Origin of the sequence: Mesorhizobium sp. M0184 (genome assembly GCF_040322215.1) — a bacterium.
In the GTDB taxonomy this organism is placed as follows: domain Bacteria; phylum Pseudomonadota; class Alphaproteobacteria; order Rhizobiales; family Rhizobiaceae; genus Mesorhizobium.
On sequence record NZ_JAMYSZ010000011.1, the window covers coordinates 111218 to 162880 of the forward strand.

Sequence of the window (51663 nt, forward strand, 5' to 3'; positions counted from 1 at the left end):
AAGGATCTGCGCCTTCAGCAGCATCGGATCGACACCCTTCAGTTCGCCGATAGTGAATTGGGCCTGATTGACGGTGGCTGGATCGAGCTTGGCCGCGCGGGCCACGCCGCATGCAAGGGCAAGCGTGGCGGTAAAGACGAGGAGGAGCCTGATCATCGATGTCCTCCCAGGACCGCAGCAGGGAGCCCGCCTCTATGACGCGGCATGGCCCTGTGTGGTTCCTTCGCCCATCGAAATTCTGCATTGAAGCGGCTTGCCGACGAGCCGTGCCGCGGGAATCAATATCCTTGTCGCCAAAGCCCAGGCAGATTCCATCCTGGCCCGGCGCCCAGTGATTGGATTTGACCGTTAGAACGGCGTGCATCCATTTGGACGCTGAGATACGGTCTGAACTCCTTCGGATCGGGCATCGTGCCTTCCGAAGCCGAATCCCGATTCGCGGCCGACGCCAGGGTCCGCCGAGGAAGCCATGAACCCCATCCGCATAGACGACCCGCACGATCCCCGCGTCGCCGCCTATCTCGACATCCGGGAGCGAGATCTTGCCGGCCGGCAAGGCCGTTTCGTCGCCGAAGGCAAGGTGGTGCTCGACACGCTGCTTGCCGCCCGTCGCTTTGAGGCAGAATCGGTGCTGGTGCTCGAGAACCGGCTGGCCGGCCTCGATGACGTCCTGCGCAAGGCGCCTGCCGGGCTTCCGATCTATGTCGCACCCGGCGAAGTCATCGACAGGATCGCCGGATTCCACATGCATCGCGGCATATTGGCGATCGGCCGCAAAGGTGCGGCCATCTCCGCTGAGGTCTTGCTCGGCGCACTGCCCGCCCGCGCGCTGATCGTGGTGCTGGTCGGCATCGCCAATCATGACAATATGGGATCGATCTTCCGCAATGCCGCCGCCTTTGGCGCGGATGCCGTGCTTCTCGATCCGACCTGCTGCGATCCGCTGTACCGCAAGGCAATCCGCGTCTCGGTGGGCGCGGCCTTGAAAGTCCCCTTCGCCTGCTTTGCCGATACCGCCGGCTGCACCGCAATGCTCGACCGGCAAGGCTTCAGCCAATTCGCCTTGTCGCCGCGCGGGCAGATCGACATTCGCGATGCCAAGACAAACGGCCGGCTGGCGCTCTATCTCGGCACCGAGGGCGAAGGCCTGCCGGAAAGCCTGCTTGCCCGCCTGCAGACGCTGCGGATCGGTATGGCGCAAGGTTTCGACAGCCTGAACGTCGCCGCCGCGTCAGCCATCGCACTTCATCATTTTTCCGGAATTTGAGAGTCGGGCATTTTGCGGCCAAGTGGCGGCATCTCAGTCGGTCGAAGCGGCCTTCTGCAGCGCCCGCACCCGATCGGCAAGGCTGCGTCCGCCGCTCCCCGGCCGCGGATCCTCAGGCGCTGCAAGCGCCCGGGCGATCGGTGAATCCGGCCCGTCGAGCTTTGCCGTCAAGGCCACGACTTGCGCCGCCAGATCGTTCATCTCTTCGCGCAATGCGGCGCTGGCGCTGCCGGTATCGTCTCCGGTCCGCGATTTCGATGTTTCGACGGCAGCAAGATCTGTCTTCAGCCGCCTGTTCTCGCGTGCCAGCGACGTCAGCCTGGCCTCCAGCCGCTCGCGGTCGGCATCGAGCTTGGCGGTTGTCTGTTCGATGTCGCCGTTGGCGGCCACATTGACCTGACTGCCTGGCACGCTGGCAAGACCCACCGCAGGCGTCCTTTCAGCGCCTTTCGGCTTTTCGCGAAGGCGCACCAGTTCCTTCTCGCGGCGCTCCAGCCTGTCCTCGCGATCGGCCAGCGAGGCGAGCAGGCGTTCGACCTTCTTTTCCAGGTCGCCGGTTCTTTTCTTCTCGGCCTTCAACGCGTCCCGCAAAACCTTGCTTTCGGCTGCCAATTCCTGGCTGCGCCTGTCCGCCTCCTTGCGCTGGCCGCGCAGCAGCGAAATGTCGCTCGCCAGCTTCTGCAGCTCGGACTCGCGCGCCACCAGTTCGATCTGCCGGCTGCTGGATGAAAAACTGGCGTCGTCATACATGTGCTCCAGTTTCCGCAGTTCGAGCCCGCGCTTTTCGAGGGCGCGCTCGGTCTCCGCAAGCCGTTCCGACAGCTGCTGCAGCTGCTCATCGCGCTTGCGAAGCTCCTCGCCCCTGGCTGTAAGATCGGCGACGACCCGGTTCTTGTCCTGTCGCTCGGCCGCCAATTCCTTCAGGGCTTCGCGGTCGCGGCCGATCTCGACCAGCTGTTCGGCGGCCTTCTCGCGCAATGATTTGACGGTCATTTCAAGCCGGCGCACCGAAACGGCGAACTCGGCGCGAATGCGATCCTTGTCCGCCTGGATCTCGGCCAGCGTCAACGGCATCGAGCCCTCGACGCGCTTGCGCGTCAGCGCCACCGCCCGCCGCCACACGGCCGGAGCAATCATCAGCGCCAGAAAGCCCGCGCAGAGAAAGCCGAGGACAAAGAACAGGATCGACTGGACCAAGATGACTATCCGTTGTGCATGGCAATCGCCAAAGGTCGACTTTGCCATCTTCGCATGACGGAAATCCGGCGCCACGGCAAGAGTATGCCGCGGCAAAGCTCAGACCGTGGGATCACAGGTCCAATCGCAGTGGCGCCATCATGCAGGTCAGAACGGATTCCAGGTCGCGCGCTGGGTGAGCTTGAGGTAGCCGAGATTGACGCCGAGACGGGCGCCGACGCCGGTACGGATCGGTACGAGCAGCACATTGTTGTTCTTCAGCACGTTGAAACCGACGCCGGCGATGACATAGGCGGAGCCGGCGACGCCGCCAAAACGATTATAGAGGCTGCTCACATCGTCGAGATTGTAGACCAGCATCATGACGCGCGAGCCCTCGCCGCCGAAATCCCAGCCGAGCGACGGGCCTTGCCAGAACACTTTGTGGTCGCCGGCATTCTTGGTGTAGAGCGTGCCTTCGCCATAGGTCAGGCCACCGATCAGCGCCCCGGACCCCTCTTCGCCGAGCAGATAGCCGTTCGGCAGGCCATAGGTGGCGAAAATCTTCTCGACGACGGTGGCGAGCCCGCCCGACGTCGCGCCGAAGAATTTATGACCGGAATCGACGATCTCCTGCGCGGTGTATTCCTGCGCCCGCGCGGCCGATGCCGAAAAAGCGACAAGGCCGATGAGCGCGATCGTCATTGAGATGACACGGAAAAAAGTCCGGTCGTAGAATCGGGAAACCATGCTTCCAATCTCCGTCAGGGAGCACTTTCGCCGACGCCTCGCACCCGTACGGCTCTTTGGCGGCCGTTAAGGATGACTGTTAGGGGCAAACTATGCCGTAATCCTTTTTCAACCATTAAACTCCCACATGAAGATGGCGGTTCGAAGGCTGTTTTCATATCGCCCGCGCAGCACCTTGCTGCGTGAACACGCCATTTTCGACAATCATGATTTCGGATTTGTTGCTGCACGCACAAGCGCTGTGTATTCAGAATGCTTGGGAGAGAGCGTGATTCGTGTGGACAGGCGTGATCATGATCGCCCGGTCATTGTGTTGTGAAATTTGCAGGGATTTTTGCCGATGGCCGAGCTTTTCACTCTTTCCGCACCCGATCTGGCAGCGCTGCTGTGCAGCCGGGTCTGCCACGACATCATTTCGCCGGTCGGCGCCATAAACAACGGGCTTGAGCTGCTCGACGAAGGCGGCGCCGACGAAGACGCCATGAAGCTGATCCGCCAAAGCGCCAAAAACGCCTCCGCCCGCCTGCAATTCGCCCGCATCGCCTTCGGCGCCGCCGGTTCCGCCGGCATGCTGATCGACACCGGGGACGCCGAGGCCGTGGCCATCGCCTTCCTGAAGAACGAGAAGCCGGAACTGATCTGGAACGGAACCCGCGCACTGTTGCCCAAGAACAAGGTCAAGCTGCTGCTCAATCTCATCCTCGTCGCTAACGCCGCCATTCCGCGCGGCGGCAGGCTGGTGGTCACGCTGGAGAACCTCGAGACCGAGCCGCGCTTTGCGCTCGCGGCGAGCGGCCCGATGCTGCGCGTGCCGCCCAAATTCCTGGAATTGCATTCCGGCCACAGGCCGGAAGAGCCGATCGACGCGCATTCGGTGCAGCCCTATTACACGCTGCTCCTGGCCCGCGAAGCCAACATGACGATTTCGATCCATGCGACCGCCGACGAGATCGTCCTTTCTGCAGTCTGAAGTTCTGCTAAGAGCCGCGAAAGTATTTTCTCCAAATCATATTTGCGGCGTCGTCTTAACATCTGTGAGACAGGCTTGCAGATTAATTGCGTGAAGCATTTCGAAAGAAGATTTCGCTTAAAACACCTTCAGGAAAATTTTACCTAACGGCTTTTCGGCTTCTTTACCAGATCGGCCTATGTTCCCCGGCAGATGCCACGACGCTGTCGGTTTGCCGCATGGCAAAGAGGGTCCGGGAATGAAACGCTGCATGTTCGTCGACAATTCGAGCGTCATCAGGAAGGTTGCAAGGCGTATCCTGGGCGGTTCCGGCATGATGGTGATCGAAGCCGCCAGCGGCTATGAGGCGATCGAGATGTGCGCGGTCGACATGCCTGATATCATCGTCGTCGACGGCGCCCTGCCGGACATGCAGGCGCAGGACCTCATCCGCCGCGTGCGCGCCATGGAAAGCCCGGTAGTGCCGCAAGTTTTGATTTCGCTGGTCGAGGTCGACGTCGGGGCGATCATGCGGGCAAAGCGCGCCGGCGCCCAGGGCTACCTGCTGAAGCCGTTCAACCGGCCGCAACTGCTCGAGTGCTTCCGCGCCTTGAAGATTGCCGCCTGATCAGAGCCTGTTCCATTCCGACGAAAATCGGATGAGCTCTATCTCGCTGTTTTACCAGGTTCTTTTCCGAAAGCCGGCGCCCATTTTGGGATCATGCCCTTGCTTCAGGCGCTGACCCGGATATCTTCAGGCTCACGCAGCACATAGCCGCGGCCCCAGACGGTCTCGATGTAATTCTGCCCGCCAGACGCGGCGTCGAGCTTCTTGCGCAGCTTGCAGATGAAGACGTCGATGATCTTCAGCTCCGGCTCATCCATGCCGCCATAGAGATGGTTGAGGAACATTTCCTTGGTCAGCGTGGTGCCCTTGCGCAGCGAGAGCAGTTCCAGCATCTGATATTCCTTGCCGGTCAGATGGACGCGCTGGCCACCGACTTCAACGGTCTTGGCATCGAGATTGACCACCAGGTCGCCGGTGGTGATGACCGACTGGGCATGGCCCTTGGAACGCCGCACGATGGCATGGATGCGGGCGACCAGTTCGTCCTTGTGGAAGGGCTTGGTCATGTAATCGTCGGCGCCGAAGCCGAGGCCGCGCACCTTGTCCTCGATGCCGGCCATGCCGGAGAGGATGAGGATCGGCGTCTTCACCTTGGAAAGGCGAAGTGTTCTCAAAACTTCATAGCCCGACATGTCGGGGAGATTGAGGTCGAGGAGAATGATGTCGTAATCGTAAAGCTTGCCTAGATCGACGCCCTCTTCACCAAGGTCGGTCGTATAGACATTGAAACTTTCCGATTTCAGCATCAGCTCGATGCTTTGTGCGGTTGCACTGTCGTCTTCTATCAGCAGAACGCGCATTTCATTCCCCTTTTCTGCTGCCGGACCATTTCACGACCCGTCCAGGACCGGAGCAGTGATTGCCTGAGCAGAGGCTGCCATCGAATGGTTAATAAAACCTAATTCCCCGTCCATGACGGTATCAGATTTTTTAACCCCTTTCTACACCTCGTTGAATCCAATAATGAATCACAGACCCAAACCGTTAATGCAGCACATTAATAAGCCAGACTAAGTGACTCTTCGGACTCGTTGGCCGGGTTTCGCGACGAGAAGCAGAATTTTTACCCGCCCTTAAGTCCTGAGCCGTATGATTAACAATGCCCGTAAACGAATGGTTACCGCCGGCAAAAAACTTTAGGAGTTTGTTTCCCATAGTTCGGGGAAAGCCGGTGGAAACGGGTCAAGCCTGGGCCTTGCCGGGTGAATTGGACGATATGTGCAGGTGTGCGTTTCCGGGAGTACCGAATCATGAAGTCACGTGAAAACCTCGTTCGGCTGAAGCAATTTCAGGTGAGCGAGAAGCGGCGGCAGCTGCTGCAGCTCGACATGATGATCGCCGAATTCGAGCGCATGGCCGTCGAGCTGGAACTTCAGATCGCTGCCGAAGAGAAGAAGGCCGGCATCACCGACATCAATCACTTTGCTTATCCGACCTTCGCCAAGGCGGCACGGCTACGCCGCGACAACCTTAGAAATTCGCAAAGCGACCTCGCCCAGCAGCGAAATGTCGCCGAATCATTGCTGAGCGAAGCCGAAGCGGAGCTTTCCAAGGCCGAGATGCTGGAATCGCGCGACACCAAGGCGCGCGACACGGAAGCCGGCGGCCGCAGCGCCATGATCGGCTGAAAACAAGACTTTAACGCGCGTCGCGCTTGCGCGCTATTGCTGCGCACCGAACTGTGCCCGCCTCAGGCATCCAGATCTTCTTGCTGTTCCGCCGCCCGTGCGCGCGCATTTTTGATGTCGGGCACATGCTGCTCCGACCAGGCTCTGATCTGATTGAGCAGTCCTGCCAGGTTCTGGCCAAGTTCGGTCAGCTCATATTCGACACGCGGCGGAATGACCGGGAAAACCTCGCGCCGCACAAGCCCGTCGCGTTCCAGGATACGCAGCGTCTGCGTCAGCATTTTCGGCGTGATGCCTTCGAGCTTGCGCGCCAATTCGCCGTTGCGGAGCCGGCCCCGGCGCAGCGCACAGATCACCAGGTAGACCCATTTGCTGGCGAGCGTCTCGAGCACGGCGTGTGACGGGCACGACCGCCGAAAGGCGTCATAGCCGAAAGGGGAAACATCTTCACTATCCATGAGGTGCGTATATATCAAAAAGGTACATACTAGACAAGAGAATGTAACTATCCAAATGATAGTGGCACATCAAATCAGCAGGAGAGCCTTCCATGCGTGCCATTATCCAGAATTCCTTCGGCGGACCCGACGTCCTCGTCATTGCCGATCGCCCCGCGCCATCACCCGAGGCCGGCGAAGTGCTCGTCCGCATCGAGGCGGCCGGCATCAATCCGGTCGATGGTGCGGTGCGCGGCGGCCACTATCCGCTGCTTGGCGAGCCGCCTTTTGTCCTTGGCTGGGACGTTTCGGGAGTTGTCGAGGCGCTGGGCTCCGGCGTCTCCGGCCTCAAGGTCGGCGATGCCGTGTTCGGCATGACGCGCTTTCCCAAACAGGCGGCAGCCTACGCCGAACTCGCCGCTGTCCCGGCTGATGAGCTTGCGCCGAAACCTGAAGGCATAGATCACGCGCAAGCCGCCGCGCTGCCGCTGGCCGGCCTGACGGCCTGGCAAGGCCTTGTCCGCCATGGCCGGCTCGATTCTGGCAAGCGCGTGCTGATCCACGCCGGAGCCGGCGGCGTTGGCCATCTGGCGGTGCAGATCGCCAAGGCGCACGGCGCTTACGTCGTCGCGACCGCCAGCCCGGAAAAGCTCGATTTCGTCCGCTCGCTCGGCGCCGACGAGGTGATCGACTACACAAGGGATGATTTCACCGGGAAGGCCCGCGACATCGATCTGGTTCTGGACCCGTTCGGCGGCGTGCATGCGGAGCAATCACTGAAAGTGCTCACGGCCGGCGGCGTTCTGGTGTCGCTGCTCGATGTCAGCGATGCCACCAAGGCAAAGGCCAGGACGCGAGGCATCCGCGTCGAGCGCATGTCCGTAGTGCCCGACCGTGCCGCTCTGGTGGAGCTCGGCAAATTGATCGACGCGAAAAAGCTGGCCGTCCACGTGGCCAAGGCGTTTCCGCTCGAACAGGCCGGTGCAGCCCATACCTTTCTCGCCACCAGGCCGATCGGCAAGGTGGTGCTGACGGTCTGAAATTGCAGATCGTCGCCCCTCGCAAACGTAAGGGCGCTGATCAGTGCCCTTATCGGCCTAATGCCGGTATTGCTGGATGCGCGTGGTGCGCAGGCCGGCAAGGCCGTATTCGTCGATCGACGCTTGCCAGGACAGGAATTCCTCGGTGGTGAGCTTGTAGCGCTGGCATGCCTCTTCGAGGCTCAAAAGCCCGCCACGCACCGCCGCCACCACTTCCGCCTTGCGCCGGATAACCCAGCGACGTGTGTTTGTCGGCGGCAGATCGGCGATGGTAAGTGGGCTGCCGTCCGGCCCGATAACATATTTGACTCGCGGTCTAATTAGATCGGTCATCGTACTCTCTACAAAAAACTCAAAGACCCAATCCCCACCACATTACCGCCACAGCTTTAAAATTTGCCTAAGCAGACCCTAATGGTTAGGTAAGGATCATGAACGCGGCGTTAGCCTTTTCATCGGCATTTGAAACATCTGCCGGCAAGCGCATTGAACCCGGCAGGAAAAATGAGCCGGCCCGGCAAAGCTGGCGCAGCCGGGACGCTTGACCTATATTCCGGCCATTGGCATTGAAGCGCCGCGCAGAACGAAAGAACCATGAACAGCCTCGATCTTCCCGGACGCCCCGAAAACACCCGCGTCGTCGTCGCCATGTCGGGCGGTGTCGATTCGTCGGTCGTTGCCGGCCTCCTGAAGCGCGAGGGCTACGACGTCGTCGGCGTCACGCTGCAGCTTTATGACCACGGCGCGGCAACGCACCGGGCCGGCTCATGCTGCGCCGGCCAGGACATCGACGATGCCCGCCGCGTCTCCGAGACGCTCGGCATCCCGCATTACGTCCTCGATTACGAGGAGCGCTTCCGCAAGGCGGTGATCGACCCGTTCGCCGAGAGCTATGTCGCCGGCGAAACTCCGATCCCTTGCGTTTCCTGCAATCAGACGGTGAAATTCGCCGACCTTCTTGCGACCGCCAAGGAACTCGGCGCCGACGCGCTGGCGACCGGCCACTACATCCGTTCCGGCGCCAATGGCGCCCACCGCGCTCTTTACCGGCCGGTCGACGCCGACCGCGACCAGAGCTACTTCCTGTTCGCCACCACCCAGGCGCAGATCGACTATCTGCGTTTTCCGCTCGGCGGCCTGTCGAAGCCTGAGGTTCGCGCCATCGCCGAGGAGATGGGACTGACGGTTGCGGCCAAGCAGGACAGCCAGGACATCTGCTTCGTGCCGCAGGGCAAATATTCCGACATCATCGCCAAGCTGAAGCCGGCTGCCGCCAATCCGGGCGACATCGTCCATATAGACGGGCGCGTGCTTGGCCGCCACGAGGGCATTTTGCGCTACACCGTCGGTCAGCGCCGCGGCATCGGCATCGCCTCGGGCGAGCCGCTCTACGTCGTTCATCTCGACGCCGACCGGGCCCGCGTCGTCGTCGGCCCGCGCGAGGCGCTGGAGACCCACAAGATCTTCTTGCGCAACATGAACTGGCTGGGCGATGGCCCGCTGACCGCTATCCCGGCGGCCGGGCTTGAGCTTTTCGCCAAGGTGCGCTCGACGCGGCCGCCGCGCCCGGCCGTGCTGCATCACCGCGCCGGTGTCACTTCGGTGGGACTGGTCGACGGCGAATCCGGCATCGCGCCCGGTCAGGCTTGCGTGCTCTATTCCGACGATGGCAACGAGGCGCGCGTGTTCGGCGGCGGCTTCATCGAGCGCTCCGAGCGCGGCGCCGAGGCCGAGGCGATGCTGACGCGGCTTGCCGTCCAGCCGGCGCGCGTTCCCGCCGAATAGACGGCGTTTTCTCTTAGGGCCTTGTATGGGCGGGCCTTGTATGGGCGACGGTGCCGGCGGTCAGGATGCGCAGCACGCGGATGGCCTCCTCGCCGCTGGTGCGCGGTTCGGCCCGCGTCTCGATGCAGTGGATGAAATGCTCCAGCTCGCGCGTCAGCGGCATGCCCTCACCGACCGCGACATAGGACGGCTCGTTGGCGGTGAACGCCCATTGGCCGCTGTCCTGCCACACCGCGTGGCGATAGACGGCAAGCTTGCGCTCCCACGGCTCGACATCGTCGAACACCGCCATCGCCTTGGTGCCGACAACGGTCAGCCGCCGTTCGCGGTAAGGGTTGAGCCGCGAGGCGAACAGATGGCCGCGCAGGCCGTTGGGAAAGCGCATGTGCAAATGCGCAAAGTCGCTGAGATTGTCGAGAAGAGCAGCGCCTTCGCCGCGCACTTCGACCGGTTCGGTGCCGGTGATGGCCAGGATCATCGACAGATCGTGCGGCGCCAGATCCCATAGCGCGTCGTTTTCGGTATGGAACTTGCCGAGGCCGAGCCGATGCGAATGGATGTAGCGGACTTCGCCGAGTTCGCCATTGTCGATCAGCGCCTTCAGCGTCTCGAAGGCGGGATGAAAGCGCAGCACGTGGCCGACCATGAAGACACGGCCATTATCGGCGGCCGCCTGCACCGAGCGTTCGGCATCGGCCACCGTCAGCGCGATCGGCTTCTCCACCAGCACGTCCTTGCCGCCGAGCACGGCGCGCACCGCCATGTCGGCATGGAACTGCGGCGGCAGCGCCATCACGATGGCGTCGACATCGTCGCGGGCAAACAGCGCCTCCGGCTCTATCGCCAGGCAATCCTGCTCGCTGGCAAAACCCTCCGCGCGCGCGGGGTTGACGTCCGAAACCGCATGCAGCGCGCCGAGCGCCTTTAGGGTGCGGATATGGTTGCTGCCCCAGTATCCGCAACCGAGGACTGCAATGCGCGGTTTCATCAATTCATGACCATGGCTTTCGTGGCCGAGACATAGCGACGTGCCTCGCTGAACTCAACCCCGGCCTGTGCGCCCAAATGTCTGCCCGGCAAAGCTTTAGGCGCCAGCAATATGCCGGCGCGGCAGCCACTTCGATGCTTGACAGGCTTGGCCTCGCAACCTTATATCCGCGCGACCTTGGCGAACGCGCCGATATGCCTGCCGATTTAAGCTGGATTTCGGGCCTTCGCCGCCTTGGCGGGGTAGCTCAGTTGGTTAGAGCACGGGAATCATAATCCTGGGGTCGGGGGTTCAAGTCCCTCTCCCGCTACCAGCCCTCTCAAAGATGGCAAAAAACGTAAGAAAATCAATGGGGCGGCTTCGGCGTGTGTCCCGATACGTCCCAATACATCCCTTGATGTGGAGTCAAATGTGGGTATGGTGCGCTTCTCGTGACTCCACACCGTAGGTTCCCATCGTGCCGTTGACCGATATCCAGTGCCGCAACGCCAAGCCCAAAGCTGACGGCTCGCCGCTCAAACTCGCAGACGGCGGCGGCCTCTTTCTCGCCGTCACGCCGGCAGGCGGGAAATACTGGCGCATGACCTATCGCTTCGACGGCAAGCAGAAGCTACTCTCTATCGGCGAGTATCCCGCTGTCCCCCTCGCCGATGCGCGCGCGCTCCTGTCGTCCAACAAGGCGATACTCAAGGCCGGCAAAGACCCTGCCCTGCACAAAGCCGAGGCCACGACTGGCGGCCCGGATGCGTTCGAGACGGTGGCGCGTGAGTGGCTTGAGGCCCAAAAGGCAGCCTGGGTGCCCGAGCACTGGCAGCGTGTGTTGAGCCGCTTCGAGAACGACGTGTTTCCGATCATCGGCAAGATGCGCCTGCGCGACATAGGCGCCCCGAAAATTCTTGAGGTCTTGCGCGAGGTCGAGAAGCGTGGGGCACTCGACGTCACCAAGCGCATTCGGCAATCAATAGGCGCCGTTTTTCGGTTTGGCATAGCCACCGGTCGCGCCGATACCAACCCCGCAGCCGACCTGGTGGACGCGCTCAAGGTGCGGCCCAAAGTCAAGCACATGGCGGCGCTCGATGCCGACGACATCGGCGAATTTCTGACGAACCTACAAGGCTACGACGGTGAGCGGCAGACACGCCTGGCCATCGAACTGATCATGCACACGATGTTGCGCACCAACGAACTTCGTTTCGGCACCTGGTCAGAAATCAAAGGGGACCAGTGGCTCATCAGCGGCGAGCGGATGAAGATGTCCCGCGACCACAAGGTGCCTCTGACAAAGCAGAGCAAGCGATTGCTGGCCGAGCTAAAGGAGATTGCCGGCGACTCCGAATGGATCGTCCCTGGCGCCAGTGGTGACAAGCCGATCAGTCAGAACACCATGATCTTCGCTCTTTACCGTCTCGGCTATCACAGCCGGCTCACCGTACACGGCTTCCGCTCAACGGCCTCGACGATCCTCAACGAGTCCGGCTTGTGGTCACCTGACGCAATCGAGCGGCAGTTGGCTCACGTGCATGGTGACAAGGTGCGCTCAGCCTATAACCGCAGCGAATATTGGGCGGAACGGCTCAAGATGATGGAATGGTGGAGCGACTACCTGACCGAGCGGAACTCGAACGACCTGTCTTCGCTACTCGACTAACTCAATAAAGGCTAGTGCTCGAAGTCGACTGCGGACACCCTCGTCGTATCCGCCAAGCTTTTCGGGGCGATGCCCTGTTGCCGCAATGATCATTCAAATCCGTTCGGCGAACGACGTGATCTCGCGCCACTGATGGCCATCGAGAGGCACGTCGAAACCGGTGCTCTTCCGCGTCCCCGCATCCCTGATGGTGTCCCAATCGAGTTCGAGAATTCGCACCGAGAAAGGACCGTCCCGAATGATGCCAAGAACGATCGTCCCCTCGGCCTCATGCGGAACCAGGAAGTGACGACCGTCAGCCTCACCCAATGCCGGGCTGATGTGGAAGCTGTACTTCGCGCCGCGAATGATGGCGTACAGGTGGATTTTCTTGGACTCAGCCTCGCGGTCCTCTTCCATGGGGAAGGCCGGGTGCCCGCCGTCCATCTGAATGAAGCCCGCAACCGCGTTCACAGCGCCGCCCGCAACGACGTTGTTCTGCTTCCGCTGCGTCTCACTGAACTCAGGCGACTTGCCGCTTGAGAACCACCCCTCATCGACCTTGAGGATTTGCGCCAGTGCGGTCATCGCCTTGTGTCGCGGTCGGGTCTCGCCGTGAAACCATTTGCGCACGGTCTCCTGCGTGACCTCGACCGCGTGCTTATCCAGTTGCTCGACGAACCAGCCGAGACGGCCGTGGTTCAACGGAGGCACATCCGGGTTGCCATCGCAGGCCCGCTCAATTCTCTTGGCGAAGTCTGGATGGGTAATTTTCTTCATGGGCAAGACCACTCCGACATTCATATTGCACCCCCTTTCAACACGTTACGCCTAACTAATATATACTAAAGGAAGATGTGAACATTTTAAGTGAAAGTCAAGTCCGAAGCGTGAAATTTCGAATGATCCGATCCTGAGTCGCATTTCTGTCGTTCAGGATGGTTATCGCCCGTTCGTCGTATGTTCCCTCGGCGATGATCGGGTAGATGAGCACCTGTTCGGTTTGCCCTGGTCGGGGTAGGCGTTTGTTGGCCTGCAGCCAAAGTTCGAGTGAAAATGTCAACCCATACCAAGCTGCAAGGTGGCCCCCATACTGTAGGTTCGTGCCGTGCCCGATTGATGCAGGATGCGCCAATCCAAGTCGAATTCTGTTTTTATTCCAGTCAGTTACGAAGTCATTGGACTCGTTGGCGACCACGGCATGAGGGTAACGCTTCCTGATGGCATCCTTGTCGAACTTGAAGCCGTAGAACACCAGCAGGTTTTCACCCTGCGCACTCTCAATAAGTTCATCCAGGGCCTCCATTTTGGCATCGTGAATATGGACCACCGTCCGGTCTTCGCGATACATATGGCCGTTGGCGAACTGCAGGAGCTTGTTCGCCAAGACCCCGTTCGAGACGGCCTCGACATCGTGAGGTTCACTATAAAGTGTTTTTTCGAACTCTCGATAATCACGCATAGCCTGCTCGGGCAGGCGCACTTTCATGGGGATGAATTTGGCATCGTCGGCAACTTTTTCCTGCGGGATGGTGACCAGGACATCGTGCAGTCGGGCGAGAATTTCTTCCTCGGCGCCCGGCTTCGGCTCGACGGTGTGCGTGTATTTATCCTTGTCGAACCAACGGTTTTCGAACTCGCCCTTGTCGCGGCCGAGGCGCTGCCCCTGGTCCAGCAGGTAGGCTTGCCCCCACAGGTCAATAAGCCCCTTCGGCGCCGGTGTGCCGGTCAGTTCGATGACACGATCGATCTTGCGCCGGGCAGTCGTCATGATCCCAAAACGGGTCATATTTCCACCCTTCCGGACCTTCGTGACGATCTCGCCTGCCTTGTTGACGGTCTTGACCTTTGTAGGCTTGGTGCGCCCCTCGCCGCTTTTCATCCGGGAGGATTCGTCGATCACGACGCAATCCCAATACCAGTTGTCCACCGATCGAATGGACTGCGCGAGCCACGGCAGGTTTTCAAAATTGAGGGTGGTTATTTCCTTCCGCGCTCGGATCGCGGCGAGCCGTTCTTCGGGCTCGCCAACGGCGACCGCGTAGGAGAGCGCGCGAGTGTGTTGCCAAGCCTCGATCTCGTCTGGCCAGGTGTTCGCCGCGACGAAGCGCGGGGCGATTACAAGGACATGGTGAACCTCGAACCGGCTGAGCATATCGTAGAGCCCGTCGAGCGTAGCGCCCGTCTTGCCGCTTCCCATTCCGCTGATGATTAGCTTTGCGGCATCGCTCTTGACGATGCTCGATATGATCCGCTGCGCGTTGCGCAGGTCGGAGCGCGGGCGAATGATCACGCTGCAATCATCCACTCGAATTCGGCCACGTCTGCGGCAAGGTGCTGCTCTGTCCGAAAATCGTTGTGCGGCGCCCCGAAGCCGGCCGGCTCTTGCGGTGGAGGAAAGCCTTCCAGCGGCAGTTGGAAGGCCATCAGTCCGCTACCGGTCCAACCGACGTGCCGGAACCCGACCTTCTCCCAAGTGTAGCCCCAATGCTTGCGTCCTCGCCGCATGATCGGCTTCACCTTTTTCGTGTCAAGGAAAGTCACAAGACCTTGAAGTGGCGGCTGGCCGTAATAGGCCACAGTGGCTGCTATGGCCTGCTCGATCATTTCGGTGGCCACACCGCAGGTCTCATTGCGAAACGCCGAGCACACCCAGGCGCCAGCCCATCTGTGCTTCACGAAGCGGGCGTAGGGCCAGGACGTAATCCAGAATGCCTTGCCGGTCGGCGACGATGCTTTGAGCACAAGACAGCGGCCGGGAGGCGCAAAGTTGGCCGCACCGATCGACTGCCGGTTGTAGTGCCTATCAGCAATGTCTCGTGCGAACGGATCGACGCGATTTGCGAGGGTCCAGATCACACCTATGCAACGAACGGCGCTTCGCCAGCAGCTGGTAGCCACGAGATGCCAATCCAGTTGCGTTCCGGTCGGTAAGTCCGCCCGTTCCGGGAGATCACACGGTGAGTCACCCCACGGTCGTCGGCGATGACGTGGACGGTTTTGGGCTCTGGAACATTGAAAATTGCGCCGTCCGCATAGTGATACTGACGTTCCAATTCCGAATCGATTGCTATGACTTTTTCCATTTTCAGTTCCTCGGGTTGCAACACAATCACGTTAAACGTGAATTTACATTTTAGATTTGAGAAAAGCAATAGCGTCCTCGCCGGTGTAGAAGACCGACACCGTGACGCCGACAGCGGCGAAGCGCTCGAATTCCAGCCGCTGACCTTCAGACAGTTTGCCGTCCTTTGATGGCGTTTTGCCCCGCTTCTTCATCTCGATCAGGAGCAGTTGCCCGTAGCCGGCGAACAGGCGATCGGGCGCGCTGCGGCGGCCTATCCACTGAAGCTTGCGCACCAGCCAGCCGTTGTTTTCGGCCCACGCCACCACGTCGAGTTCTTCATTGGCCTCGACACGGCGCTCTGTAAAATCGAAATCGTCGAGCACCTTCATGCTGGCACCTTGCGCTTCGCGATCTCGGCTTCCGATGCGGCCGCGTTCATGTGAGCCTTGTTTTTCGCGAGAGACCAGCGAGGCGACTGGTAGCCGGATCGGTCCCAGGTCTTCCTGATCATGTCATCGGCGAAGGCTTCACCCTTTCGCCAGTAGGCCGCGTCGCGCGCCAACTCTGCCGTTGACCAGTACTTTCTGCCGCTCATGCTGCGGTCAGCCATTCAAAGACGAGTTGACGGTTTGCCTTCGTCACGCGTATCGGCTTCGGAGGCGCAATTTTGGGACCGTAGAAGCCTACGTCCTGAAGGATTTCCTCGGCCTCGGCGATGTAGCGCGCATAGTCGATGTCGTCGGGGAACTCGTCGGGCAACCGCATACATTCTATCGCGCCGTCCGACTTAGGCACTTTGGGAAAGTTGCCGGTCGAGGCGTTGGGTGTGGCCTTGAAGATCGCATCACCACCGATGCCGTAGTAAAACCGCACCACCTTGCCGAGATATTCGCCGCGCCAGGTGGCGCCACCTGTTGCCTTGATCACCGTGACGAACTGCTTGATGTCGCGGCAGTTGCGGATCGTCTCTGAAACCGGCGTGCCGTCCTTGATGCGGGCGAGCGCCGCGTCCGAGCAAATGGTGGTTTGGGGATTTTTCATAAGTTGGCCGCGCGGATCATGGTCGTCGGGATGACTGTTCCACGGAACCGCCCACGGGCCTTTCCGCTTATGGCCGCCGTCAGCCTTGATCGCGAAATACGAGTTCACGCTTTGGTTATAGATTGCCTTGTACTCGTTGAATTCGAGGTCCATACCGGTGTCGCGCTCCCACTGATCGCAGACGGCCGCAAGGGTGGACGGCTTTAGACGATTAGCGGCAATGCCGGCCTGCTTGTCACGCGGGCACTGAAACACCACGCCATCGGTGTTGCCGCTAACGACTGGAATTCCAGCTAGTTCCGCACGCTCGATCAGCATAAGAAGACTAAGTTGCCCGGTCAAAGTAACTGAAAGAAGAAGATGTGGGGCATAAAGCACGCTGTAACGGCTGCCGAGCTTTCCGAAGCACCCGTTAAGTGAGATTTTAAGCCCTTTGTCCCTGGTCTGTTCGACATCAAGCTCTGCTTTTAGCTTTGCATCATCTGGAGTTGCTTTCAACTTCTTCTTTATTTCAGCAGCCTTCTTCTTAGCGATGAGGCGTTCTTCCTTGATCTCTTTATAGACTTCGAGAAACTTCTGGCCGAGAGCCTTCGGATACAGTCCGAGCATTAGGATGATAGCTGGATACATGCTCGCAACATCCGCGTCTAGTAGAACGTGTGTTTCCGTTGAATGCACGGCTCGGTTGCTTTCAATTGAATGCAACCCTCCGATGCCCATCGAATAAGTCGACGAACCGATCACCGGCTGCGCATCGAGCAGCCACTTCGGCAGGTCCACCTTGCCTTCTGCGTTGACGATGAAATCCGTGTTGCGAACGCGGTCAAGGATCGTCTGTAACTGCGGCGTCTCGAACTTCATGAACTCGGGAACGGGGTAGCGGAACGTCGTGCCAGGTTTCACGTCGGCGCGTAGCACACGGTCGCCAGACAGGTACTCGATGCGAGACTTGACGATAGCTTCACCGATCTGGCTGTCCGACTTAGACATGAAATTCTTGCCGTAAGCGTGGCCCAAAGCGCGCCGCAGTTCCAAGGGCTCGGCCAGTGCATCGATCAACCTGTCGGGGCCGTCCAAATCCGGCCCCATGTTGTAGGCGATCAGTTCATCCGCCTTTTCGTCGTCCAAGTGTTCATCAGGATCGAACGGCAGGTCTTGCATTTGCGCCGCGTGCGTCCGCCCGTTCAGCGTCTTCAAGCCGGCGATCGCATTGGGCTGCGGCTCAATCAGGTCGATGTGCCGCTGCTTCACCTCATAGGGAATGCGGATACCGAGGAAATCCTCGACATCCCACCACCGGACGCGACCTTTGATGATGCCGTCTGATGCCCGCTTGATCATGTCAGGCGTTACATGCTCTTCGAGCGAATACCAGATCAGCGGCAAATCGTAGGAGAGACTGTTGTAACCGTAGGTCGTGTGCGTCATCAGGATTCGACGCAAGCGCTCTCGGTCATACTCAGGGTGCCGCCAGCTATATTCGAAGCCGATCCGCTTCTTGTCATGCCTGCGCATCAGGCCGACGTAGAAGAAGTACCAGAACGACTCAACGTCGAGAATGAGTTCGTTCATGCGGCCACCTTCTCGAATTCAGGCGACGGATTCACCCAACATGGGCGAATCCAAGTTTCTTTGCCCGTGGGAAGCGTTCTGAAATGCCCACTGCGGTAATGCGTCACCCGCTTGTCGACCTCTAACGCCCGTAAAGCATCGTCACGTTTATCGGGGCTCACCCCAACGGCGCGGTCTAGGAGACGCAAGTTGTGCAAGAACTTGATACCGGCGTGGCCACCTGGCACAACGTTCAATCCTTTTGGAGAAATGGATGTTTCGACGGCGGTTTCTTCGGCGCTGTAGATATCATCAAGAGTATCTGCATAGCCGGCGAGTCTGACATGCGCTTCAACCTGGCATCCGCTGTGCATCAGATGGTGCCATGTCTTGTGAAGCAGATGGCCCGCGCCGCGCGCCGCGTCTCTGTAGTGCTCCACGAAACGCTTTAGAGGGTGACGTCCGGTAATTCCGTAGTATCCGACGCTCAGAACATCTGCCGACTCAGAAGGAATTTCTTTGGCACTTCTCGTGGCAAATGACACATTGTACATGTAGAATTTTCGCGAACTGCCACACAGCATCTTTATCGGAACAGAGTAAACGAAGGCGACATTTCTAGGTGTGTTATCGTCAGATATGGCGATACCTGCTTTCAAATAAACAACACTTACTCTAGAAATCCGTGGGGTTGGTGTTGGTTCCGAGTACAGCACCTTCTGACCATCATCCGAGACGATGATGGCGTACTCATTCCCACGGTGCTGGTAGAATGATCTCCCCGCATCCTTTTCGAGCCTGAGAACAGCCTTCGCTTCGGCACCGAACAGGTGCGTGACCGTCGCTGCATTTACCTTCACGTGATTCTCCCGTTCAAAGTGAAACCGAGCAGCACCAAAAGCCTGGGCACCTTTCGGAAGGCTTGCTTGCGACAGAGGTCACCTAATCAGTCGGGTGTCTGGCGCCGCTCGGTTTCAAGGTAGATCAGAAGTCGAAATCGTCCTTGGCGGCCGGCTTCTTGGCCTCCGAGGACGGGCCGCTGTCGAAGCCATCGTCTTCGAGATCATCAAAGTCGTCAGCATCGACGTAGACACCGCCGCCCATGCGATCACCTTCCTGGTGCGACCGGATAGCCTCGATCGAGGCGAAGATGCCGCGACCGCCCTTTTCGGTGCCGAAGAAGGACACGATCACGTCTGCGTAGGCGCCGCCGTAAAAGACATCCAGGATGTCCTTTTCCTCGACGGGGCGCTTGTGGCGGTCCAAGAGCTTCGGCCGGCGAGCACCGCCGCCTGGGCCGCCTGCGCTGATGGCGTAGTTGCCCTCATAGCCGGCGTAGACAGCGCCCTCCTTGTTCTTGAAGCGCTCGCCCTTGCGGTAGCAAACCCGTTTCGGATTGTCCTCGGCAATAGACTTGTAGGCGTCCTCATTCTTGAATGCCTGCTTCGACGCTTCCTTTAGCGCCGCCGCGACCTTAGCGCGGTTCGCGTCATATTCCTTGCCGGCAGATTCGAGAATCATGTTGGCGGAATGCTTCGGCTTACCGTCTTCGACCGTGGCCTTTTTGTCCTTCAGGGAATCGGTGAAGGAGAGGCGAACGCGCTTCAACTGAACGGTTCGACCGTCCGATTTTTGTTCGATTGACATTTGCAGATTTTCCTTTGCTCGGTTTGGGTAGTGCGGTTGCAGGGTGGTGGCGGTTGCTCAGTCGAGATCGTCGAACTCATCTGCAAGTGGCGTGAGGGCCGGTTTCAGATGATTTTCATCAACAAGCTTTGGCTTGCCGCTGGCCCGATCAACCAGCGTCAACAGTTGCTCCCATGTCTCCGGGTGCCCCTGCTTTCTCTTGCCCGGCTTCACCAGTTTTTCGATTTCGGTGATGCCGATGATCTGTTTTGGTTTGAACGCCTTTTCGCCGAGCGCCTGCACAAGCAGCGCCTCGGCCTTCTTGGCGTCTTTGAAATAGCGGTCACCGAGGTCGCCAGCGACAGCCTTTGAGCCCGGATCGGGATTGCCGTCGAGCGCGGCGCGCAGCGATTCCTCGTGCAGTTCCGCCAAGCGCGCGCGGATGTCAGGCGCATGTTGCACAACCAGCCAACGTCGCTCGCCAACAAGGTTCTGCCGCTCGTAACCGGGGATGACGGTGTTGGGCAAATCCGCGCAGGCATCGGCCGCCATTTCCATCAGCCAGCGGTCGCGCGGGGGACATCCGCCTGGTGCCTTCCGTACCTCGCACCAGCGGCACGCCTTCGAGCTTGGCTTGAACTCTACGTCGCCCGAAACGATCTTCGCGTAGACGACCTTCATTTCCTCGCCGAAAGCGAGCAGGTCTTCGAGGCTGATTTCCCAATATTTCATGCCACCAGCGCGCGGCTGGTCAATGTTGAGAACGACCTTCTCCACGGGCGGGCGACCGAGCCAGTGCCAGATGCCGAGCGCGTAGAGGCGCAACTGCTTCGTGCCAACCGCGTCAACTGGCACGCCTACTCCATATTTCAGGTCGGAAACGTAGAGCGCGTTGAAGAAGCCTGGCCAGTATTCCACCCATCCGGTATCACAGGTGCCGAACTGACCTGGCAGCCACGGCGACAGGTCAACCCTGATCTCGACGTGCGGGTTGCCGGTGTGCTCGCGCACCCAATCAATGCCAGGCTGCAGGTGCTCGGCCATCTCGTCATCGACGACATATGTGAAGCCGTCAGCGCTGATCGTGGCGCCGACGAAATGCTGCGGATCGAGGCCGAAGTCCAGACACATCTCGCGGACTTCGTGCGCCACGGTGCCCTCGGCCGACCACTCCGACGCATCGCGATCGACAAGCTCGCCACCGGCCTGCAACTTGTCGATCAGCGCCACCGAGGCGGTGCATGTGCTCCACCGATCGCAGGCGGATGGCGAGAGGCGGGCGTGTGCGCTCACTTCTGAGCACCAGCCTCGTAGGCTGCGATCAACATGCGAATGGTGTCTGGATTCGCAGCAGCGATGTACTCGGCGAGCGTGCCGAAATAATGCTTGTCGGCTGGCACGGCAGCGATCCATTGCCGGCCCATGCCGAGCCCGTTGTCGCCAATGACGCGCACATACTTCTCGCCGAAGGATTGCTTTGCATCAGCGGCCCATTGCCATTGCAGCCAGTGCTCGGGCAGGCCGGCAAGCGCCGCTTTTAGGCCGTTGAGCCGATCCGGCAAGGTCCGCGCCTTTTCGCCAATCACTGGTGCCATGACTTCTGGGTGGATCGGGAACGGCTGCCGTTTGGTAAGGCGGACCTGTTCCATGAGGGCGTCGAACTGCCGACGAATTTCATTGCGTCCCTCATCTGTATCCACGTCGGGCCAGTATGCGGCTATGGTTTCGTCGGTAAGCGGATGGTGTTCAGGCGATTCCGCAATTTGGGCTTCTGGATCGTCGTAGCGCCGCTGCATGTCTTGCAGGTCGCCGCCGAATTGAGCATGTGCGGCTAGAACGTCAGGGTGAAATTTCATGTGCGAGTCCACTTCCAGTGATTGCGGGCATAGACGAACCACAAGGCGACGTTCATCGGGAGCAAGCCCCACGCGCCGACCGTGACTATCCAGACCAGCCATAGGGCCTGGTTGCCGAGACCAATCAGCCAGGCATAGCGCGACTTGTTGCCGGCGAGGATGGTCATGTAGATCGTGATGGCCGATAGCAACCACGGCAGGTAGTCGTGGATCATGCGAAAACTTCCCTCACGATTTGCCAGAGATCGGCTTCGCTCATCACCTGGTCGCGAACGAAATCGTTGTCGGGCAGTTTGCCGCGCGGGCAGAACACCCTCACTGGCATGTCGTAAACATCACCCTTGAGCATCAGTGTCGCGGTCGGCTGGTTGACAAACGTCTCATGAATGTCGCCGGCCCTCATGCGGTAGGACTCACCCTGCAACATCGCGTCCACCTGCCTGATGAACAGTCGCGCGGGATCGCCAAAGGGGACGAGAACTGTATCCTCCCCCGCGCGCGGCTGCGGCGTATAGACATCGTGCGATGGGTCTAACCCTCGCGTCGTCGATTCCCGGTAGATCGCGTTGACCATCGTGCCGCGCAGCACGAAGCTATAGAAGTCGAACCGATGGTCATGCAGTTGCGTAGCGACATTCTGCCGAGGGATGGCCGAATGACCCCACACGTTGACTCGCTTCGAATTCGGCAGGTCGATCTGAATGAAGCCGTTGCCGTGGACGCGGATGCCCGTGCCCTCGGCGCGGATTTCGTCGAAGGTCATCAAGGGAGCGACTCCATGTCACCTTCGGACGTGAAAGGGCCCTCGAAAGTGATTTCGGGGTGGCCCCACTGCTTGCGGCCGTCTTTGTCGAACAAGCCGTGTGGCGTGTTGAACGATGTCGGCGTCTCCACCAGGATTTTGCTCGGGAACCGAGTGCCGACCTGATTGGTGACCACAATGTGTCGGAAGGGCGGAAAAATATGGGACATGGTAAGCTCCTGGGTTCAGAGAGACCCGAACGACCTGGCAGCCTCGTCTCTGCGCATCCCGGTTCTGGCCATGATGCTCGCGCAGACGCGCTCCTGCCGCTCCGTCTCGGCGGTATTGGCCCACTGGCGCGCAGCACGCTTGCGCTGGCCGCGTGTCGTTCCCAACGTCCGATGGACGCGTGGAGTCTTGGCCGGAACGCTGAAGCCGCGCCCGCCCGTCATCAGGGCCATGGCGTTCCTGCGTGCCAGGAAAGGGCCACTGTCCACGCCAAGCGGGTTGCCGAGGCGATGACTCTGCCCGGCATCGCGAGTTAGAATCTTGGCGAATGCTTTGCCGAATTTTCCGAGAAGGTTCACGTCTGTCTCCTGTGTTCGAGGCGTTTCAGAAGCGAGCGGGACAGCAGCAGGGACTGCCTGGAGTCCGAAGGCTTGGGAGGACAGGTCATCGAACCCTCCCGCTCGCCGCTGAAGCGCCTCCCGGCGTCGGCCGGGAGGACAAGCTGTCAGCAGTCGCTCAGAGGTCGAGATCGTCCGAAGCAGGTGCCTTCGGCGCCTCGGTGATGTCGCCCTTCGCCGTCAGCTTGGCGATCTGTTCCTTGAACAGCGGAATGGCCGACTCCATGATGTTGCTGGCATCCGGTTTGGCGTCGGCGGCAACGTCAGACTTCTTGATCTTCTCGTGGTTCAGGAGGTCCCGCATCTTGGCCTTGCGGGCATCACGTTCTTCGGGCCGGTCGGTCGCCGTGATGTAGCCGGCGATCAGTTCCTTGATGCCCTCGTAGGGGTTGACGCGGTTTTCCGGCGAGGTCGAGATGTTCCCGTTGTCCTTCGGCTTGTCGTCAGCCTTGGGCTTGTCCTTCGCGGCAGTACCCTTGCCGGCAGCAGTGACGGCGGCGCCGACTTTCTCGAAGGCTTCGGTGCGCAGGGACAGAAGGCTTTCGGTGACGGCGACCAGTTTCAGAACGGCGGCCGTGTTTTCGGCGATGGCGGTTTCGATGCTCATAGTGTCTCCTTGGTGGGTGTAAAATCACGTTTGGCGTGAATGCATCAACCTTAAATCACGTTCCAGATCACGTTTCAAGGCGTATGTGCAAAAATTTCACGTTAAACTTGATTTATGGAATGCGGCCGGATAAGGTGGCCGAAATTCCAACCAAGGGGAAACCATGGACGCGCAGACTTACACAGGTCGCCCGAGCAAGAATGCCGATTTCAAGCTCTATGACGGCAAGCTCTATCAGGTGCTTCTCGAAAAACTCCCTTCCAAGTTCATCAAATTCGGCCGCGTCGACACACTCAAGCTCTCTGAGGCGACCGGCAACGCTCGTTTCACCGTCTATCGCTGGCTGAACGACCAGGTTCTGTCGCGGAAGGCGATCCACGCGCTGCTGAAACTGTCCCAGGAAACCGATGAGGCCGAAAAGAAGGATGCGCTGACGAAAGAGGACTTGATTCCCTTCGCCCTTGGCCTCTGATTTTCCGTAGGCGTATCATGGCAAATGCCCCCACGCTCGGCAGCGTGTTTGATTCTGTCCGTCCGCTGATCGAGGCTGGTGCATCCCTTCATTGGCTTGTGCCGTTCGAGAAACGACCGATTGCTGACGAATGGTCGAAAGCCCCACTGCAAACCGAGGCATCCCTTCGCGCAAGTTACCGCGAGAACGCCAATATCGGCATCCGGCTCGGCGAGCCGTCGAAAACCGATGGCGGCTACCTGCATCTGATCGATCTGGACATTCGAAAGCGAGAACTGGCGGCCGAGGCATGGGCCAGGTTGCTCGAACTCTGGCCGGCCGCGCGATCATTTCCATCAGGCATCAGCGGTTCGGGCGGTGAAAGCCGCCATCTCTATTTTCTGACCGATGCGCCGTTCCCGAAGAAGAAGTTGGCGAAGTCGATCGGCTTCACGATGGTCTTCGACAAGGCCAAAGGTCGCGATGTCCGCAAGTATGATTGGGAGATAGACCTTTACGGCACCGGCGCTCAAGCCGTACTGCCGCCGTCCATCCACCCCGAGACCCGCCTTCCCTATCGTTGGGAACGGCCGCTCGATCTCGACATGCCGTTCCTAATGACCATCGGGGCGGCCCTGATCGAGCAATGGGGCATCAGCGCGAGCACAGCGCCGCAGCAAGACGATGAAGACGACCTTTTTTCGATAGTCCGCGCCGCGCCGATGGACCTGGAAGAAGGCAAGATCAACGAAATCATGGCTGGCCTGCCCGCCGATTGGGTTGATGACCGCGACCAGTGGTTGACCGTCGGCGCAGCGCTGCATCACCAGTTCGAGGGCGCCAATGAGGGCTTCGAGCGGTGGAACGAATGGGCGAAGCAGTCACCTAAGTTCGATGCGCGTGATTCGGCTCGCGTCTGGAAATCGTTCAAGGGCTCCAAGAACCCGGTTCGGATGGCAACGCTCATTCAGGCGGTCAATGCCGTCAAGCTCGCCAACGATCTCGGGCTCGACGATGACTTCGATCTGCCGGCTGTAATTCCAGCAAAGGCCGACAGCGATCTATCCGACCTGCTCGGCGTCGATGACCCCCAACCCACCCCGCAAGCGGCCGCAACCGACGTTGCCGATCCCGATTGGCTGCACAAGCTGCACCGCAACGAGGAAGGCGAGCTAAAGAGCACGCTGCCGAACGTGGCCCTGATCGTCGACAACGACCCGCGCATCCGAGGCACCCTGGCGTACAACGAGTTCGCCCAGGAAGTTGTGCTCAAGGCCGAACCCAAGCGCGTTAAGAAAAAGCGTGACTCGGCGCACGAGCCCGTGAATCTCGTCGGTCGGCTGTGGGAAATGAAGGACACGCTGAACGGCGACAACTGGACCGACAGCCACGATGCCGCCGTCCGATCGCTGATCGAGAGCAAGACGCAGTTGAAGGGCTACGGTATCAAGGTCTCCGACCGCGATTTGCGCGGCGGCATCGACATGAGCGCGCAAAAGCGTCGCTTCCATCCGATCAAAGAGCTGCTGACGTCGGTCAAATGGGACGGCAAGTGCCGCGCCGAGACGCTGTTCATCGACTACCTCGGCTGCACCGACAACGACTACAACCGCCAGGCCGCGCTAATGATGCTGGTCGGCGCCGTGGCGCGCGTCATGCGGCCGGGCCACAAGTTCGACTTCGTGCCGATCCTCGAAGGCGTCCAGGGCAAGGGTAAGTCCACCTTCATCGAAATCCTCGCCCTGCACTGGTATAACGAACTCACTGGCGACATCAGCGACCCGAAGCAGATGGTCGAACTCATGCAGGGCTCGTGGATTCTCGAACTCGGCGAGCTTTCCTCCATGGCTCGCGCCGAGGTCAACGATCTCAAGGCGTTCGTCAGCCGTAAGGAGGACAAGGTGCGGCTGGCATGGGAGAAGCGGGCCAAGGACTTCCCTCGCCAGTGCATCTTCATCGGCTCTACCAACGATCGGGAATATCTGCGCGACATGACTGGCGGCCGGCGCTTCTGGCCCATCGTCTGCAACCTAGTCGGCCAGATCGACAATCCCCGGCTGCGCCGGGAGGTCATGCAAATTTGGGCCGAGGCGGTCGCCATCTATCACGGGATGTCAGCCAAGCACGGTAGCGCAGACCTCCCGCTTCATCTCACCGACGAAGCCGCAGCCACGGCCCTGGTGATGCAGGAAAGCCGCCGCGTCGAGACCAGTGAGGAAATGCTTGCCGGCAAAATCGAGGCATGGCTTACCCAGCCGATCGGCACCGACGAAAGATTTGACGACCTCGATGCGGATGCTCCGAAAGCCTATCGCGACGAGACCTGCGTGCAGCAGATATGGGAAGAAATGCTCGGCCGGGACGGCTCTGTCCCCCACACCGAAGCCATGAAGATCGGCAAGGCCATGCTGATCGTCGGGTGGCCCCGCACCGAGGGTCCGGTAACCAGCCGAGAGATCAACAAAAAATTCGGAAAATGCCGCGTCTACCAGCGGCCCGAAGATTGACTACAATCACAAAGTAGGAATAGATTGAATTGACCCGCTTCGGCGGGTTTTTTCTTGGGAATGCGATTGTATCGTCATTTCGCAGAAGTTGCGAAATTTCGCACTTCCGAGATGAGCCACAACCTATTTCCTCACTTCCGCTCACCCTCTCTCCCCCTCACACCCGATTCCCATATAGTTTAAACTGGAGGTACTACCACGTGGTCTGGCGTAGGCCGGGTCTTCTGCTATCCCTTCTCTTTATAACTATTAGATTTTAGGGTGAGAAGGGTGAGAAGGTGAGAGAGCGTTGATTTTGCTACGTTTTTCCGCTCACCTTGTCAATTCCGAGGATGAGAGAGGTGAGCAGCAGTTTCTCTGCGCCAAAATCAACCAAATTCGGGTTAATAGTGAGGATTGCTCACGTTTGGTCTTCTAATAGTGAGGATTGCTCACGTTTTTCAGTTTCGCTGCGCTGAAATTCACATTCCGCGTGACTCGCGCTCTGGGTCTCCCGCCACCGATCGACCCCGCCAGGAAGGACCCAAAGCCACATCCAATTGAAATCATTGAGCTTTTCGCGACGACACATTCAATCGAGCAACGCGGACACAGACCATCGTGCAGATGGGATACAGGCTAACCATTTGAATGTATTGAGTGAATTGCCTTCTATCCCCATTGCATCATGACGCGGGCAGCATGACACGCGATGACGGGCAGCCCTGTCGATAGGGCTCAACGCCTTGCGCCTGGACGGCAGCGAGGCTCCACGGCAGCGCCTGGACGTGGCAGCACGGCAGCGAGGCTCCACGGCAGCGCCTGGACGGCAGGCGGGCAGCACAGCAGCACGGCTTGACATGCAATCGACTTTCACTTATTGCGTGAAACTCAATAGAAGGAGTCGAGACCATGAGTAACAATGCAATGTGGCACGCGCACTTTCGAGTCACTCGGCCGAACGGCAACACGTTTAGCGAATTGGTTTCGCTTATGTCGCCGGATTTGGTCGATACACGGGAAGCGAAACGCCGCGCGACCGCGACCGCTCGGGCAAGGCTGCAGAAGAAACTGGCCAAAACATTCATGAATGGTGAAAAGCTCGCAATCTTCCACATCGAAACGCGTTGCGTGGGATAGGTGTTGACTCATACACGAGTTTCACTTAAAACGTGAATTACAAGAAACGGGAATTGAGCAAATGGCTAAAACACTGGTTTTCGCAACTCGGGCAGCACAAGGCGCCGTGCCTAAGCCGTGCTCAAAATCGACGGCAAAAGATTTCATGGCAGGCCGCGCAATTGAACGCGTGGCGCGCTTGCTCGACGGAACGCGGATTGCGGTGCTCGGCGACGGGCAAGCGGTTTACATGCATTTCATGACACGCAAGCAAATGGCCGCGTGGGGACTCTGACGCGCCGCACGTCTAACCTTTCACTTTCAACGGGAGAATCACCAATGCTTGCAAAATTGATCGCTGCCATGTGCGCCACGGCTGCCGGCAGCTTCGCGCTTGCCTGCCAAGTGCCTGCCGAGCCCGTCCAGGCGCCACGGTTCGAAGTCCGAGTCGTGACCTATGACGGGCAGCTATTCATTGCCGGCAGCGGCGACGATTGCCGCGCCGCGTGGCAGGGCGCCGTCGTGCCTAAGGGCTGGCAATCGATCGAATGTGTTGACGCCACGGCGCCGCGCTTCGCCTTCCACTTTTAACGGGAGAGTCACCAAATGACCGGCTATGATGAACAGACCATGACCAATGCGCAACGCGGCTTTGAAGTATACGGCGCCGATGGTCACGGCTGGTACGGATACGCCAAAGACGTTTCCGAGTGGCTGCCGCGCAACGTGACTGTAAAGCCGTCACTAAACCCGCTGTTTGTCTACTTTGTCGGCATGAATGCAGCCAAGTTGCGCAAGCTCGGGTTTATCTAGATTTCACTTTTAACGGGAGAGTCAAGCTATGGCCATTTTTCTATACCGTCGCGGCAACGGCAACGAAGGCAATTATCCGTTCGCTGTCATCCAACTTCGGGAAAAAGACAATCCTTATGATGCGCTTGCCGCGCTTGTCGAGAATGACTTTACCGCCGGCCGCAAGACTCGCCGTTTCGTGCGGAACAATGTCGAGATCGACGGCGAAGCGGAATTCGGAATTCACGCGACGGTTTATGAGGGACCGGAAGGCGAAACGGAATTCGACGCCGCATGGTTGACGGCAGAATTGCAGCCTCTGGACGAAAAAGACGCGGCCTATCACTGCGAAAACGGACTCGGCTATCGCAAGGATTATTACGATTTTGACACGCCGCGACGGCCGCACAAGTTGACGGAATTGTTGGACGCTAGCGCCTTGCGCCACTATCGCGCGGCCTTGAAGCGGAAGGCGTGACCCATGGAACGCGAGCACATGAAGAGTCTCGTTACGCTGGCACGCCACGCCTATTTGCACGGCTTCACGATCACTGCCGACGTCTACATGAGACAGGCGCTTTGTTGCGCCAATCGGCTGCAGGACTCGAAGCTTCGCGCGGCCGTTTTCGTGATCCGCAACAAAATGCGGCCGCACGTGCGGGCAGCGCTCAATCCCGTTTCGGCAGCCTGAGACTTGGCGCCGGATCATATCGCCGAACTGGCCTTAATCGAGATGTCGCGGCTATTGCGTGCCGCAGAAACCATCAAGGAGTCGACCATGGGAAACATTCCACTTTCTGCCCGCGTCAAGGCTGCCGTCGCCAACGGCCGCTGCAGCGGCACGGTTTGGGTTCACACAACGGCGCGCTTCCGTGTCCGCCTGGAAATCGAGCCCGATTTTGGATATCGATATGACGGCGATGATGAAAACGGCGAGACGCAAGCCAAGCTCGACTCAAGGGAATATATCGCTTTCGATTCGGCTGTCATTGTTGAACTGGACGGCGAAGAGATCGCACGCGACAGCCTAGGCGGATCGGTTTACGCGGCTGATGAAATCGCCGAGTTCTGGACGGCGCACCGCTGCAGCGACCCTATGAACCGAAACAGTTCGATCATGCGGGCAGCCCATGGCGGTAACGTCTCAATCTGCCACTATTTCCCCGGCATGGTCTCGGAGGCAATCGACGCGGCGCGATGCGCCGTCGAAATCATGCGCATTCCGCCAAAGATGCGCGGCGACATTGCAGACTGATTTTCTGTTTGACATGCAGCCTAGTTTCACTTTATAAGTGAATTGCAAGAAACGGAGTTGAGACCATGCCACGCAAAACCAGCCTTCGGACCATTCGCCGCAATCGGGCACGTCGTGCCATGGCGTTGCAGAACGTCGCGCTCGGGCTGGTTTGCGTGTCGTGCGGGCTTCTTTGCGCCGTTGCGCTTATCGCCTTCGGTTCAATGCTCTAATTTCACGTTTTTCGTTAGTGTCAACAAAAGGAGTGCATGTCATGAAATACGAATCACCATTTCGCCGCGACACTTTTGCCAATCGCACGGAAGGCCGCGTGAGGCGCGAGACGCGCCGCGCCGTGATCGCTGCAAAACGGTCCTGGACGTTGAGCTAAAGCTTTCAGGCGCGGCTACGGTCGCGCCTTCCATCCCTGCAAAATCAAACCGGCTTGCGCCGCGCCGTTGAGCGCATAGGCGAAGCCTTGCCCAAAGGATCAACTGCAATGCAAATCAGCGCAACTTACAGCCCGGAAGATAACAAAATCCGGCTTTACGCTTCGGCCCGGCTCGACTCTGAGACATATGAAAGGGTCAAGGCTGCCGGCTTCCATTGGGCGCCAAGGCAAGAGCTTTTCGTTGCGCCGAAATGGTCGCCGAATCGGGAAGATTTGGCGATTGAGCTTGCGGGCGAAATCGAGCCGGAAGAAATGACCATTGCCGAGCGCGCGCAAGCCAAGGCCGAGCGCCTGGACGAATTGGCGCACAAACGCCACCGGCAGGCAAACGCCTACAATCGAGCCGCGCAAGAGCTTTCCGAAGCATTTTCAAACGGGCAGCCGATTCTTGTCGGCCATCATTCCGAAGCAAAGGCGCGGAAGACTCAAGCCCGGATGCACTCGGCAATGACCAATGCCAACAAGGCTGCAAAACTGGCAGATTATTGGCTGTATCGCGCCACGGGAGTCGAGCATCACGCAAACCGGAAAAATGATCCGCGAGTCCGCGCTGGCCGGATCAAGACGCTATTGGCCGAGTTGCGCGACATGCAACGCGATATCAACCACGCGCATTTGTGCTTGGCAGCATGGGAAAAGATAACTCAGGATGAGGCAATAAAAATCGCGATCGGCCGCAGCATTGCCACGGGTTCCCTAGCGCCATGGGATTTATATTCGAAGGTCGGCAGCGGCGAAGTCTCGCTTCAAGATGCGCGGTTGCAGTGCATCGACGCTGCAAACCGCACAATCAACGGAAACAGACGGCGCCGTTACATTGCACACACATTGAACCGCCTGAGCTACGAACGCGAATTGCTCGGCCCGGTTTCACGGTTCGAAGGCGAATTGACTCCCGTCATCTTGCAGGCGTTCGCCAGGGAACACGGCGCCCATAAGCCGGAAGGCCGCAGCGTCGACGCGGAAACGTTTATCATCGAAAGCAGCGCAGCGCTTCCGTTGCATCTCGCAAACGACACGTTGCTTGAATTGTCGGCCGATGAATGGCGCGACCTGATGCAATCGGCTGGCTATGAAGTGCCGGCGAAGAAAGACGGAATGCCGCCAATTTTGAATCTCAAATGCGAGACCTTGCAGGCGCCGAACCGATACAAGCGCGGCGAAGTCCAAAGCTTCCCCGTTGTCGAAATGACTAAGGCGGAATACGGGAAAATCAATTCTGAGCAACGCGGCACCCGTCTTTCTATCTGCGGCGAATTCCGGTTCAAGATTTGCCCGAATCCGCGCCATGACGGGCCGCGCTATATGGCCGGATGGTGCGCGGTGTTTCTGACGGACTCGAAGGCTCATCCGCTGCCCGACTCGGTCTCGGCATTGGAAGGCGCGCAAGTGGTGGCAGCGTGAACCGGCCGGCGATCTATTCCAGGCCAGCGAAGCCAATGCGGATTCCCGTTCAGCGGCGCGACGATTTCGACAAGCTGGCAGCCGTGGCGATTGCCGAGCCCGTGACGGTCGACAAGTTCACGGAATGCCACGTAACGCCTAGCGACGTCGCCGCGCGCATGGTCGGCTATCTCGGCCCGCAAGGCGACTATTTGACGTTGGAACCTTCGGCCGGAACCGGGCAGCTTTCTAAGGCTCTATTGGCTGCCGGGCATAGCAAATATGAGCTTGTCCAGGTCGAGCGGCACATAAAGCTTGCAGGCGGCGCCTTGCATGGTTTCGGTTCTGTGATCAACCGTTGTTTCCTGGAATGGGCGGCCGAAGTCGCGGGCAAGGTTGAGTTTCCGCGCATCATCATGAATCCGCCTTTCAGCGACGTTCGCAAGCATGTCGCGGCAGCGGAGTCGCTGCTAGGTCGCGGCGGCCATTTGGAACCGGCCGTGCTTGTCGCTCTTGTGCCAATTACCTTTCAGCATCGAAGCGCGGAAACATTGGAAACGCTGCCGGCCGACACGTTCGCCACGGCTCGCGTCAACACGAAAATCATCAGGATCGAAAAGCCTTAAAGGCTTACCTGTCCTTAACCGAAAAGAGGTTAATTCCAATGCCTGAATTTCAAATGCCGGTTGCCGATTCTCGCGAATGGGAAAAGCTGGACGCGTTTACTCAGGGCTTCATTGAAGCCGCGTTTTTCAGCGAGACGGCTTGTTTCACCATGGCCGAATGGTTTGAGCCTGAGACGCAACACGCAATCGCCGAAGGCCAGTCAGACGGCAACATTCCCAGCGATTGCGACACGTCGCACATTCACCCGGATTCGCTCAAAGAGATTGCCGAGTTCTGCGCCAAATTCCAGGCAGACGCGGCCGAGCTTCTAAGCCGCGCCTATGCCCGCGATTATGACGAAACGCAAGCCGGCCGCGATTTCTATTTCACGCATACCGGCGCCGGAGTCGGCTATTGGGATCGCGAAATTTTGGAGCCGCAAGGCGACGAATGGGAAGCGACAGAAATCCCGCTCGATCAATGGACTCCTGAGCTTCGCGCAACACGCGAAAGGCTGAAGGCGGAATCCATCGGCGAATTGCTTACCAAGGCTGCCGGTTCTGGCGAAGTGAATCCATTTTTCGGGGATCACGTCGACTATGACGACGCGCCTTTCGTCCACTTTTCCATCTATTGAAATCACGTCAAAAGAGGGATTCACGTCATGACATGGCACACATTCAACCGTGCAGACCTGGACGCGTTCAAGTCGACTTGGCCTTGCCACGGGCTGCCCGACTCGCTCAATCGCCTAACGTTCGAATTCGGCAGCAATGGCGATTTGGTCGACATCGAAGCCAAAGCCCGCAACGGCCGGCGCCTGGACTCGGCTGAATTCGACGGGCCGGCAATGGTCGCGCTTTCTCAGGACGCGCAAAAGCTTGCGGCCGAACCCGTGACTCCTGTTTTGTTTCGCATCGATCGAAGCGGAAAAGATAGGCAGGTAACGGCAGTGTTTCCGGCCGAACCGGCAGACTATGCCGGCCGCTCCCATGGGGGCTATAATGGGCTCTAATCAATACGGCTACTGGAAAGACGCGGATATGAAGGCGGCGCAGCGTCGCCTTGATATCGCGAAAAGGAGAATCTGCGACAAATATACGAAAAAGCATAACGACCTGGTCGCAAAGTTAGAGGCACTACGGCAGCAAGAACGGGATGAGTTGAAAGCAGCTAAACAGCGTTGGGAAGACGAAACGGACGCCGCTGTGACACTATGGCCGGAAGACAAGGAAATAAAATGACGGCGCTTTCCCTCGGGCAAGGCGCCGCAATCCCGCACCGCTATTTGACTCGCCACGTCGGCATTTTTGGCGCGACTGGCACGGGCAAAACGACCACGCTAGGCGCCATAGCTGAAAGGGCGCCCTGCCCTGTTTTGATCCTGGACGCGAAAGGCGATTTAGAGTCGCTTGGCGCTTCGCTCTTGCGTCCAGCCATGCGAATCGACGCAATGGGCGCCGACCTTATCGCACGCGCGCTAGACCTTTCAGACGCGCAAGCCGGCGCCCTGCAAATTGCCCTAGCATGGGCGGAAGATTCCGGCCGCGCCGTTGCCACGCTGGCAGACTTGCGAGCCCTGTTGAATTCAGCCCTGCAGCACGATCTAAGCCGCGACTACGGACTCATTTCGCCTATATCGGTTGCAGCCGTCCAACGGGCTCTATTGCGCCTTGAACGTGGCGCGCCATGGGCTTTTCAGGACTCGCGCCATGATCCGCGCGACACAAAGGGAATCACGGTTTACGCGGCAAGCGAGTTAACCCATTTGCCCGGACTCTACGGCGCCTTTGTCGCTCATACCCTGGACACGCTTTACCGTGGTCTCGGCGAACTCGGCGACGTGCCAGCGCCTGGACTCCTTGTCATGATAGACGAGGCGCACTTAGTTTTCGACGGCGCGACTCCGACCATCGTTCGGCGGATCGAACAAATCACGCGGCTAATCCGTTCGAAGGGAGTCGGCCTGATTTACGTCACGCAATCCCCTTCCGACCTGCCGCAGATTATCGCCGGGCAGCTTGCCACGCGCATTCAACACGCTTTGCGCGCGTCTACCCCGCACCACCACAAGGCGCTGAAATCGGCTGCCGAGACCATGCCGGGCAATATCAGCCCGGCAAGCATTCTCGGGCTCGGGACCGGTCAAGCCATTGTAAGCGTGCCAGACCACAACGGCGCGCCGTTGGCTGGTCGCGTGGTCGCGGTGCAACGCGGCCGGCTGCCGCTGCATAGTGTCGGGCTGCCGCCTGCAACCGTGATCCGCCAAGCGCGACGGGAAACGACCTGTCAGCCCGCGCCGTTCCGGCCGCCTGATAAGAAGGCGCGGCCGTGGTGGTATTGGCCGACCATTGTGGCGGCCGCAATTTATGGTCCGATGATTCTACTAGCCATATTCTGAGACTCGAGCCCGGCAGCCAAAGCCGGGCTTTTTGTTTGTCCAGGCGCTGCCGTGCCGCCCGCTGCCGTCCAGGCGCTGCCGTGGAGCCCGCCTGCCGTCCAGGCGCTGCCGTGGAGCCCGCCTGCCGTCCAGGCGCTGCCGTGCTGCCCGCTGCCGTCCAGGCGCTGCCCGCTGCCGTCCAGGCGATGCCGTGCTGCCCGCTGCCGTCCAGGCGCTGCCGTCCAGGCGCTGCCGTGCTGCCCGCTGCCATCCAGGCGCTGCCGTGCTGCCCGCTGCCGTCCAGGCGCTGCCGTCCAGGCGCTGCCGTCCAGGCGCTGCCGTCCAGGCGCTGCCGTGCTGCCCGCTGCCGTCCAGGCGCTGCCGTGCTGCCCGCTGCCGGCCGTCCGATTGATCGTGTAATGTTATTACATTTCATACCTGTTCCGCGCGATTCCGGGCGAAAATCCGAAACCTCGATCGACCGACACACGGCGCCGAAAGCTCGATCGACCGACACACGGCGCCGACCCGTCGGAGAAATAGACCCGTCGGAGAAATAGACCCGTCGGAGAAATAGACCCATTCACAGATTTATGCCATCTTGGACGCACCAATCATAAACTGATTGCGCGCTAATAGTGCCGCCGCCGATGGTAACTGTAGAAAAACCGTAGCCAGTAGTCTGTCCGGCTTTGGATTTATATGTGAGAAGAAGACCGTGGAACGGTGTAAAACCACCGTATCCGCCAAATGAATTTTTGGCGTTCACTAGACCGCAGGCTATGTCGGCACCCTCGACTTGCTTTATCGCCAGCAATCCTTTGAATTTGGCACTGTCAGGGTCTTTTAGAGACTCCTTTACGCCGTCTTGAATGGCTTTTTCCTGCGCCTGATTGACGCCGTGAGGTTCAAACGCCAAGGCAGGCGATGTCGCCGCCAGGATGGCCACCAACAATGCTGCTCTCATGAAAACCTCCCCCGGAGAAAATCAAACAGGCTCAACTACGCCGCTCTAATACCGGAACCGTCTTGGTCTCGCAATCGTACCCACCCGTCTTGGCCGTCTCGACGATCCTGCCACCCTCGCGCAGCATCACGTTCGACCAGGTGCGTTGCGTCAGCGTCGCCTCGAAGGCAGCTTTCGCCACGACGAAATTGTTCATCTCCCCTACCCGTTCGACAGTATTTCCCTCCCCATCAACACATTCGATGAGGTAGCTATAGTCATAGATTTTTCGTGATCCCATGGCGATCTCCATTCGATGGATCGCCGCACTCGGTCGAGCAAAGCATGTTCTCATTTCGTTCTCAAGGGCCACCCCAGAGAAATCTGCACCCCGGAGAAAATCAGATCGGTCGCATGATTTCACTTGACGACTACAAATCTTTCACGTTAAAAGTGAAAGCAGAGACAGGAGACCGCCGTGAGCAACAACGCCGAACTCGCCAAGAAGCGCGCACCCACTGCCGCCAAGATCAAGAAGCGCGGCCCATGCAAGTTCGCTGGTATCCAGCCAGATAGGGCGGGCAAGATCGTCATGCGTAGCTTTTCGGTCTGGCCGTGCAGCGCCCCGCTGCCCGAGTTGCCCGCGCTGCCGGCGTCGATCACGAACAGCTACGGCTACACCTGGCCGCCACGGCGAACCTACGTTGATCGGGAGGCATGTGCCGAGTGTCCATGCTGGGCTGCCCGAGAGGAAAAGGAGGTTGGACTTGGCTGAGATCACCTGGACGCAAGCAGAACTCGACACGTTCGACCAGATCACGAGCTTGCTTTCGTCGCTGCATCAGATGGACCGTATCGGTGCGCGGCTCGACATCAAGAAGTTTGAGGCCGAGCACGGCAAGGCGAAGTGCGAAGCCATGTTCGCGGTCCTGCAAGAGCGTGACGCCAAATTGAAGGGTGGCAAGTGAAGAAGCCTCTCGAACAGCGCATTCTCGAAGCCGAGGAAATGGCCAGTCGTCTCCTTGCCGACGCAAACGAAGCGTCCGAATCCGGCAAGAAGGTCAAAGCCGAAGAACTCTACAATCGTGGACAGTTCTGGCTCGATCGCGCAAACAAACTGAGAGGGTGGGGCGAGTGACGTCGCGACTTGAGGTCGCCCACAGCCTTAGTCTTCTTCGCTGAAGCCCAACAGCGACGCATGGCGTATGTAGTTGTGCTCGCCCCGAAGATGCTTCACGCGCAGCCTGAGCCCAGGCTCGACCCACTGCGTATCCGGCCGTTTGCGCAAAGCCTTGGGCGGTGGCCCTGCATGATCCTTGACCCGCTTCCATAGCCGGTCCTTCATGTCGCGGCCCAAGGTGATGAACGCCGATCCGACATATTTCCCGGTGCCAGGCTCGGCCAGCAGGGCGAATGCTGCCTTGCCCTGCTCCCGCTTGACACCGAGCAATTCGAATTCATCGACCGTAAAGCTCTTGGTCTTCAGCCAATTCGACGTTTGGCCGCTCCGATATTTGCTGTCGGCTCGCTTCGACACGATGCCTTCCAAGCCGGCTTGGTCAACCAGGTAGAAGATCGCCTTTGGGTCACCCGGCAGCGCTTCACTGAATTGAATCCTGCTCTTCGGCTTCATGATGCTGTGGAGCATTTCGCGGCGCGCCTTGCAGCCGATGTCGCGCAGATCGTAGCCGTTCAGGTGCATGATATCGAAGGCGCCGAGATACATGGCATACGGATCGCTGTGGACGGCCTTCTGAAGCGCACCGAAATCGGGCAGCCCGGCCTTGTTGGCTACGATCGCCTCCCCTTCAAAGATCGCGTTCTCGACCTCAAGCTCTCTCGCAGCCTCGACGATGCCCGCGAACTTCTTCGTCCAGTCGGCACCGGACTTGGTGAACACGCGGATATCCTCGGGATTGTTGATGACGACCTGAGCCCGGTAGCCGTCGAGCTTGATTTCGTGAGTCCAGTCGTCGCCCTCGGGCGGCTTTGTGACCAGCTTGGGCTCCATGGGAGGGATAAACGCGAGCCTTCCGGCCATGCAAACTCCACGCAACAGCACGCGATTCAATAAACTTTGATCGTTTCGGTTCCATGAACAGCATCTGTCCCGCCAGCCGAGTCCACACAAATTTCACTTTTAAGTTGACATTCACCAATTGCCGTGTGAATGTCGGACATCAAACGAGGCCACCAGCCATGATCACCAGCCGAGAGAAAATCGCCCGTATTGCCCGCGCCCTGTCTGCCAGGACAGTTGAGAACGGCTGCACGGAAGATGAGGCAATTGCGGCCGCGCAGAAGCTGGCCGAGATGCTGGGCGCCTACAACATGACGCTCGATGAGGCGATGCTGCGCGAGCAGGTCTTCGCTCAGCACCAGGAGCGCCGCGAGGACGCCATAGGCGATCGACTGTGGAAGCCGGCCAAGGCGATCTCATTCCTCACCGGCGCCCGCTACTGGACCTCTGCGGCTGGCGTGTGGCCCGTCTCGATCTCCTTCTTCGGCTTTGACCACGAAGTTGAGGTCGCAAAGTACCTGCTGGCCATCTGCGGCCGTGCCATGGAAGACGGGCAGCGCCGCATCGAGAAGCAGCACGCTCTCATCAACAAGGCACGGCGCCGTTCCCATGTGTTGGCTTACCTCGACGGCATGGCCGACACGCTGCATCGCCGCATCCAGGCGCTCAAGCCGAAGGAGCCCACGGGCACCGGGCTGATCGTTCTACGTGATGCCCTGATCGACGCAGGGCTTGCCGCCGCCAACATCGCCATCAAGGACGCGCGCGTCCGGCCGAGCCGCGATTTCGATCCGTCCTACGCGGCCGGCGCCTTGGCTGCCGAGCGCGTGCGGCTCGATCGCGGCGTGCGTGGTCCCGAAAACGATTCCCGAAACCTGTTGTCATAAGGAGGAATTGCCACATGACCGACCCCGAAGCACCAGCCGCACCGGTGGCAGTGAGCATCAAGCCAATGAGGTTGAGCGACGGTCAATGCGATTATTTCGTATCGTTCGAGCATGGTGGCCGCGAGGTCACGCCTCACGTCTTCCGCGATCGCTTCAAGGCTGAATACCATGTTGCGCTCTACCGGTGGCTGTTCGGCCAAGGTGACGAGCCGGATATCATGGAATTCGACAAAGACGAATGGCCGGCTCGGACATATACCGAGGAAGAAAACCAGGCGTTCGCCGCCGTCGAAGCCGCTAATGAGCAGCTACGCACCACCATAGACGAGATGTGGGCTCAATTTGACCGGTTGCGGGACGCCACGAACAGGCGCAAATGCGGTCAGGCATTCATGGTCGGAGGTCGGAGTGTTGCGCCATGGGGCATTGTAGACCACGCCATATCCGCGCTCGACCTGTCAATGATGCGCGGCGACCGCATCGAAGATCAGCAAAAAGAGATCGACCGGCTTCGTGACACCCTCTCCAAGGCCCAAGCCGCCCCTGCCACTCTCAGCAATCCCGAAGCGCCAGCCGCACCGGTGGGCGAGGACCAGATCAAGCACATGGTTGGCCGCTTCCTGATGTGGAAGCTCCCGGAAGACTTCCGGCCAGATCATGGCATTTCGTACACCAACCCGTATCCCCACATTCCGACGCTTCCCGGCCCGATGGGAACGAACATTTTCGACGCCGTGCAGGCCGAAGCGATGGTGCGGCACATGATCGACGGGATGCCCGCCCCAACATCGGCGGTGGATGGGGATACTATTCTCCTAAAGCGGGTGATAAATCCACTGTTCACCTTCTATCGCAATTGTAGATACAAGGTGGTCAATCGCACTGGATACGGGTTCCTGCTGGAAGATGAGCGGGGAAACCGTGCGACGGTGCACGAGAGCTTCATCGTTGACGAAGCCGCCCTCATTCCTGTGCAATCATGAGGTTACAGAAACAGCGTCACAACACAGCCGATCCCGCGCTCGGAGACTGCTTCCGAACCTGCATTGCAGTGATCCTTGAACTGGATCGAGACGAAGTACCTCTCTTCCTTGCCGGCGACGGGCCGGGACAGTCCACGGCAGCGGCCGAATGGCTACGAGCGCGCGGTTTCGACATTATCGAGACTTGGTTTGAAGCGGTTTCTCCCGCCGATGCTTTCGGTACGATGCACAAATGGCTGGGCGACGGGTACCCTTATCTACTCTACGGCGCGACTAGTCAGAATACATGCCATGCCGTCGTCGGGTGCGGCGCTGAAATGGTTTGGGACCCTTCGCACTATGATGCGAGGATAGTAGGCCCGCTCCCCGGCTGCGATTTCTATGGCGGTGCCGCCGTATGGCGTGAAAGGACAGTTGCTGGAAGAAGCCTCGCCGCGCTCTCAGAGGCCCAAGCCGTCCCCGCCAGTGGGGCGGGGGATTCGCTGTGATGAGCTTTCACTGGTTCCGCAAGGCGAAGGACTTAGTGTCGCCCCTCCCCGACCTGCGTGCCGTGCCCGATCAGACGCACGCCGGGCTGACGATGGATTGGCTGATCGCAGCCATGGCCGAGAACAAGGAAGTTCCACGAGTTGGTGATGTGATTGTCGAAATACAGTCTTGCTCGATGGGCATGACCGTTCGTCGGGACATCCGCCACCGGGTCACCGGGCCGGCACGTCGAATGGGCTGCGCGGATTGCGTTCCGACCGTCGCCGAGGACGGCAGCAAGGACACTCTGAGTGTCTTCTACATGCGGCGCCACAAGACGCTCGCCCGCACCTGGACCTTGATGAACTGAAGGGAATTACGACGTGACTTGCATCGTCGGACTTGTCGATAAAGGCCGTGTCTATCTAGGCGGCGACAGCGCTAGCATAGACGGCACCGACATCACCCTGCGGGCTGATCCGAAGGTGTTTCGCAATGGCGATTTCGTCATGGGCTACACCACGTCGTTTCGCCTGGGCAACCTGCTGCAGCATAGCCTCGTGCCACCGCGTCATCACCCCGACGACGACATCCGCAAGTTCATGGTGACCGAATTCATCGACGCTGTTCGGGACTGCCTGAAGAACGGTGGCTACGCCGCCACGGGGACCGACGCGGAAGCGGGCGGCACCTTTCTCGTCGGCTATCAGGGGCGCCTGTTCAGTATCCAGGACGACTACCAGGTGGGCGAAGGGCTCGACGGCTTCATGGCCTGCGGCTGCGGCGAGAAGTACGCCCTCGGCAGCCTGGGCACCAGCACGGGCCGCCCGCGCGATCGTGTTCTAAAGGCGCTGTCACTGGCCGAACGATGGAGCGCAGGGGTCCGCGCACCGTTTCACCTCGAAGTGATTTGAAAAAGGAGATCGTGATGACCCAAGTCAACATGCATTTCATTCTGGACTGTGACGATGTGCTGCTCGACTGGCAGCGCGGCTTCCGGCATTGGCTCCGTGCCAACCACGACATTATGCCCAATCAGGGCGGGCCGAGTTCCTGGTCGCTGGCTGCCTGGCTGGGCGTGACGGAAGCACGCTCTTTCGAACTGATTTCCGGCTTCAACGCCTCGCAAGCCTTCGGTGAACTCTACGCCATGGACGGTGCGATCGACGCCGTGGCCAAGCTCCACCAGGCCGGGCACCGTTTGACGGTGCTGACCAGTTGCTCGGCCGATCCTGTCGTCCTGGCGCGGCGCAAGGAGAACCTGCAGCGAGTGTTCGGCGTCATGATCGAGCGCGTTATCTGCCTCGCCCTCGGCGAGAGCAAAGCTGGGTGGCTCGAAGTGCTCAAGTCGGGCATCTGGATCGAGGACAACTATAAGAACGCCATGGTCGGCTCCGATGCCGGGCACATAACCTACATGATGCGGCGTCGCCACAACCGCGCTGATGAGGCGACTGCCCCCAATCGCAGCATCACTTGGATCGACGATTGGCGTCCGGTAGTATCACTTTTTAGTTGATTTTCTCGAAATTAACGTGATACTTGAAACCGTGAAACCTCGGAGAAAACTCGTGAAGAAGACCCACATTCGCACCACGTCGCTGCTCGCAGTGGCCCTTGCCTTGGCCGGCTGTTCCGCCACGACCAACGGCAGCGGCAACCGTGACTACACCGACACTTCCTTCCAGGGTGCCGGCAATAACAACGCCATGATCTTTAGCGGCCAGTACGCAAGCCCGCATTCGTTCTGACCGTATGGGACGACGTTCAAGAGTACCGCGTGTCGCCCCGCGTACCGCCTCGAAGACAGTCAGACGGCTGTTTGCCATCCTTCGCGAGCGGCGCATTGCCCAGGCCGATTTCGCCGCCGCGATCGACTACAGCACGCCCGGCGTCGCCTACTGGAAAAGCGGCCGTACCGAACCGCGCATCACCGATCTCGAAGCTGCCTTGTCGGTTCTCGGGCTCGAACTGCAAATCGTCGAAAGCAAAAAGGAGACAAGTCTGTGAGACATCTCGCGCAACTCGTCGGCATGTATGTGCTCGGCGTTGCCACGCTCGCCGTGGTACTGGTCGGCGCCATCCAGGTTGATTCATACGACTGCACGCGGCGCTATCACGCCGCATCGTGCCAGCGCGTCGTCCTGTTGCCGTGGGAGGCACGCTGATGGACGCCGAAACAGGAGCGTTCGTCTGCCTGAGCCCCGAGGAGATGGCCGCCTACGAAGGTGTGGAGGCCATGCAGAGGATCGTCCACGAGACGGCCGTCAACGCGGGTTGGCATCTCGACCGCAAGACCGGGCTCCCAATCGAGCGCAATTTCGGGGAAGTCATCGCGCTCTGTCATTCCGAGTTGAGCGAAGCGCTGGAGGCTCACCGCAAGGGCAACGGGCGCGACGACAAACTGCCCTGGCACGATGCGATGACGGTAGAACTCGCAGATGCGGTCATCAGGATTTTCGACATTGCCGGCGCTCGGAAGTTGAACCTGGCTGCGGCAATCCTGGATAAAAACAAGTTCAACAAGACCCGCGCGGACCACCAGCTGGCAAACCGCAACGCCGTTGGCGGAAAGGCGTACTGATGGCCGTACGCCTGCGAACCGTTGGCGACGTGCGGATAGCGCTCTGCGCTGCTGAAACCGATCCCATGCCCGGCGATGTCTATCTCGATGACACCGATCACTACGCTCTAGCCGCGAAGTTCCGCCTCGACTGGCAGGATCAACCGGGCGGCTGGCCTGATTATCCCGTCGAATGGGCGATCATGGCAACTCAGAAATTGCGCGATGCTGAGACCGAGTTGAACACATGGCTGGATCGTGAGGCTGCGTCATGCGCACCGAAAAGCTGACCATCCGCCTCGGCGAGGACTGGCAGGGTAATCGCAACACGAACGCCACCTACGTGGACAGCGACGGCCATTCTCGGTCGACTCGCATCAACGGCTGGGTGCCCGAGCATGTCGTCCAGGCGTCCCTCGCGGCGCACCGGCGCGGCGTTGCCCGTAACCAGGAAGGAGTCATGTCATGATCGACCGCAAGACGTTCACCGTCCCGTTCGGCCACGTCGCGGTGCGCGATGCCGAAGGTCGCGCCACTGGCGAAGTTGTGCCAGGCAGCGAATGCTCTCGTTGCGCCGGCAGCGGCTTTGAGGACAAGGGGGGCGCGCGGCTATCGCTCGGCCGCACGTCTTGCGCCATTTGTGGCGGTGCTGGTCTTGTGCGGCGTGAAAGCGCTGCCGTCGAAGCCACCCGCAAGCACATTGCGCAGGTCCGCAAGCTTCTCGGGATGTTCGCAGCCGAGATGATCCGGCGCGGCACCGTCCACGACGCCTCCAAATTCGAACCCATCGAAATGGGACCGCTCGAAGCGATGCAGGCGATCATCGACCGCGACGGCCCAGCGCTGCCCGGCTCGGAGGAATACAAGCGCCGCACGGATATGCTCGGCCCCATGCTCGCGCACCACCGCCTGAACAACTCGCACCATCCCGAATTCTACGAGTTCGAATACGGCGGTGATTGCATGAACGGCGTCAACGGCATGGATTTGTTCGACCTGGTTGAGATGTTCTTCGATTGGCGGGCTGCCAACCTGGACAGGGATGCCGGCTCCCCGATGAGCCTGTCCCACTCGATCGAGAAATACAAGATCGATCCCATGCTGGCGTCGATCTTGCGCAACACCGCCGACCGCTTGGGCTACGCGGTCAAATAGGGAGGTTCGTCAAATGAAGCTCGAAGCCTGGCAACCGTGCAAGAAGCTTCGCGTGACCGGCACGCTCATCCGCACATACCCGAAGGGCGTTACCATCGACGATGCCAACGGCGTCCGCTGGTATGTCACAAATGATCGAGTGATCACACCGGCCGCAGAAGCCTCGGATACCCTGGTATGAGCGAGCAGTTCAAAACCGGTCCAGGTTGCGAGATGTCGCGCTCGTGCATCGATCAGTCCTACTGCCTCGGCCACTGCAAAGGACCGCAGCAGGTTTCCGGCGACGAGGTTGATGTCGCAGCGCTGAAGGCATCCCTGCTCGAAGCCGAGGCCGATGAGCGCGCCGCCACCATCCGTGCTGAGGCGGCCGAGAAACTGGTCGTCGATCTGATCCGGCAGCAAAGGCTTTCACCTTTATCAGTTACGCTTAGAAGGAGCACTGTGTTGACGACGAAACCAACCAATCCGCAGAATCCGAAGGACGCTATCGGTGTGGCCAAGTGGCGGCACTTCACCCCGGTTCCACAAACAGTAGTTGCGGAACTCGGAGTCGCACTACTTGAAGGCGCAATCAAATATAGGCGCTCAAACTACAGGGTCGCCGGTGTCCGCGCCTCGGTCTACGTCGATGCTGCCATGGGCCACATTATGCAATGGTGGGAGGGTGAAGACAACGATCCAGAGATTCCCGAACCCAGCCTCTCGCACATCATCAAAGCCATGGCTTCCCTTACAGTTCTCCGTGATGCGATGATCCAGAACATGCTGAACGATGACCGGCCACCCAAGGGAAATCTCAACCAGGTGCGCCGCGACCTGCAATCCGTGGTCGATGGGTTGTACGTCAAGTATCCAGAGCCCAAGGAGCCCCACACCGAGGTCGGTGAACAGCGGCTCAAGGACATGACGGCCGAGGCAGCAGGGGCGCAAGCTATGTCCGGAATGCGTTTCCATAGGGGAGGAGTTGTCCGCAGATCGCAGTTCCTCAGCCCCGGTGAGCGCACGTTCGACGAAGCCCTCACCGAGATCAGCAAGCCATGAGGCGCCCGTTCAGAGCAGCGGCGCAGCGCTTCCTGGTCTGGCGCTATGGCAGCGCGGCGGACTGGAACTGCACCTATCTCGAAATCGCACGCGCCACCGGCATCGACCCCAAAACGGTGTCGCTGATCTGCCGAAAGCACGGCTACGAGATCGAGCCCGACCGGGTGGCCAGGCAGTTCAGCGTCATACCCGTGGACAATTTTATTTCGCTCAACAGCCCACAACTTCGAAATCGCTATTGACGCGACTAATTTCACGTTTATAGTGACTTTCACAAACGGAGACACCGCATGGCCTACCCCAACAACATGGAGGATCGCGATTTGCAGGCCCCATTCGAGGCACTGGAATCGTGGACGCTCGCTGCTTGGATCAAGGAACTCGACAGGGTTGAAACATGGCGCGATGTGGTTGCCTTCCCCGGCTACCAGGTCAGTTCATGGGGACGAGTCAGTGGCAAACGCGTTGGCTACCTCCGGTCTGCAAAGACCAACGGCTACCACCACGTTTCGATGTCCCATGCAGGGACCGTAACGACCGTTCGCGTAGCCGTTCTCGTTGCACGAACTTTCCTCGGAGAGCCGCCGTTCGAAGGTGCCGACGCTGCCCACAATGACGGAAACACCGACAACAACCGTGTTTCCAACGTTCGGTGGGCATCGAAACTGGAGAACCAGGCCGACATTGATCGCCACGGGCACCGGGTCAAAGGGTCCGATGTTTTTGGCGCTCGCTTGACCGAAGCCGACGTTCCGATCATCAGGCGCCGCGCCATGGGCGGTGAGCGTTACGAAAACATCGCCGAAGATTTTGGAGTGTCTATCAGCACCATTTCGCTGATCAAGCTCGGCAAAATCTGGCAGCACGTTTCAGCAAACGACAAATAGGAGAGATTAGCCGAATGGATGACGACCTAGACACAGGCTTGGCTGGCGGCAGTAATGCAAGCACTGTCGCTGCGGGCCAACTTCGTTCCCTTATTGAACGGATCGAACGTCTCGAAAGTGAAAAGCAAACCATCGCCCTCGACATCAAGGAAGTCTACTCCGAGGCCAAGGGCACCGGGTTCGATACGACCGCGATGCGCGCGATCGTCCGACTGCGCAAGAAGGATCAGGCTGAGCGCCAGGAGGCCGAGTCCATCCTGGATTTATATAAGGCGGCGCTCGGCATGGTCTGATGCACATGGAAACCTGGACTGACATCATTGGCTTCGAAGGCTACTACCAGGTTTCCGATCACGGACGGGTAATGAGCCTAGCGCGGAAGATTTGGGTTTCCCCATCGGTGAGATCGGCGCGGGGATACTATCGCACAGTGAAGGCGAGAACTCTTAGACCAGCCCGTTCCTTTGAGAACGGAAGACTCTGTGCTCTGAACATTACACTGTGGCGAGATCACATCGCAAAATGCGAACTGGTTCACACGCTGGTCCTTGAGAATTTTGTTGGACCGCGACCCGAGGGAAAGTACGGCTGCCACAAGGACGATCGACCGGCCAATAATCGGTTGGACAATCTCTATTGGGGTACGCCAACCGAGAATTGCGCAGACAAAATTAGAAACGGAAAGCAACCTCGCGGAACGCAGATACCGTGGGCAAAGCTTACTGAGCAAGACGTGCTGTACATTCGAACTAACGCTTGTAACACTTCTCAGTCAGAACTTGCGACAAAGTTCGGCGTGCGTCAGCCGCAAATCAGTCGTGTCGTTAATCGACACGAATGGCAACATATTTAAAGAACGGAGACATCTATGAAACTCGGCGAACTGCGCGGCTTGATCCGCAAGACCAAGGGCAGTCCCTACGTCAACGTCTACCCCTTCCCCGGCACCGACAAAGGGTTCCGTCTCGTCTTGCAGAAGACGCCACTGCTCGAAGAACTTGAGCGCGTCTATCCGGGTGGCAAGGCGGTCGAAACCGGCCTAGAATTCAACGTTGAGACCGGGATGCTGAAATCCACGGCCTACGACGAGCAGATGGGTCTGACGTCCGAGCAGAAGGCCGCCGCCTTCGAGGGCACCACGGTTGCCACGCAATCGCCGGCCGCAGACGATGACGATCTGCTCGGCGATGTGCCGGTGAGGGGCGTAAGCCCGGTCACCAAAGACGATGACGACGATTTGCTGGTCTGACCATGGATGACGCCGCCCTCGGTCTAAAGCTCGTCACTGCGCTACGGGCTATATCCAAGTCGCGTGACGATCGCGGTGCCCCGGTCAGGGGCAAGCTCACAAGCCTGGCCCTGAACATCGGGCCGGAAGGCTGGCAGGCCATCTCGCAGTTCTGGCTGACCAACGATTGGATTGTCAGCGTCGGAAAAGACCCGGTTGCCTGCATCGTCGAGGTTCTGACCACGCCACCGAATTTGTCGGAACCCTACGAGCCGAGGAAGCGAATGACCGCTGCCATGCCTCGCTTACCTGTGAGCGAGATACTGGTCGCGGGAAAGGCACCTGAGCAGGTGTCCGTTCCGGCTAAAGACGACACCGACCTGGACGATTTGCTGGTGTGATGCTGCGCTTTTCGTATGAGTGGGTAGCGGACGACGGTGAGGATCACTGGTCCGACCATCTCTATGCGATCTACGACTCCAAGCTTGGCATGACTGACCCTATCGCCTGGACCTGGACTCGAGACGACGCAGAACGCATCGTTGACGCGCTTAACCTGGTAGACGGTCAACGCCGGCAAGCGCTCATAAAACCCAAGGCCGATCCCAACGATTTGAGCGATTTGCTCGCCTGATCAATCACTTTTAACGGGAATCTCTCATGACCTTCCACATTCGCAAGACCTGTGACCGTCCGCGTTTGGTCGGCCTATCGGGGAAGGTCGCGGCATGAGCGAGCACAGCTACGCCGACGCCTTGGTGGCATCGCAGAAGGTCCACAAGCGCAAGCCCGCTGACTTCTACCCGACGCCGCACAACGTGACGGCTGCGTTGATGGAGTTCCTTAAGCTCGATCTAGCCACGACCGCGTGGGAGCCCGCCTGCGGCAACGGCGCCATGGCTGACGTTCTCGGGCACTACCTCGGCACCGACGCCGTGTGGGCCAGCGATCTGCGTGAGGATTGCGGCTACGGCGTCGCTGGCGTCAACTTTCTGACCTGCGAGGTCAATTTCATGTGTGATTGGATCATCACCAATCCGCCTTTCAACCTGGCTGAGGCTTTCATCAAGCGCGCACTATCGATCGCGCCGAACGCAGCCTTCCTGCTGAAGTCGCAATATTGGCACGCCAAGAGTCGGATCAAGTTGTTCGAGACGCACCCACCCGCCTTCATCCTGCCGCTCACCTGGCGACCGGCGTTCCTCGAAAAGGAGCGAGGCAAAAGTCCGCTGATGGACGTGATGTGGGTCGTGTGGACGCGGGATGCCTGTGAAACAACGTATCGGCTATTGGCGCGACCGGAAGCCGAACGTGAATATGTGGAGTTTTTACATTCCCGCTTTCATTTTGAAAGTGAAACTTATATAGGAATAAATGCCCATGACCCGAAAAGGAGTCGCAGTGATGAAAAAATAGTCAATGTCAATTCATGTCTGATTGACATCTTAGGTGATTTCGTGTTGTCGAAGGAAGACACGCCACAGCTTGTCCCCCCGCCCAAATCAGAAGCATTCGCAGGCACTGATTTGACAGCGTTGTTGTATTAACGCCTACCACTCAGGGAAAAAATGTAATGAGCTTCTGTAGCCTATCTTTCGTGGGAGTCGACGCCAATGGCGAATATCCAAAACCCCTACCTTGGAATCCTATTCGATCGGGGGACTATTCTGTAGATTGCGCCACCGGTCGCGCGTACTACTTGGAGTTGCATGACTTTATGTTAGCAAAGTCTAATTCAACCTTCTTGTCGCGAGTCTTGAGCGCGCAGGTTCAGGGGGGAATTTGGGACGCGGTGGAGATTGGCTTTAGCCAGGCTATGAGCGAGCGGTTGATGCTTGCTGCGGCTTAGCCGCAGGGAGGAAGGCCATAATGTCTCCTGTTGGACAGGAGCCCGGAGGCGGTCATACTAACCGGGAAATCTCATCAGCGAATTTCGATCTCTGTGCTACCACGCGCACCTTTGTCGACGTGGTAGTTGAAGCTGCGCATCGAGCGGCCGGCGAGATACCCGTTAGCCGCGTGGTAGGCGTCTTGCGCCACCGGTGCTCGATGGGAGTAGACGTGAACCCCGCCAATTTCTTGCAGCGTGTCGTGATGGATGTGGCCGGTGTGGAAATGCCGGGTTGTCGTATCCGACCAGTCCTGCCGGCGCACGTTCGCCATGATCAGGGGCATGTCCTTGGGCTTGGCTTTGTCGCCGTGCGCGCCGCCGAGCAGATTCACGCCAAACCGACGCCAGTAGAAAGGGTTGGGACTGGTATCGACATCCACGCTTTCGGTGTTGCGGAAGTACATGCGCAGCGCCTGGCGAATGCCGACCGTTGATTCTGGATCGTGATTGCCGGGCTTCGTGACGATCTCGACGCGATCGTGTTTGGCGGCGATGTTCTCACCGGCTTCAGCCAGCAGATCGCAGGCGGTCTCCAGCACCTTGGGATAGCGCGTATCCACGTCGAGAACGTTGCCCGACCTCTCAGTCATGTTGCGGCTGTTGTCCGCGTGAAGGATGTCGCCAAGGCCGAGCATGATGGCGTGCTTGCTTTTCGGCGACTGGCCGATCAAATCGGAAACGGTCTCGCGCAGCACCTGTTTGGCGATCGACAAGTCCCAGTCGGGCCCACCCGTCTCCTTGCCGTGGGCGAACAGACCGAGGTGCCAATCGCAGAAGATGTAGGCGGTCAGGCGCTCACTGTCGCAGTCCGTGGGCCGGAGGATGTATGGCGCGCGCGGCTCGAAGTTTTCGAACGCCCGCTGGATGATGTCAATCTTCGCGTCGAGGTCCGGTCCATCCTCGCGCGTCTTGATCCACTTCGCCATGACGCGATCGTCAGGGCCGACCAGTGCCGACACGCCCTTGATGGTGTGGCCGGCCGGCAGCACGAATTCTTCACCCGATTCCGGCTTCTGCTGTATCCACTCGCGCTGCAACTCGCCATCGGGACCAAGCTGCGTCGATGTGCTGTGAATCTGGAAGCCCGGCAGGACTGGCTTCGTGCCGAGCAGTCCGCGTAGCGAGGCCACTGACAGGCGTGCAATAAACGTTGTACGTGAAAGACCGAGCGCGGCGGCGGCGGCGGCTTTGTTATTGCCGTGAGCCCGATATGCGTCGGCCGCTTGCTGCGCAAGTTCGTCGGAAAGGGGGATCGCCAAAACTGACATCCATATGCACGAGGAATTTTCAGGCGATCAGGGGTGACCTCTGAGCGCCGTCCAGATCAGGCCGAGAAAGGAAACTGTGATGATCCCCACGGCGGTGATGATGCTTTGGCGCTTGATGGTGTCGCTCGACTCGCGCCACCTGCGAAGGAACTGCATGTCAGCCTGCGCATCGAGCGGCTTGTCCACCGCGAACCCGAGAGTCAGCAGCGTCTCCTTGACCGCTTCCCGCGCCGCCTGGTTGGCGATTTCGTGAATCTCAGCTTCGGTCATTTCGGCTCCCTCGCCTTCTGCCAGGCGTCGTAGAGAGCCGCGCAGGCGTCGGTCTGGTCGTTGGCGGCGCCGATGGCGTTGTCAGCCTTCTTGTTGGCGACACTCTGCCGATCGCCGAGCACGATTCCGCTGTGGTGGTGGCGGCGACACTTGTCGGGCCAGTTGGGCATCCGACGAGCTTCCTGGACGCGCTTCTCGGCCGCTTGCAACGCGGTCTGTGCAGCCTCGGCCTTGGCCTTGTCGGTATAGGCTTGCCCGAGCAGGGCCTTATTTGTTGCGCAGCCGGTCAAGAAGGAACTGGTCAACAGTGCAGTCGCCAGAAACAGGGTGCGCCGTGATCTCTGCCAGTTCATCGGCAAGACCCTTTCTTTTGCTGTCGGTGAGAGTGAGCTTGATTTCCAAATCGACGCGGGCTGCGCGCTCGGCGTCCGCGAGCTTGCCGGCTTCCTCGGCCTTGCGGTCGGACCAGGCGCGGATGCGGCGTTCCTCGATCAGTTGCGCGTTGAGCGCATCCATCTGTGCGCCTGCAATCAGTTCGGCGGCATACTTGTTGACGGCCGTGCGAATGGCTGAGGTCTTGTCGATCCATAGCCAGGCGCCGGCCACGAGGAAGACCCACACCGGCAGCGCGAGCTTGAAGGTGAGGAACGGACGGACGAACTGCCAAGCGGCGAGAGCGATGCTCATTGACGGACCTCTGTTTCGCCCCCACTAATTGCACGTTTAAACGTGTTTCACAAGTTAAACGTGAATTTGGCCGTTACAGCGCGCCGTATGCCGACAGGTAGTAGGCTGCTCCGTCGTAGACGACCTCGCACCAAGTGTTTTGCACCAAGTCTTTCAGCCCGCCGATGTTTAGATTGAAAGCTCCGGCACCAGTTCTGGTTATCTTGAACTTGGTTTTCCCAGCGATAGCGCTAGTCGTGGACAGGGTAATAACCCGATTGGCCGTCAGAGTTCCCGTATGGCGCACCTCGGGAGTGTTGCTCGCCGGAAGAAGCGTGGAGTTAGCATCGGTAGAAATCGTCTGCTGCTTCGGGCTCCCGCCAAGATCAGCCCGCCAAGTGGCGGTGCCATCCGTCATCAGCGTCACGCTTTCGCCAGGGCGAATGACATAGGCCGAACCATAAGCAGCGAGAGCATCAGCGATGTCGCGGGCATAATACTGGATGGTAACGTCCTGATTGTCACTGGTGGCGTTGATGATCGTCTGCACCTGAACGTCAGTATTAACCCTCTCTGCAGCGCGCTGATAATTGGCGCACGGCAACTGAAAGACTTTCGAGCTTCCCGCAGCGCCCTCAAACACTAAGATTGGAGCAGTCGCCTTTTCTACATCACGAAGCGATGAGATCGAGCCCGAGGCATCTACCCTTGTTGCCCACCGACGATTGAGCCAGGACGGGCTCCCAAAGCTCTGCACCTTGGAATTGTCGTTTACCGTGACCTGATACGGGCCAGGTTGCGCATTGTCGAACGGGAAGAAATGCCGGTACTCATGAAAGAGCATGAAGGCGAAAGCGCGGTTACCCTTGTGGCTTTGATGAATGCCGTCCGAGTCATAGAACCTGTTAAGGAGATTGGCGTTCAACGCATCTTGCAGCACCTTATCGCGGTCGATCACGAAGGGATAAGTTGCTTTGATATAGACATTTTCGGCTTCCAGATCGGCGGCACCGTTCGCATAGTCATACATGGAACGCCGCTGGATTGTCATGTGGATGACCCGGAAACCGGCCGCAATTGCCTTGTCCGTGATCTGT

The 51663-nt window shown here is 59.2% G+C and carries 79 protein-coding genes and 1 tRNA gene (2 of these 80 only partly in view); 49 read left to right on the top strand and 31 right to left on the bottom strand.

Annotated elements, in window-relative coordinates; genetic code table 11:
* Positions 1 to 156: the 5' portion of a L,D-transpeptidase gene (locus NKJ23_RS15810; RefSeq protein ID WP_352680932.1), read on the bottom strand. It extends 849 nt beyond the left edge of the window; only the first 156 of its 1005 coding nucleotides appear in the window; its start codon is at positions 154 to 156; its stop codon lies off the left edge, out of view.
* Positions 157 to 469: 313 nt separating this feature from the next.
* Here NKJ23_RS15810 and NKJ23_RS15815 point away from each other — a divergent pair, with 313 nt between their 5' ends.
* Complete coding sequence (locus tag NKJ23_RS15815; protein WP_352680934.1) at positions 470 to 1267, top strand: TrmH family RNA methyltransferase; 798 nt, start codon at positions 470 to 472, stop codon at positions 1265 to 1267.
* Positions 1268 to 1300: 33 nt separating this feature from the next.
* Here the strand turns inward: NKJ23_RS15815 and NKJ23_RS15820 are convergent, their stop codons facing one another.
* Together NKJ23_RS15820 and NKJ23_RS15825 are read right to left on the bottom strand one after the other, a co-directional pair.
* Positions 1301 to 2464: a coiled-coil domain-containing protein gene (locus NKJ23_RS15820; protein ID WP_352680935.1), complete on the bottom strand. Its 1164-nt coding sequence runs from the start codon at positions 2462 to 2464 to the stop codon at positions 1301 to 1303.
* A 147-nt stretch (positions 2465 to 2611) separates the two neighbouring features.
* Positions 2612 to 3193, bottom strand: a complete 582-nt coding sequence (locus tag NKJ23_RS15825) for a DUF1134 domain-containing protein (protein WP_352664551.1) — start codon at positions 3191 to 3193, stop codon at positions 2612 to 2614.
* A 340-nt stretch (positions 3194 to 3533) separates the two neighbouring features.
* Here NKJ23_RS15825 and chpT point away from each other — a divergent pair, with 340 nt between their 5' ends.
* Entirely contained in the window at positions 3534 to 4163 is a 630-nt protein-coding gene (chpT, locus tag NKJ23_RS15830) for a histidine phosphotransferase ChpT (protein ID WP_023679558.1), read from the top strand.
* A gap of 238 nt (positions 4164 to 4401) precedes the next feature.
* The gene (locus NKJ23_RS15835; protein WP_352680936.1) at positions 4402 to 4770 is read left to right on the top strand and encodes a response regulator; all 369 of its coding nucleotides are present in this window, start codon (positions 4402 to 4404) and stop codon (positions 4768 to 4770) included.
* A 104-nt stretch (positions 4771 to 4874) separates the two neighbouring features.
* On the opposite strand, the gene ctrA is transcribed toward NKJ23_RS15835, so the two are convergent.
* Positions 4875 to 5570: a response regulator transcription factor CtrA gene (ctrA, locus tag NKJ23_RS15840; RefSeq protein ID WP_006203583.1), complete on the bottom strand. Its 696-nt coding sequence runs from the start codon at positions 5568 to 5570 to the stop codon at positions 4875 to 4877.
* A gap of 450 nt (positions 5571 to 6020) precedes the next feature.
* Between ctrA and NKJ23_RS15845 the strand changes: the two genes are divergently transcribed.
* Positions 6021 to 6398, top strand: a complete 378-nt coding sequence (locus NKJ23_RS15845) for a flagellar export protein FliJ (RefSeq protein WP_023719275.1) — start codon at positions 6021 to 6023, stop codon at positions 6396 to 6398.
* 62 nt (positions 6399 to 6460) lie between these two features.
* On the opposite strand, the gene NKJ23_RS15850 is transcribed toward NKJ23_RS15845, so the two are convergent.
* Positions 6461 to 6856, bottom strand: a complete 396-nt coding sequence (locus NKJ23_RS15850) for a winged helix-turn-helix transcriptional regulator (protein ID WP_352469683.1) — start codon at positions 6854 to 6856, stop codon at positions 6461 to 6463.
* Between the two features lie 92 nt (positions 6857 to 6948).
* Here NKJ23_RS15850 and NKJ23_RS15855 point away from each other — a divergent pair, with 92 nt between their 5' ends.
* On the top strand, positions 6949 to 7875 hold the full coding sequence (locus NKJ23_RS15855) for an NADP-dependent oxidoreductase (protein ID WP_352680938.1): 927 nt from the start codon (positions 6949 to 6951) through the stop codon (positions 7873 to 7875).
* Between the two features lie 57 nt (positions 7876 to 7932).
* Here NKJ23_RS15855 and sciP read toward each other — a convergent pair whose 3' ends face one another.
* Positions 7933 to 8208, bottom strand: a complete 276-nt coding sequence (gene sciP / locus NKJ23_RS15860; RefSeq protein WP_023679563.1) for a CtrA inhibitor SciP — start codon at positions 8206 to 8208, stop codon at positions 7933 to 7935.
* 261 nt (positions 8209 to 8469) lie between these two features.
* Between sciP and mnmA the strand changes: the two genes are divergently transcribed.
* Entirely contained in the window at positions 8470 to 9660 is a 1191-nt protein-coding gene (mnmA, locus tag NKJ23_RS15865; RefSeq protein WP_352680939.1) for a tRNA 2-thiouridine(34) synthase MnmA, read from the top strand.
* Between the two features lie 13 nt (positions 9661 to 9673).
* Here the strand turns inward: mnmA and NKJ23_RS15870 are convergent, their stop codons facing one another.
* On the bottom strand, positions 9674 to 10648 hold the full coding sequence (locus NKJ23_RS15870) for a Gfo/Idh/MocA family protein (protein ID WP_352452922.1): 975 nt from the start codon (positions 10646 to 10648) through the stop codon (positions 9674 to 9676).
* Positions 10649 to 10884: 236 nt separating this feature from the next.
* On the opposite strand from NKJ23_RS15870, the gene NKJ23_RS15875 reads away from it, so the two are divergent.
* Positions 10885 to 10961 (top strand) — tRNA-Met (locus NKJ23_RS15875).
* A 144-nt stretch (positions 10962 to 11105) separates the two neighbouring features.
* Entirely contained in the window at positions 11106 to 12296 is a 1191-nt protein-coding gene (locus NKJ23_RS15880; protein ID WP_352680940.1) for a tyrosine-type recombinase/integrase, read from the top strand.
* A gap of 93 nt (positions 12297 to 12389) precedes the next feature.
* On the opposite strand, the gene NKJ23_RS15885 is transcribed toward NKJ23_RS15880, so the two are convergent.
* The 16 genes from NKJ23_RS15885 to NKJ23_RS15960 all read right to left on the bottom strand — a co-directional run bounded on the left by NKJ23_RS15885 (position 12390) and on the right by NKJ23_RS15960 (position 23391).
* Complete coding sequence (locus NKJ23_RS15885; protein ID WP_352680942.1) at positions 12390 to 13055, bottom strand: hypothetical protein; 666 nt, start codon at positions 13053 to 13055, stop codon at positions 12390 to 12392.
* A gap of 97 nt (positions 13056 to 13152) precedes the next feature.
* Positions 13153 to 14568, bottom strand: coding sequence for an SNF2-related protein (locus NKJ23_RS15890; RefSeq protein ID WP_352680943.1), 1416 nt, complete (start codon positions 14566 to 14568; stop codon positions 13153 to 13155).
* Positions 14565 to 14894 carry a hypothetical protein gene (locus tag NKJ23_RS15895; protein ID WP_352680944.1) on the bottom strand — a complete coding sequence of 110 codons (330 nt, stop codon included), beginning with the start codon at positions 14892 to 14894 and terminating at the stop codon, positions 14565 to 14567. The genes NKJ23_RS15890 and NKJ23_RS15895 overlap by 4 nt, the downstream gene beginning before the upstream one ends.
* A gap of 242 nt (positions 14895 to 15136) precedes the next feature.
* Positions 15137 to 15361, bottom strand: coding sequence for a hypothetical protein (locus NKJ23_RS15900; RefSeq protein ID WP_352680945.1), 225 nt, complete (start codon positions 15359 to 15361; stop codon positions 15137 to 15139).
* Positions 15362 to 15404: 43 nt separating this feature from the next.
* Positions 15405 to 15731, bottom strand: coding sequence for a PDDEXK family nuclease (locus NKJ23_RS15905; RefSeq protein WP_352680948.1), 327 nt, complete (start codon positions 15729 to 15731; stop codon positions 15405 to 15407).
* Positions 15728 to 15952: a hypothetical protein gene (locus NKJ23_RS15910; RefSeq protein ID WP_352680951.1), complete on the bottom strand. Its 225-nt coding sequence runs from the start codon at positions 15950 to 15952 to the stop codon at positions 15728 to 15730. Before NKJ23_RS15910 ends, NKJ23_RS15905 begins: the two co-directional genes overlap by 4 nt.
* On the bottom strand, positions 15934 to 17955 hold the full coding sequence (locus tag NKJ23_RS15915; protein WP_352680952.1) for a hypothetical protein: 2022 nt from the start codon (positions 17953 to 17955) through the stop codon (positions 15934 to 15936). The genes NKJ23_RS15910 and NKJ23_RS15915 overlap by 19 nt, the downstream gene beginning before the upstream one ends.
* The gene (locus NKJ23_RS15920) at positions 17952 to 18794 is read right to left on the bottom strand and encodes a hypothetical protein (RefSeq protein ID WP_352680953.1); all 843 of its coding nucleotides are present in this window, start codon (positions 18792 to 18794) and stop codon (positions 17952 to 17954) included. The genes NKJ23_RS15915 and NKJ23_RS15920 overlap by 4 nt, the downstream gene beginning before the upstream one ends.
* Positions 18795 to 18918: 124 nt before the next feature.
* Complete coding sequence (locus tag NKJ23_RS15925; protein ID WP_352680955.1) at positions 18919 to 19581, bottom strand: ssDNA-binding protein; 663 nt, start codon at positions 19579 to 19581, stop codon at positions 18919 to 18921.
* Between the two features lie 57 nt (positions 19582 to 19638).
* Entirely contained in the window at positions 19639 to 20853 is a 1215-nt protein-coding gene (locus tag NKJ23_RS15930; protein ID WP_352681128.1) for a DUF2800 domain-containing protein, read from the bottom strand.
* The gene (locus tag NKJ23_RS15935) at positions 20850 to 21416 is read right to left on the bottom strand and encodes a hypothetical protein (RefSeq protein WP_352680956.1); all 567 of its coding nucleotides are present in this window, start codon (positions 21414 to 21416) and stop codon (positions 20850 to 20852) included. The genes NKJ23_RS15930 and NKJ23_RS15935 overlap by 4 nt, the downstream gene beginning before the upstream one ends.
* The gene (locus NKJ23_RS15940; RefSeq protein WP_352680958.1) at positions 21413 to 21631 is read right to left on the bottom strand and encodes a hypothetical protein; all 219 of its coding nucleotides are present in this window, start codon (positions 21629 to 21631) and stop codon (positions 21413 to 21415) included. The genes NKJ23_RS15935 and NKJ23_RS15940 overlap by 4 nt, the downstream gene beginning before the upstream one ends.
* The gene (locus tag NKJ23_RS15945) at positions 21628 to 22179 is read right to left on the bottom strand and encodes a hypothetical protein (protein WP_352680959.1); all 552 of its coding nucleotides are present in this window, start codon (positions 22177 to 22179) and stop codon (positions 21628 to 21630) included. Before NKJ23_RS15945 ends, NKJ23_RS15940 begins: the two co-directional genes overlap by 4 nt.
* On the bottom strand, positions 22179 to 22388 hold the full coding sequence (locus tag NKJ23_RS15950; RefSeq protein WP_352680960.1) for a hypothetical protein: 210 nt from the start codon (positions 22386 to 22388) through the stop codon (positions 22179 to 22181). Before NKJ23_RS15950 ends, NKJ23_RS15945 begins: the two co-directional genes overlap by 1 nt.
* 15 nt (positions 22389 to 22403) lie before the next feature.
* Positions 22404 to 22745: a hypothetical protein gene (locus NKJ23_RS15955; RefSeq protein WP_352680962.1), complete on the bottom strand. Its 342-nt coding sequence runs from the start codon at positions 22743 to 22745 to the stop codon at positions 22404 to 22406.
* 157 nt (positions 22746 to 22902) lie between these two features.
* Complete coding sequence (locus tag NKJ23_RS15960; RefSeq protein WP_352680963.1) at positions 22903 to 23391, bottom strand: hypothetical protein; 489 nt, start codon at positions 23389 to 23391, stop codon at positions 22903 to 22905.
* A gap of 163 nt (positions 23392 to 23554) precedes the next feature.
* On the opposite strand from NKJ23_RS15960, the gene NKJ23_RS15965 reads away from it, so the two are divergent.
* The 16 genes from NKJ23_RS15965 (at position 23555) to NKJ23_RS16040 (ending at position 34713) form a co-directional block, all read left to right on the top strand.
* A complete protein-coding gene (locus NKJ23_RS15965; RefSeq protein WP_352633411.1) occupies positions 23555 to 23863 on the top strand; it encodes a hypothetical protein in 309 nt (102 codons plus the stop codon).
* Between the two features lie 17 nt (positions 23864 to 23880).
* On the top strand, positions 23881 to 26349 hold the full coding sequence (locus NKJ23_RS15970) for a VapE domain-containing protein (RefSeq protein ID WP_352680964.1): 2469 nt from the start codon (positions 23881 to 23883) through the stop codon (positions 26347 to 26349).
* An 891-nt stretch (positions 26350 to 27240) separates the two neighbouring features.
* Positions 27241 to 27468: a hypothetical protein gene (locus NKJ23_RS15975; RefSeq protein WP_352680965.1), complete on the top strand. Its 228-nt coding sequence runs from the start codon at positions 27241 to 27243 to the stop codon at positions 27466 to 27468.
* Between the two features lie 61 nt (positions 27469 to 27529).
* The gene (locus tag NKJ23_RS15980) at positions 27530 to 27742 is read left to right on the top strand and encodes a hypothetical protein (protein ID WP_352680967.1); all 213 of its coding nucleotides are present in this window, start codon (positions 27530 to 27532) and stop codon (positions 27740 to 27742) included.
* 44 nt (positions 27743 to 27786) lie between these two features.
* On the top strand, positions 27787 to 28038 hold the full coding sequence (locus tag NKJ23_RS15985; protein WP_352680969.1) for a hypothetical protein: 252 nt from the start codon (positions 27787 to 27789) through the stop codon (positions 28036 to 28038).
* A 15-nt stretch (positions 28039 to 28053) separates the two neighbouring features.
* On the top strand, positions 28054 to 28260 hold the full coding sequence (locus NKJ23_RS15990; protein ID WP_352680971.1) for a hypothetical protein: 207 nt from the start codon (positions 28054 to 28056) through the stop codon (positions 28258 to 28260).
* A 28-nt stretch (positions 28261 to 28288) separates the two neighbouring features.
* Complete coding sequence (locus NKJ23_RS15995) at positions 28289 to 28717, top strand: hypothetical protein (RefSeq protein ID WP_352680972.1); 429 nt, start codon at positions 28289 to 28291, stop codon at positions 28715 to 28717.
* An 18-nt stretch (positions 28718 to 28735) separates the two neighbouring features.
* The gene (locus tag NKJ23_RS16000; protein WP_352680973.1) at positions 28736 to 28930 is read left to right on the top strand and encodes a hypothetical protein; all 195 of its coding nucleotides are present in this window, start codon (positions 28736 to 28738) and stop codon (positions 28928 to 28930) included.
* 3 nt (positions 28931 to 28933) lie between these two features.
* Positions 28934 to 29494 carry a hypothetical protein gene (locus NKJ23_RS16005; protein WP_352680975.1) on the top strand — a complete coding sequence of 187 codons (561 nt, stop codon included), beginning with the start codon at positions 28934 to 28936 and terminating at the stop codon, positions 29492 to 29494.
* A gap of 478 nt (positions 29495 to 29972) precedes the next feature.
* Positions 29973 to 31328 carry a DUF3560 domain-containing protein gene (locus NKJ23_RS16010; RefSeq protein WP_352680977.1) on the top strand — a complete coding sequence of 452 codons (1356 nt, stop codon included), beginning with the start codon at positions 29973 to 29975 and terminating at the stop codon, positions 31326 to 31328.
* 83 nt (positions 31329 to 31411) lie between these two features.
* Positions 31412 to 31933 carry a methyltransferase type 11 gene (locus tag NKJ23_RS16015; protein ID WP_352680978.1) on the top strand — a complete coding sequence of 174 codons (522 nt, stop codon included), beginning with the start codon at positions 31412 to 31414 and terminating at the stop codon, positions 31931 to 31933.
* 38 nt (positions 31934 to 31971) lie between these two features.
* A complete protein-coding gene (locus NKJ23_RS16020) occupies positions 31972 to 32550 on the top strand; it encodes a hypothetical protein (protein ID WP_352680980.1) in 579 nt (192 codons plus the stop codon).
* A gap of 27 nt (positions 32551 to 32577) precedes the next feature.
* Positions 32578 to 32928 (top strand): hypothetical protein, encoded by a 351-nt coding sequence (locus tag NKJ23_RS16025; RefSeq protein ID WP_352680981.1) that lies wholly within the window; start codon positions 32578 to 32580, stop codon positions 32926 to 32928.
* Positions 32918 to 33157, top strand: coding sequence for a hypothetical protein (locus NKJ23_RS16030; protein ID WP_352680982.1), 240 nt, complete (start codon positions 32918 to 32920; stop codon positions 33155 to 33157). The genes NKJ23_RS16025 and NKJ23_RS16030 overlap by 11 nt, the downstream gene beginning before the upstream one ends.
* Positions 33154 to 34314 carry a helicase HerA-like domain-containing protein gene (locus NKJ23_RS16035; RefSeq protein WP_352680984.1) on the top strand — a complete coding sequence of 387 codons (1161 nt, stop codon included), beginning with the start codon at positions 33154 to 33156 and terminating at the stop codon, positions 34312 to 34314. Before NKJ23_RS16030 ends, NKJ23_RS16035 begins: the two co-directional genes overlap by 4 nt.
* Positions 34315 to 34365: 51 nt before the next feature.
* Positions 34366 to 34713, top strand: coding sequence for a hypothetical protein (locus NKJ23_RS16040; protein WP_352680986.1), 348 nt, complete (start codon positions 34366 to 34368; stop codon positions 34711 to 34713).
* 163 nt (positions 34714 to 34876) lie between these two features.
* Here the strand turns inward: NKJ23_RS16040 and NKJ23_RS16045 are convergent, their stop codons facing one another.
* Positions 34877 to 35260 (bottom strand): hypothetical protein, encoded by a 384-nt coding sequence (locus NKJ23_RS16045; RefSeq protein ID WP_352680988.1) that lies wholly within the window; start codon positions 35258 to 35260, stop codon positions 34877 to 34879.
* Positions 35261 to 35291: 31 nt separating this feature from the next.
* Positions 35292 to 35552, bottom strand: coding sequence for a hypothetical protein (locus NKJ23_RS16050; protein ID WP_352680990.1), 261 nt, complete (start codon positions 35550 to 35552; stop codon positions 35292 to 35294).
* A 165-nt stretch (positions 35553 to 35717) separates the two neighbouring features.
* Here NKJ23_RS16050 and NKJ23_RS16055 point away from each other — a divergent pair, with 165 nt between their 5' ends.
* The 3 genes from NKJ23_RS16055 to NKJ23_RS16065 are packed head-to-tail and all read left to right on the top strand — an operon-like array spanning position 35718 to position 36377.
* The gene (locus NKJ23_RS16055; protein WP_352680992.1) at positions 35718 to 36014 is read left to right on the top strand and encodes a hypothetical protein; all 297 of its coding nucleotides are present in this window, start codon (positions 35718 to 35720) and stop codon (positions 36012 to 36014) included.
* Entirely contained in the window at positions 36007 to 36207 is a 201-nt protein-coding gene (locus tag NKJ23_RS16060) for a hypothetical protein (RefSeq protein ID WP_352680994.1), read from the top strand. The genes NKJ23_RS16055 and NKJ23_RS16060 overlap by 8 nt, the downstream gene beginning before the upstream one ends.
* On the top strand, positions 36204 to 36377 hold the full coding sequence (locus tag NKJ23_RS16065; RefSeq protein WP_352680996.1) for a hypothetical protein: 174 nt from the start codon (positions 36204 to 36206) through the stop codon (positions 36375 to 36377). The genes NKJ23_RS16060 and NKJ23_RS16065 overlap by 4 nt, the downstream gene beginning before the upstream one ends.
* Positions 36378 to 36404: 27 nt before the next feature.
* Here the strand turns inward: NKJ23_RS16065 and NKJ23_RS16070 are convergent, their stop codons facing one another.
* Positions 36405 to 37280, bottom strand: coding sequence for an ATP-dependent DNA ligase (locus NKJ23_RS16070; RefSeq protein WP_352680998.1), 876 nt, complete (start codon positions 37278 to 37280; stop codon positions 36405 to 36407).
* Between the two features lie 272 nt (positions 37281 to 37552).
* On the opposite strand from NKJ23_RS16070, the gene NKJ23_RS16075 reads away from it, so the two are divergent.
* From NKJ23_RS16075 to NKJ23_RS16180, 22 genes are all read left to right on the top strand, one after another.
* Complete coding sequence (locus NKJ23_RS16075) at positions 37553 to 38146, top strand: DUF7168 domain-containing protein (RefSeq protein WP_352681000.1); 594 nt, start codon at positions 37553 to 37555, stop codon at positions 38144 to 38146.
* Between the two features lie 14 nt (positions 38147 to 38160).
* Complete coding sequence (locus NKJ23_RS16080; RefSeq protein ID WP_352681002.1) at positions 38161 to 39129, top strand: hypothetical protein; 969 nt, start codon at positions 38161 to 38163, stop codon at positions 39127 to 39129.
* A gap of 487 nt (positions 39130 to 39616) precedes the next feature.
* A complete protein-coding gene (locus NKJ23_RS16085; RefSeq protein ID WP_352681003.1) occupies positions 39617 to 39967 on the top strand; it encodes a hypothetical protein in 351 nt (116 codons plus the stop codon).
* A 13-nt stretch (positions 39968 to 39980) separates the two neighbouring features.
* Complete coding sequence (locus NKJ23_RS16090; RefSeq protein WP_352681005.1) at positions 39981 to 40511, top strand: hypothetical protein; 531 nt, start codon at positions 39981 to 39983, stop codon at positions 40509 to 40511.
* Positions 40508 to 41116 (top strand): HAD family hydrolase, encoded by a 609-nt coding sequence (locus tag NKJ23_RS16095; RefSeq protein WP_352681007.1) that lies wholly within the window; start codon positions 40508 to 40510, stop codon positions 41114 to 41116. The genes NKJ23_RS16090 and NKJ23_RS16095 overlap by 4 nt, the downstream gene beginning before the upstream one ends.
* A gap of 52 nt (positions 41117 to 41168) precedes the next feature.
* A complete protein-coding gene (locus NKJ23_RS16100; RefSeq protein ID WP_352681009.1) occupies positions 41169 to 41348 on the top strand; it encodes a hypothetical protein in 180 nt (59 codons plus the stop codon).
* Between the two features lie 4 nt (positions 41349 to 41352).
* Positions 41353 to 41607, top strand: a complete 255-nt coding sequence (locus NKJ23_RS16105; RefSeq protein WP_352681011.1) for a helix-turn-helix domain-containing protein — start codon at positions 41353 to 41355, stop codon at positions 41605 to 41607.
* Entirely contained in the window at positions 41604 to 41765 is a 162-nt protein-coding gene (locus NKJ23_RS16110) for a hypothetical protein (RefSeq protein ID WP_352633464.1), read from the top strand. Before NKJ23_RS16105 ends, NKJ23_RS16110 begins: the two co-directional genes overlap by 4 nt.
* Positions 41765 to 42181 (top strand): nucleoside triphosphate pyrophosphohydrolase family protein, encoded by a 417-nt coding sequence (locus NKJ23_RS16115; RefSeq protein WP_352681012.1) that lies wholly within the window; start codon positions 41765 to 41767, stop codon positions 42179 to 42181. The genes NKJ23_RS16110 and NKJ23_RS16115 overlap by 1 nt, the downstream gene beginning before the upstream one ends.
* On the top strand, positions 42181 to 42450 hold the full coding sequence (locus NKJ23_RS16120) for a hypothetical protein (protein ID WP_352681014.1): 270 nt from the start codon (positions 42181 to 42183) through the stop codon (positions 42448 to 42450). Before NKJ23_RS16115 ends, NKJ23_RS16120 begins: the two co-directional genes overlap by 1 nt.
* Positions 42432 to 42629, top strand: a complete 198-nt coding sequence (locus tag NKJ23_RS16125; protein ID WP_352681016.1) for a hypothetical protein — start codon at positions 42432 to 42434, stop codon at positions 42627 to 42629. Before NKJ23_RS16120 ends, NKJ23_RS16125 begins: the two co-directional genes overlap by 19 nt.
* On the top strand, positions 42626 to 43315 hold the full coding sequence (locus NKJ23_RS16130) for a DUF5662 family protein (protein WP_352681018.1): 690 nt from the start codon (positions 42626 to 42628) through the stop codon (positions 43313 to 43315). The genes NKJ23_RS16125 and NKJ23_RS16130 overlap by 4 nt, the downstream gene beginning before the upstream one ends.
* A gap of 13 nt (positions 43316 to 43328) precedes the next feature.
* Entirely contained in the window at positions 43329 to 43496 is a 168-nt protein-coding gene (locus NKJ23_RS16135; protein WP_352681020.1) for a hypothetical protein, read from the top strand.
* Positions 43493 to 44356, top strand: a complete 864-nt coding sequence (locus NKJ23_RS16140) for a dATP/dGTP diphosphohydrolase domain-containing protein (RefSeq protein WP_352681022.1) — start codon at positions 43493 to 43495, stop codon at positions 44354 to 44356. The genes NKJ23_RS16135 and NKJ23_RS16140 overlap by 4 nt, the downstream gene beginning before the upstream one ends.
* Positions 44353 to 44598 (top strand): hypothetical protein, encoded by a 246-nt coding sequence (locus NKJ23_RS16145; protein WP_352681024.1) that lies wholly within the window; start codon positions 44353 to 44355, stop codon positions 44596 to 44598. Before NKJ23_RS16140 ends, NKJ23_RS16145 begins: the two co-directional genes overlap by 4 nt.
* A 48-nt stretch (positions 44599 to 44646) precedes the next feature.
* Positions 44647 to 45243, top strand: coding sequence for an HNH endonuclease (locus NKJ23_RS16150; RefSeq protein WP_352681026.1), 597 nt, complete (start codon positions 44647 to 44649; stop codon positions 45241 to 45243).
* Between the two features lie 14 nt (positions 45244 to 45257).
* Positions 45258 to 45536, top strand: a complete 279-nt coding sequence (locus NKJ23_RS16155) for a DUF2312 domain-containing protein (RefSeq protein WP_352681028.1) — start codon at positions 45258 to 45260, stop codon at positions 45534 to 45536.
* Between the two features lie 5 nt (positions 45537 to 45541).
* The gene (locus NKJ23_RS16160) at positions 45542 to 46096 is read left to right on the top strand and encodes an NUMOD4 motif-containing HNH endonuclease (RefSeq protein WP_352681130.1); all 555 of its coding nucleotides are present in this window, start codon (positions 45542 to 45544) and stop codon (positions 46094 to 46096) included.
* A gap of 15 nt (positions 46097 to 46111) precedes the next feature.
* Positions 46112 to 46492, top strand: a complete 381-nt coding sequence (locus NKJ23_RS16165) for a hypothetical protein (protein WP_352681030.1) — start codon at positions 46112 to 46114, stop codon at positions 46490 to 46492.
* A 2-nt stretch (positions 46493 to 46494) separates the two neighbouring features.
* The gene (locus NKJ23_RS16170) at positions 46495 to 46872 is read left to right on the top strand and encodes a hypothetical protein (protein WP_352681032.1); all 378 of its coding nucleotides are present in this window, start codon (positions 46495 to 46497) and stop codon (positions 46870 to 46872) included.
* Positions 46872 to 47105 carry a hypothetical protein gene (locus NKJ23_RS16175; protein WP_352681034.1) on the top strand — a complete coding sequence of 78 codons (234 nt, stop codon included), beginning with the start codon at positions 46872 to 46874 and terminating at the stop codon, positions 47103 to 47105. The genes NKJ23_RS16170 and NKJ23_RS16175 overlap by 1 nt, the downstream gene beginning before the upstream one ends.
* 94 nt (positions 47106 to 47199) lie before the next feature.
* Complete coding sequence (locus NKJ23_RS16180) at positions 47200 to 48018, top strand: class I SAM-dependent methyltransferase (protein ID WP_352681036.1); 819 nt, start codon at positions 47200 to 47202, stop codon at positions 48016 to 48018.
* A gap of 376 nt (positions 48019 to 48394) precedes the next feature.
* Here the strand turns inward: NKJ23_RS16180 and NKJ23_RS16185 are convergent, their stop codons facing one another.
* The 5 genes from NKJ23_RS16185 to NKJ23_RS16205 all read right to left on the bottom strand — a co-directional run.
* The gene (locus NKJ23_RS16185; protein WP_352681038.1) at positions 48395 to 49621 is read right to left on the bottom strand and encodes a hypothetical protein; all 1227 of its coding nucleotides are present in this window, start codon (positions 49619 to 49621) and stop codon (positions 48395 to 48397) included.
* A gap of 36 nt (positions 49622 to 49657) precedes the next feature.
* Positions 49658 to 49900, bottom strand: a complete 243-nt coding sequence (locus tag NKJ23_RS16190) for a hypothetical protein (protein WP_352681040.1) — start codon at positions 49898 to 49900, stop codon at positions 49658 to 49660.
* Entirely contained in the window at positions 49897 to 50205 is a 309-nt protein-coding gene (locus NKJ23_RS16195; protein WP_352681042.1) for a hypothetical protein, read from the bottom strand. The genes NKJ23_RS16190 and NKJ23_RS16195 overlap by 4 nt, the downstream gene beginning before the upstream one ends.
* Positions 50168 to 50587: a hypothetical protein gene (locus NKJ23_RS16200; RefSeq protein ID WP_352681044.1), complete on the bottom strand. Its 420-nt coding sequence runs from the start codon at positions 50585 to 50587 to the stop codon at positions 50168 to 50170. Before NKJ23_RS16200 ends, NKJ23_RS16195 begins: the two co-directional genes overlap by 38 nt.
* Before the next feature lie 73 nt (positions 50588 to 50660).
* A protein-coding gene (locus NKJ23_RS16205) for an SGNH/GDSL hydrolase family protein (protein ID WP_352681046.1) crosses the window boundary here: on the bottom strand, positions 50661 to 51663 show its final stretch. The gene runs 1748 nt beyond the window's last position; only the last 1003 of its 2751 coding nucleotides appear in the window; its start codon lies off the right edge, out of view; it ends in the stop codon at positions 50661 to 50663.

Coding starts and splice junctions, on each gene's coding strand:
- NKJ23_RS15985 (WP_352680969.1), top strand. CDS start 27,787: ATGCTTGCAAAATTGATCGCTGCCATGTGCGCCACGGCTGCCGGCAGC.
- NKJ23_RS16140 (WP_352681022.1), top strand. CDS start 43,493: ATGAGCGAGCAGTTCAAAACCGGTCCAGGTTGCGAGATGTCGCGCTCG.
- NKJ23_RS16020 (WP_352680980.1), top strand. CDS start 31,972: ATGCCTGAATTTCAAATGCCGGTTGCCGATTCTCGCGAATGGGAAAAG.
- NKJ23_RS16045 (WP_352680988.1), bottom strand. CDS start 35,260: ATGAGAGCAGCATTGTTGGTGGCCATCCTGGCGGCGACATCGCCTGCC.
- NKJ23_RS15945 (WP_352680959.1), bottom strand. CDS start 22,179: ATGACCTTCGACGAAATCCGCGCCGAGGGCACGGGCATCCGCGTCCAC.
- chpT (WP_023679558.1), top strand. CDS start 3,534: ATGGCCGAGCTTTTCACTCTTTCCGCACCCGATCTGGCAGCGCTGCTG.
- NKJ23_RS15995 (WP_352680972.1), top strand. CDS start 28,289: ATGGCCATTTTTCTATACCGTCGCGGCAACGGCAACGAAGGCAATTAT.
- NKJ23_RS15915 (WP_352680952.1), bottom strand. CDS start 17,955: ATGAACGAACTCATTCTCGACGTTGAGTCGTTCTGGTACTTCTTCTAC.
- NKJ23_RS15850 (WP_352469683.1), bottom strand. CDS start 6,856: ATGGATAGTGAAGATGTTTCCCCTTTCGGCTATGACGCCTTTCGGCGG.
- NKJ23_RS15965 (WP_352633411.1), top strand. CDS start 23,555: ATGGACGCGCAGACTTACACAGGTCGCCCGAGCAAGAATGCCGATTTC.
- NKJ23_RS16145 (WP_352681024.1), top strand. CDS start 44,353: ATGAGGCGCCCGTTCAGAGCAGCGGCGCAGCGCTTCCTGGTCTGGCGC.
- NKJ23_RS16135 (WP_352681020.1), top strand. CDS start 43,329: ATGAAGCTCGAAGCCTGGCAACCGTGCAAGAAGCTTCGCGTGACCGGC.
- NKJ23_RS16165 (WP_352681030.1), top strand. CDS start 46,112: ATGAAACTCGGCGAACTGCGCGGCTTGATCCGCAAGACCAAGGGCAGT.
- NKJ23_RS15870 (WP_352452922.1), bottom strand. CDS start 10,648: ATGAAACCGCGCATTGCAGTCCTCGGTTGCGGATACTGGGGCAGCAAC.
- NKJ23_RS15975 (WP_352680965.1), top strand. CDS start 27,241: ATGAGTAACAATGCAATGTGGCACGCGCACTTTCGAGTCACTCGGCCG.
- NKJ23_RS16080 (WP_352681002.1), top strand. CDS start 38,161: ATGACCGACCCCGAAGCACCAGCCGCACCGGTGGCAGTGAGCATCAAG.
- NKJ23_RS16175 (WP_352681034.1), top strand. CDS start 46,872: ATGCTGCGCTTTTCGTATGAGTGGGTAGCGGACGACGGTGAGGATCAC.
- NKJ23_RS15905 (WP_352680948.1), bottom strand. CDS start 15,731: ATGAAGGTGCTCGACGATTTCGATTTTACAGAGCGCCGTGTCGAGGCC.
- NKJ23_RS16180 (WP_352681036.1), top strand. CDS start 47,200: ATGAGCGAGCACAGCTACGCCGACGCCTTGGTGGCATCGCAGAAGGTC.
- NKJ23_RS16075 (WP_352681000.1), top strand. CDS start 37,553: ATGCTGGGCGCCTACAACATGACGCTCGATGAGGCGATGCTGCGCGAG.
- NKJ23_RS15950 (WP_352680960.1), bottom strand. CDS start 22,388: ATGTCCCATATTTTTCCGCCCTTCCGACACATTGTGGTCACCAATCAG.
- NKJ23_RS15935 (WP_352680956.1), bottom strand. CDS start 21,416: ATGAAATTTCACCCTGACGTTCTAGCCGCACATGCTCAATTCGGCGGC.
- NKJ23_RS16050 (WP_352680990.1), bottom strand. CDS start 35,552: ATGGAGATCGCCATGGGATCACGAAAAATCTATGACTATAGCTACCTC.
- NKJ23_RS15845 (WP_023719275.1), top strand. CDS start 6,021: ATGAAGTCACGTGAAAACCTCGTTCGGCTGAAGCAATTTCAGGTGAGC.
- NKJ23_RS16150 (WP_352681026.1), top strand. CDS start 44,647: ATGGCCTACCCCAACAACATGGAGGATCGCGATTTGCAGGCCCCATTC.
- NKJ23_RS16025 (WP_352680981.1), top strand. CDS start 32,578: ATGACATGGCACACATTCAACCGTGCAGACCTGGACGCGTTCAAGTCG.
- mnmA (WP_352680939.1), top strand. CDS start 8,470: ATGAACAGCCTCGATCTTCCCGGACGCCCCGAAAACACCCGCGTCGTC.
- NKJ23_RS16200 (WP_352681044.1), bottom strand. CDS start 50,587: ATGAGCATCGCTCTCGCCGCTTGGCAGTTCGTCCGTCCGTTCCTCACC.
- NKJ23_RS16190 (WP_352681040.1), bottom strand. CDS start 49,900: ATGACCGAAGCTGAGATTCACGAAATCGCCAACCAGGCGGCGCGGGAA.
- NKJ23_RS16120 (WP_352681014.1), top strand. CDS start 42,181: ATGGCCGTACGCCTGCGAACCGTTGGCGACGTGCGGATAGCGCTCTGC.
- NKJ23_RS15940 (WP_352680958.1), bottom strand. CDS start 21,631: ATGATCCACGACTACCTGCCGTGGTTGCTATCGGCCATCACGATCTAC.
- NKJ23_RS15990 (WP_352680971.1), top strand. CDS start 28,054: ATGACCGGCTATGATGAACAGACCATGACCAATGCGCAACGCGGCTTT.
- NKJ23_RS16085 (WP_352681003.1), top strand. CDS start 39,617: ATGAGCTTTCACTGGTTCCGCAAGGCGAAGGACTTAGTGTCGCCCCTC.
- NKJ23_RS15815 (WP_352680934.1), top strand. CDS start 470: ATGAACCCCATCCGCATAGACGACCCGCACGATCCCCGCGTCGCCGCC.
- NKJ23_RS15900 (WP_352680945.1), bottom strand. CDS start 15,361: ATGGAAAAAGTCATAGCAATCGATTCGGAATTGGAACGTCAGTATCAC.
- NKJ23_RS16130 (WP_352681018.1), top strand. CDS start 42,626: ATGATCGACCGCAAGACGTTCACCGTCCCGTTCGGCCACGTCGCGGTG.
- ctrA (WP_006203583.1), bottom strand. CDS start 5,570: ATGCGCGTTCTGCTGATAGAAGACGACAGTGCAACCGCACAAAGCATC.
- NKJ23_RS15925 (WP_352680955.1), bottom strand. CDS start 19,581: ATGTCAATCGAACAAAAATCGGACGGTCGAACCGTTCAGTTGAAGCGC.
- NKJ23_RS16160 (WP_352681130.1), top strand. CDS start 45,542: ATGGAAACCTGGACTGACATCATTGGCTTCGAAGGCTACTACCAGGTT.
- NKJ23_RS15835 (WP_352680936.1), top strand. CDS start 4,402: ATGAAACGCTGCATGTTCGTCGACAATTCGAGCGTCATCAGGAAGGTT.
- NKJ23_RS15980 (WP_352680967.1), top strand. CDS start 27,530: ATGGCTAAAACACTGGTTTTCGCAACTCGGGCAGCACAAGGCGCCGTG.
- sciP (WP_023679563.1), bottom strand. CDS start 8,208: ATGACCGATCTAATTAGACCGCGAGTCAAATATGTTATCGGGCCGGAC.
- NKJ23_RS16010 (WP_352680977.1), top strand. CDS start 29,973: ATGCAAATCAGCGCAACTTACAGCCCGGAAGATAACAAAATCCGGCTT.
- NKJ23_RS15970 (WP_352680964.1), top strand. CDS start 23,881: ATGGCAAATGCCCCCACGCTCGGCAGCGTGTTTGATTCTGTCCGTCCG.
- NKJ23_RS16070 (WP_352680998.1), bottom strand. CDS start 37,280: ATGGCCGGAAGGCTCGCGTTTATCCCTCCCATGGAGCCCAAGCTGGTC.
- NKJ23_RS15855 (WP_352680938.1), top strand. CDS start 6,949: ATGCGTGCCATTATCCAGAATTCCTTCGGCGGACCCGACGTCCTCGTC.
- NKJ23_RS16000 (WP_352680973.1), top strand. CDS start 28,736: ATGAAGAGTCTCGTTACGCTGGCACGCCACGCCTATTTGCACGGCTTC.
- NKJ23_RS16030 (WP_352680982.1), top strand. CDS start 32,918: ATGGGCTCTAATCAATACGGCTACTGGAAAGACGCGGATATGAAGGCG.
- NKJ23_RS15910 (WP_352680951.1), bottom strand. CDS start 15,952: ATGGCTGACCGCAGCATGAGCGGCAGAAAGTACTGGTCAACGGCAGAG.
- NKJ23_RS16115 (WP_352681012.1), top strand. CDS start 41,765: ATGGACGCCGAAACAGGAGCGTTCGTCTGCCTGAGCCCCGAGGAGATG.
- NKJ23_RS16105 (WP_352681011.1), top strand. CDS start 41,353: ATGGGACGACGTTCAAGAGTACCGCGTGTCGCCCCGCGTACCGCCTCG.
- NKJ23_RS15960 (WP_352680963.1), bottom strand. CDS start 23,391: ATGAGCATCGAAACCGCCATCGCCGAAAACACGGCCGCCGTTCTGAAA.
- NKJ23_RS16155 (WP_352681028.1), top strand. CDS start 45,258: ATGGATGACGACCTAGACACAGGCTTGGCTGGCGGCAGTAATGCAAGC.
- NKJ23_RS15825 (WP_352664551.1), bottom strand. CDS start 3,193: ATGGTTTCCCGATTCTACGACCGGACTTTTTTCCGTGTCATCTCAATG.
- NKJ23_RS16035 (WP_352680984.1), top strand. CDS start 33,154: ATGACGGCGCTTTCCCTCGGGCAAGGCGCCGCAATCCCGCACCGCTAT.
- NKJ23_RS15885 (WP_352680942.1), bottom strand. CDS start 13,055: ATGAAGAAAATTACCCATCCAGACTTCGCCAAGAGAATTGAGCGGGCC.
- NKJ23_RS16170 (WP_352681032.1), top strand. CDS start 46,495: ATGGATGACGCCGCCCTCGGTCTAAAGCTCGTCACTGCGCTACGGGCT.
- NKJ23_RS16125 (WP_352681016.1), top strand. CDS start 42,432: ATGCGCACCGAAAAGCTGACCATCCGCCTCGGCGAGGACTGGCAGGGT.